We start from the raw sequence: 56,567 nt of genomic DNA, 5'->3' as shown, positions 1-56,567 counted from the left end.
GGTTCTCCGACGTGCTGCGCGACGACTTCCGCCGGGTGCGCCGCCTGGTCCGCGACGAGCCCGCACCCGAGGAGGCCGAACGGATCGAGCACCTGCACGACATCCGCAAGGCCGCCAAGCGGTTGCGCTATTCCGCCGACGCCGCGGCCCCGGTGCTGGGCGGCCCGGCGAAGGAGTTGTCGTCCCGCGCGAAGAAGCTCCAGACCGTCCTCGGCGACCATCGCGATGCCGTGGAGGCCATGGCGACCATCGCCGCCCGATCCGACGCCGCGGCCGCCCGTGGATCGGACACCTCCGGGTACGACCGCCTCTACGAGTCGGAATCCGACGCCGCCCGCAAATACCTCGACCAGTACCCCGCGGCCGCCTCCTTCGTCCGCCACAAGTACGGCCGCCGCTGAGGTCCGTCCGGGTTCGGTCCGGGCGGCCTAGTCGGGCGCGGTGAATTCGAAGACGACCGTGCGCTTGGCCGGGTCGGCCTCGATGAGCCGGACCCGCACCCGCTCGCCCTCCGGCGGCGCACCCACGCACTTGGCGAGCACCGGCGGGTCGGCGACGAAGACCTCGGCGGGCCGGTGGCCGTTGCCCTCCCGGACCACGACCGCGTCGAACGACGCACCCACGCGATCGGCCAGCACGGTGGATTCGGTGAGGTCGAGGCAGGCGCGTTCGAGCTTGCCGGCGAGGCCGTCGCTGCGGCGCATGGCGTCGGCGGCGGCCGCCAGGCCGTCCCGCACCCAGTCCGGCACGGCGGTCCCCGCGCAGCGGGCGAGGCAGATCTCGGTCGCGAAGCGGTCGGCGAGGCGGCGCAGCGGCGCTGTCACGTGCGCGTAGGGCGCCCCGATCCCGCTGTGCTGCACCGCATCCGGCACCACACCGTTGACCACCGTGTAGGACGCGCCGCGCAGCAGCCCGGTCGCCTCGGACATGAGCACGAGGGCAGCGGGCGAATTGGTGTCGAGCCCGGCCAGCATGCGCCCCACCGGAGCCCCCGCGGGCCAGTCGACCCCGAGGGCCGCGGCGGTCCGGCGAATGGATTCGATCGCCGACTGCGGCGGCGCCGGCATGGTGCGCAGCAGCCCGAGCCGTTGGCCGGAGGGCTCACTGCCCGACTCGCCCAGCAGGATGCGGGCGGCGCACATTCCGGTCAGCAGGGACACCTGTTCGTTCCAGTCGTCGGCGGCGGTGCGGGGCTCGATGATCAGGTGCCAGTGGTCGGGGGCGTGATTGTGGTCGTCGCGCACGACGGTCTGGGCGGGCAGCCGCAGGCCGATCGCGCCGCGTGCCAGGCCGGCCTCGATGCGCAGCCGCCCGAATTCCGGCAGCGCGGCGATCGAGGGGTGCAGGCGGCCCGCGTCGGCGTCGGCCTGTACTCCGGCGTAGTCGAGCCGGGCGCGCGAGCGGACCAGCGCGCGCTGGACCGAAAACCGTTGCGGCTCGGCCTGTTCGTCGCATTCGATGGTCCACAGGGCGGCCGGGCGGTCCTGTCCCGGCAGCAGGCTGGCGGACCCTTCCGACAGCACCTCCGGATGCAGCGGCACGGTGGTGTCGGGGAGGTAGAAGGTCTGGCCCCGGGACAGGGACTCCCGGGCGAGGGGCCCGTCGGGGGCGACGACCGCACCCACGTCGGCGATCGCGTACCGGAGCAGGAATCCGGTGGGGGTGCGTTCGAGGAACAGCGCCTGGTCCAGATCCAGCGCGCCGGGCGGATCGATCGTCACCAACGGGATGTCGGTGCGATCGACCCGGGCGCCCGCGAAGGCGTCGACCGCCTCGCGAGCCTCCGAGACGGCCTCGGACGGATAGTCCGAGGCCAGCCCGAATTCGGTTCGTACGGCGCCGAAGTCCACCGGCGCCGACACGATCCTGGGATGAAGCTCCACGCCTGTCGCGCTGAAACTACTGCAGCGCCAGCATGGTGCCGTTCAACTGGTCGAACGGCCCGTACACGGTGAACACGACCCGACCGTCCGGATACTGCGACGACAGCCCGGCCGCCGAGTCGAGCGACTGCCCGAACGACGACGCGGACGGATGCGGCAGACCCGAGATGGCCTGACCGATGTGCGACTGGTGCACCCACTGGGTATCGGCCGGCGTGAGGTCGACCTTCACCCCGCCCGGTAGCGGAGTCACCGCGACCGCATTCGCGGACCCGGCCCCCAGCACACCCAAAACCGAAGCAGCCCCGGCGATCAACGCACCGGCAACCAGCTTGCGAACTACTCGCATAGAGACAGAACCTGCTTTCCTACGTTCGTAGACACCCACAGCCCCGTTGCCACCCCCAGCAACGAAACTTTCCAACGCGCAACACTGTATGACGTCGATCACCCATACGGCCAGTTAAGAGCCGATAACAACGCCGGACGTGCGAGCCTGTGTCCGTTCTCGCCGGTACATGGCCGGTTTCCGCGAGTCCCGCCCGGCGCGTCGGCCGTTGCACGTGCATCCAGGCCTCGAGTACCTGCGGACGAAGCCCACCACACCCTCAGGTACCGGACGGTCGACTTCCGGCGGCCGTAGCGGCGGTTCGGCAACTCGGCGGCAGCCGGACCGCCCTTGTCGTCACGCGGTGACATCGGTCACGAGCCGTTGATCAAGAGCCGGACGCTATGAATTCGGAGATACCGGGAGCTTCCGGACAGAACAGACAGATACCCCACCGACTGCCGGTTCGCGGCCGATTTCCGCTGGTAGTGCGATGACTCCCGCGCGCTGTTACTGTTGCGCGAGCGCGTCGGGGGACATCCTTACCCGACCATGCGCGCTCTTTGTCCCCATCGTCGAGAAACAAGGGAGTTCCGCACCGTATGTCGTCCATCGTCTACGACTACCTGTTGCCACTGCTCGGCCCCGAGCAGGCCGCCTACTGGGCGCAGATCCTCGTGATCAGCCCGGCCGGCTGAGAACGTCCCACGCTTCACCGGCCGATCGGCCGGACACGCGGCGGTACCCGATTCGGGTGCCGCCGCCGCTGTTTCCGGACCTCTCAGTGCAGGACCTTGGCCAGCCGCTCGGCGAATTCGGCTGGGCTGGTGAGGTATCCGACGTGGTCGCCGGGGAATTCGACCACGTGCAGGCCCAGCCGCCGCGCGAGTTCCGCGTTCGGGCGGGCGGGCATGGTGTCGCGGGAATCGGCGCCGACGCCGAGTACGAGCCGGTCGGCCGCGGGGCGCAGCGCCTCGGGATCGATCTCGTGGCCGGGGAATCCGCGTAGTTCCTGTGCCATCCACAACCGCATGTTCTGCTGGATTCGCGCCATGCGGGCGGCCAGCTCCGGCGGCAGGTCCGCAGGGGGTGACGGCTGGGCACGCATGCCCACTCCCGCGGTGAATTTGGCCATCGCCGCCGGGGCGCCCTCCCGGCGGTCGGTCTCGTACACCTCGTCGAAGAACGCCAGCCACCGCGCGCCGTCGGGGAGCAGGCTCGTCAGCGGCGGCTCGTGGGCCACCAGCGTGCGGATCCGGCCGGGATACCGGGCCAGCAGTTCGAGGGCGACGATCGCGCCCGAACTGCTGCCGAGGACGTGGGCGGGGTCGGTGGCGAGGTGTGCCAGCAGCAGCGCGGCGTCCTCGGCGTCCAGGTCGACACGGCGCTGCGGCTCGCCGTCGCAGGGGCTGCGGGAGAAACCGCGCCGGTCGTAGGACACCACCGTGTACCGGTCGGCGAGCAGTTCGGCGACGCCGTCGAACAAGCCCGCGTCCCCGTTACCGCCCGGAACGAGCAGCACGAGCGGGCCGCTGCCGCGGATCTCGTAGTAGAGCGTGGCGCCGGGGACCGGCAGGGTGTGAGCTGTGGGGATATCCATCGGGAACTCTCCTCGCATCGGAGCCGGCGGCCGGACACCCCGCCATCGTGGCACAGCCCTCCGACAGGAACGGCCGCCGGACGCACGGCCGAGATTGCAATTCGAACGCGGAGCGGTCCGATTCCCGTCACGCGCCGAACGCTTTGCGTAGCAGCGTGATACGCGGCCTGCCCGGAAATCCGCCGGATACTGTCCGTTCCGGCGGCGGATCCCTTTCGCCCCCTACCGGATCGACGGGAATTCCTGAATCCAGCCGACCGATCCGTTCGTGATACGTAAACGAAATATGTTCGCCACCAACTCATTAGGGCGTTCGCCAGTCCGCTCCGCGTGTCGGACCTTCCGGGTAGCGTGGCAGTTACCAGCGCCCCATCGCGAGTTTGCGGGGCCGTGTTCCAAAGGCGGAAGGGCCGTGTCGAACATTGACGAGCGCATCCGGATGGCGGTGGAGTGGTTGCGCAGCAGCCAGATCCCGCACCTCAGCGGGGGCGCCGGCTGGGGCTGGATACCCGATGTGCCGCCCAACCCGCAGAACACCGCCGAGGTGGTCTGTGTCCTGCACCGTGCCGGGTGTGAGATCCCGCGTGCCACAAAGGTTGCCGCCCTGGTCCGGGCGACCGTGGTCGAGCGCCCGAGCGGCGACGAATGGTATTTCCGCACCCCGATAGACGTGGCGTGGCGGGTGCGCGCGCTGCGCTGCCTGGGCGTCGAGGAGTCCGATCCCGGACTGTCGGGCGCCGTGCGTTCCCTGCTGGATCAACAGGATTCGGAGACCGGCGGGTGGCGGATGTCGGGCTTCCTCGGCCCGGTGTCGGTCACGGCGACCTCCTCGGCGGTCGTGGCCCTGATCGGCGGCGAGGCGGCCGACGGCGAACGGCACCAGGCGATCTCGCGCGGTATCGCGTACCTGGTCGCGGCGGTGTTCCAGGAGCCGCGCTCGCTGCCCATGTACGCCGCCGCGCACATCGCGACGGTCCTGGCCCGCCCGGAGATCGCGGCGATCGGCGACAAGCAGGCCGAGCGCGCCTGCACGCTGGCGGTCAAGCGGCTGCTGACCGGCCTGCGCCGCAACGAGTACGAGATCGATACCGAGATCTTCCGCCGCGACGACCTCGTCGACACCTGGCGCCATCTCACGCTGCACCTGGCGATCGGCGCGGTGGTGTCCGCCGACAGCAGCACGATCTTCGATCCGGCGGTGCGCGCGGCGATCGTGGAATTGCTGGAGATGCAGGAGGTGGACGCCCTGGCCATCTACCGCGGCGGATTCCGCATCTCGACCGAGGGCCCGGTCACCTCGTACGCCACCACCCAGGCGCTGGAGGCGCTGCTACAGGTGCGTCCCGCGATCAACGAGCGGGTCAATCCGGCCAAGGTCTACGACGAGATCTGCCGCGCCGACGGCGCCCACCACAGCGACCCGCAGACGGTCGGGACGCTCCGCGGCCGGCGCATGCTGATGAATTCCGCTGCGGGCGAGGCGCTGTTGCTGATCGGCGCAGCGGCCGGGGCCACCGTCTTCGCGCTCGCGGTCGGCTTCGACCAGGCCCTCGGCAAGATCGGCAGCCGCGGTCTGGTCGTGTGGGGCACGGCGCTGATCGCGCTCGGCGCCTACGGCGGTATCGCCACCCGTTTCCCGCGACTGCCGAAACGACGAGTGGCCGCGACGGTCTTCGCCGCGTTCACCGCCCTCGTGCTGCCGGTGATCAGTTTCCTGCTCACGTAGTCACCGTGACCGCCCCGCTGGCCCCGCTCGCTCTGATGGCGGCCGTGACCTGTCTGTGGGGCACCTCCAGCGCACTGCTCGCGGTCCTCGCCGCGCCCACCACCGCCGGTCTGGTGGCGCTGGGCGGCGCGGTGACGCTGCTGGTCCTGGCCCGGCTGTGCGGGGAGCGGCCGTGGGCGGCGTTCCGGGCGCGCCCCGGGCTGTACCTGAAGCTGGGCGGTCTGGAGACGGCGAATCTCGCGCTGTACGTGGCCGCGCTGCGGATCGGCCCGCTGCCCGTGGTGGTCGCTCTGCATCTGGCCGCGCCGGTGCTGATCATCACCGCGGCGCTGGTACGCGGGCGGCGGGCACCGAGCGTGCCGGTGCTGCTGGAGCTGATGCTGGTCGCGGCGGCCATCTGGCTGGTCACCGGGCGGCACGCGGCCGGACGCGACGCGGGTGCGGCGATCGCGGGCTGCCTGCTGGCCCTCGGTAGCGCGGCGTGCGTGGCGGCCCTGGTCAGCCTGATCGTCCGTGCGGCCGGGCCGAACCACACGATCACCTCGGCCGGACTGCAACTGCTGGTGGCGGGGGCCGCGAGCAGCCCGCTGCTGGCGTTCGATCCGCCGCGGCCGACGGTGGCGGCCGAGCTGGCCGCGGTGGGCGCGCTGCTGCTCGGTCCCGGATTCGCCCTCTACTGGCAGGCGCTGCGGTGGCTGGACGCGGCGACGGCGAGCATCGTGGGACTCAACGAGGCGGTGGTGGCGGCGCTGGTCGGAACTGTGTGCACCGAGACCCGGCTGACCGCCGCGACGGCGGCCGCGGGGGTGCTCATTCTGCTGGCGGTCGGGCTAGAACAGCGGTCGGCGCCGCGACGCCGTGTGCCGCCCTGACGAATTGATCGCAGGCCGGGCCGTCCTTGTCGCCGTGGCGGTCGTCGAGGCCGGAGTTGACGTCGACCCAGGCCGGGCGGACCGCCTCGATCGCGGCCCGGACATTGCCCGGATTGAGGCCGCCCGCGAGCATCACCGGAAAACCGGTGCCCGCGAAGGTGTTCACGATGCGCGCGCTGATCGACCAGTCGTGGGTGCGGCCGGTGCCGCCCAGCCGGTCGGCCGAGCGTGAGTCCAGCACGATCCCGTCGCAGTCCGGGGCCACGGCGACCGCCGCGCCGATGGCCTGCGGCCCGGTGACGTGCACCGCGCGGATCACCCGGCGGCCGTCGGCGCCCGCGCGGACGGCACGGACGGTGTCCAGGGTGATCAGGCCGTGCAACTGGATGCAGTCGACCTCGATGCGGTCGGCCAGCCGCAGGACCTCGTCGGCGTCGGTGAGATGGGTGACCAGCACGCGGTCGGTGGTCGTCGGCACCAGCCGCGACAGCACGCGCGCCCGCTCCGCGGAGAGCACGTCCTCGCTGAAATGCGTGGTGCCCGAGATGAATCCGACCGCATCGGCCTCTGCGGCAACCGCGGCCCGGAGATCGGACTCGCTCCGGATACCGCAGATCTTCGCTCGGACGTAGATCATCCGGCACACGATACTGCCTAGTCTGTGCCGCATCCGGCGGGCTAACGCTGAATTCCCCGCTCGGCCGCGCCGACATCGATGCATACCCACTCAGTATGACCACCCCCGCCCGGCGCGCGACACTTCGCTGCCATCACGCCCGGACCGTATCCGCACTGGACGGTTCGTTTGCCCGTCCGTCGCTACGAATCCGGAACAGAGGGACAGGTCGGTCCGTAGGTCCCTTTCGCCCCGATTTCGCGGCGTTCCCTCTCGATAATGCGCCTGTGCGACACGACTTTCGAGCCCCGAAGTAGACGGGGACGCTTCCGCGCCCGACCGCCCCGTTCCCCGGTGCGACGATGCCCGCCTGGTCGATGGTGAACTCGCCCGCGCGCCCGCACCCGTGTCGCCCCGGCTGGATCGGTGACCGGTCCGGCCGAAGCCACCGATTTCCTTCTCCGGAAGGATGTCCGGTCCCGCCCCACTCCCTACCCTGGCGAAATGACGACCACCGTCGGCCCGCTCCCGCGCTACTTCCCCCACTGGTCCGACCGCCTGGGCGCCCGCCTCCTCGATCCCTGGATGCGCCGCCTGGCCCCGGCCCTCCCCGGCTTCGCGGTCATCGACCACGTCGGCCGAAAATCCGGCACCCAATACCAGACCCCCGTCTCGATCTTCCGCAGGGGCGAGGTCATGGCGGTGGTCCTGCTCCACGGCGAAACCAACTGGGCGAGAAACGTGGTCAGCGCGGGCCAGGCCCGGATCCACTACCGAGGGAGCACCCTCACGGCCCGCAAGCCTCGCATCCTCCACCCCCGCCACGCCCCCGCCGACACCCCGCGCATCGCCCGCCTCGGCAATCGCATAGCGGGCATCCTCGTTGTCGAGGTCGACCGGTCCGGACAGCCGGGAGAAGGGGGACGAGTCGGTCTGTAAGCCGGATCCTGTCCCAGCTCGCGCTGGGGGCGACCATCCATCTGGGTGCACCGTCGCCGGGCACCTCGAGCGGTCTACCCGCAGGCTCGGGCGAGCAGCCCTCGAACGCCTGCGCAGCCGCACTCCGGGGAGTGCGGCCTTCGACCTTGCTCCGGGCGGGGTTTACCGAGCCGCCCCGGTCACCCGGGGCGCTGGTGCGCTCTTACCGCACCGTTTCACCCTTACCGGCGCGTGCGCGCCGGCGGTCTGTTTTCTGTGGCACTGTCCCGCGGGTCACCCCGGGTTGCCGTTAACAACCGCCCTGCTCTGCGGAGTCCGGACTTTCCTCGGCGACAGGCGGCGGCACCTGCGTGCCCGTTCCTGTCGACGCGGCCGCCCGACCGACTCGTCTGCCACCATTCTGCCGTCCTCGATCTCGGGGCCCGCGCGCGACCCCCTCGACGACCGGCATCGCACCTGTTCACAGAGCTACCGGTGGTGAGATCCCCGCTTGCGACCGAAGGCAATTCGGGCGGATCGAGAGTAACGGCTCTTGACTATTACCCCACCCGGAAAACGCGAAACACCGAGCGTGTCGGCTCGCCCGCGCGCCCGCCGCCGTAGACAGGGGTCCAGGTCAGCGCCCGATCCCGCAACGCGTTACCGTATTTCGCCATGGAGCGTGTCGAGGTGGGGTTCCCTTCGGGAAGCGAACAATGTGCAGCGTGGCTCTATCGGCCGGACGGTCCCCCGAAGCCGCGGCCGCTGGTGATCATGGCACACGGATTGGGTGCCGACCGGGAAATGGGCCTCGACCGCTACGCGCGGCGATTCGCCACCGCCGGAATGGGTGTGCTGGTCTTCGACTACCGGCATTTCGGCGCGAGCGGCGGTAAGCCGCGCCAGCTCATCCACATCGGCCGGCAGCGGGAGGACTGGCGTGCCGCGATCGCCTTCGCCCGCACCCTGCGCGGCTTCGACGCGACGCGAATCGCCCTGTGGGGCACCTCGTTCGGCGGCGGCCACGTGCTATCCATCGCGCACGAGGACGACTATCTCGCGGCCGTCGTCGCCCAGTGCCCGTTCACCAGCGGATGGGCCTCGGCGCGGGCGAAGGGGCCGATCGCCTTGTTCAAGACCGGCACCGTGGCCGTCACCGATCTGCTGGTGGGGCCGATCCGCCGCAAGCCGGTCGGGGTGCGGCTGGCCGGGCGGAAACGGTCGTCGGCGCTGATGAGCGCCTCGGACGTGCCCGAGGGCTTCGGCCGCCTGGCCGAGGAGAGTTCGCAGTACCAGCCGAAGGTCGCCGCCCGCGTCGGACTGTCGACCGTGTTCGACTCCCCCGCCCGCCGCACCAAGAACATCAAGGTGCCGGTGATGTACGCGATCTGCGACGACGATTCGGTCGCCCCGATCGGCCCGACCCTCAAGGCCGCCGAGCGCACCAAGCACGCCGTCGTGAAGCGTTATCCGATCGGCCATTTCGACATCTACTTCGACGACTGGTTCGAGAAGGCCGTCTACGATCAGGCCGACTTCCTGGTCTCCGTCCTGCGCCCGTAGCCCTCACCCGGCCGTCTCCGTCCAGGTGACCGGGAGTTCGTGCACGCCGTAGATGTTCATGTCGGACTTGAGTTTCACGTCCGCGGCGGGGATGGCGAGTTCGAGGGTCGGGAAGCGGCGCAGCAGGCCGGCGAACCCGGCGCGCATCTCGACCCGCGCCAGCTGCTGGCCGAGGCACAGGTGGACACCGTGCCCGAAGGCGAGGTGGCCGCGCGCGTTGCGGTGCACGTCCAGGGTGTCGGGGTTCTCGAAGCGCGCGGGATCGTGGTTGGCGGCCAGCAGCGAGACCACGACGGTCGAGCCCTCCGGAATCGTCTCGCCGCCGAGTTCGATGTCCTCGGTGGCGTAGCGGTAGAAGATGTCGGCGACGGTCAGGTAGCGCATCAGCTCCTCGACCGCGTCGGGAACCAGATCCGCGTCGGCCCGCAGCTTCGCCAGCTCTCCCGGATTCTCCAGCAGCGCGAACGTGCCCAGCCCCAACATGTTCGCGGTGGTCTCATGGCCCGCGAGCAGCAACAGGAAGGCGACGCCGGTCAGCTCCTCGATGCTGATGTCCTCGTCGCGCGCCAGATCCGACAGGATGTCGTCCACGGGCTCGGCGCGCTTACCGGTGACCAGTCCGGCCAGGTACATGTTCATCGCGCCGAACGCGCCCATCTTCTCCTCCAGCGACTGGTCCTTGACCAGGAACTTGGCGGAGTTGACCTGGAAGGTCGCCCGGTCCTCGTAGGGGACGCCGAGCAGTTCGCAGATCACCAGCGAGGGCATCGGCAGCGCGAACTCCTTGACCAGGTCGACCGGTGGGGTGAGCTTCGCCATCTCGTCCAGCTGCCGCTCGGCGATCTCGACGATCTGGTCCTCGAGCATCTTCATGCGCCGCGCGGTGAAGGCGCCGACGAGCTTGCGGCGCAGCCGGGTGTGGTCCGGCGGGTCCATGGCGATGAACATTCCGGGCATCTGCGGCGACGGCTCGGTGGCGACGGGCATGCCCGGAACCTCGTATGGCGTGTGCACCACGCCGATGTCCAGGCGCGAGCTGAAGCGGGTGTCGGCCAGCAGCTTGCGGACCGCGTCGTAGCCGGTGACGAGCCAGCCCTCGTGGCCGTCGGGGAAGACCATGGGGCTGACCGGGCGGGCGTCCCGCAGGCGGGTGATCTCGCCGGGCGGGTCGAACGGGCCCGCGTCGCGGTTCATGGGGAGACCGTGCGGGACGGGAACCGTGGTGCTCATCGTATGTCCTTTCGTGGCGAGTGATGCCACGATCGCCGACCCGCCTGACACCCGGCTGACACGCCTCTGACACCGCCGTCCACCCCCTCTACCAGCGCCGGGAAGGCCGTCGGGCCACCCGTGGCAAAATCGCCGGGTGCAGATCGGGATTCTTGGACCATTCGATATTCGCGCGGACGACGGCACAGTGGCCGACGTGCCGGGCGCCCGGCTGCGCGGACTGCTCGTCGCACTCGCCCTCGAACCCGGTCGCACGGTCCCGAAATCGACGCTGGTCGACTGGATCTGGGGCGAGAACCCGCCCACCGAGGCGGCGAACGCGTTGCAGCGCTTGGTATCCCGGCTCCGGAAGGCGCTTCCGGAGGGCGTGGTCGAGGGGCAGCCGGAGGGCTACCGGCTGAAGGTGGCGCCCGAGTCCGTCGACGCCGTGCGGTTCGAACGCCTCATCGGCCAGGTCCACAATGCCGAGGACGCCCTGCGGCTGCCGCGCCTGCGCGAGGCCCTGGCGCTGTGGCGCGGTGCGGCCATGCAGGACATCGGCCTTCAGGACAGCGCGGCCCTCGACGCGGCGGTCACCCGGCTCGACGGGCTGCGCCTGGCGGCCATGGAGGACCGGTTCGACGCGGAGATCGCCCTCGGCCACGGCGCGGAGGTGGTCACCGAGCTGACCGACCTGGTGGCCGCGCATCCGGTGCGAGAACGGCTCGTCGCCGCGCTGATGCGCGCCCAGGTGGCGACCGGCCGCGACAACGAGGCGCTCCAGCTCTTCCAGCGCACCCGCGAAACCCTGGCCGACGAGTTGGGCGTCGACCCGTCCCCGGAGCTGTCCGCGCTGCACGTCGCGCTGCTGCGGGGCGAACTGGGACGCCGGGAGGAGGACCGCAAGACCAACCTGCGCTCCGAGCTGACCACCTTCGTCGGCAAGGACGCCGATGTCGCCGCGGTCCGCGACCTCATCACCGGGCACCGGCTCACCACGCTGATCGGGCCGGGCGGCTCGGGGAAGACCCGGCTGGCCACGGAGACCGGGCACACGCTGCTCGCGGACCTGCCGGACGGGGCCTGGGTGGTCGAACTCGCGGCCCTCGGCGCCGACGCGGACGCCGGGCCCGTGGCGGGCGGGAACGCCGTGGCGCAGGCGGCTCTCGCCGCACTCAGCCTGCGGGACGCGCTGGTCGGCGAGGCCCCGGACGCGGACCCGACCGACCGGGTCGTCGCGGCGCTCCGCGAGCGCGAGACGCTGTTGATCCTGGACAACTGCGAGCACGTGATCGAGTCGGCGGCGGCGTTCGCGCACCGCGTGCTCGGCGAGTGCCGGCGGTTGCGCATCCTGGCGACGAGCCGGGAGCCGCTCGGCATCACCGGCGAGGCGCTGTGGCCGGTCGCGCCGCTGGTCCTGCCCGCCGAGGGCGCCGACCTCGCCAAGATCGCGGCCGCTCCGGCCGTCCGGCTGCTCCAGGATCGGGCCGGCGCCGTGCACAAGGACCTCCCGGCCGACGCCGCCACGCTGACGACGCTGGCGCGCGTGTGCCGGGCGCTGGACGGGATGCCGCTGGCGATCGAACTCGCCGCGGCCCGCCTGCGGACCATGTCCCTGGATCAGCTCGCCGATCGGCTCGACGACCGCTTCCGCCTGCTGACCGGCGGCAGCCGGACCGCGCTGCCGCGGCACCGCACGCTGCGCGCGGTGATCGACTGGAGCTGGGAGCTGCTCAGCGACGCCGAAAGGACTGTGCTGCGCCGGCTTTCGGTCTTCGCGGGCGGGGCGAGCCTGGAGGCGGCCGAGCGGATCTGCGCGGGCGACGAGGTCGACGCGCGCGACGTGCTCGAACTGCTGACCGCGCTGACCGAGAAGTCGCTGGTGGTCACCGAGCGCGACCGGGCGCCGCGTTACCGCATGCTCGGCACGATCAAGGAGTACGCCGAGCAGCGCCTCGCGGAGGCCGGGGAATCGGAGGCCGCGCGCCACGCGCATCTGGCCTACTTCACCGAATTCGCCGAACTCGCCGAGCCACATCTGCGCCGCGCGGAGCAGCTGGAATGGCTCGCCGCCCTCGAGGTCGAGCACGACAATATCGCCGCCGCGATGCGCGGGGCGCTCGCGGCGGGCGAGGCCGACGGCGCCATGCGGCTCGCGGCGGCCGCCGGGTGGTACTGGTGGCTCGGCGGACGCAAGGCCGAGGGCAACGAACTGCTCCTGGCGGCCACCGCCGTCCCCGGCGAGGTGGCCGATGACGTCCGGGCCCTGGTGTACGCGTTCGTCGTCCAGTTCGTCACCGCCGGATCGCAGAACGACCAGTTCGACGCCGAGCAGTGGATCCACAAGGCCTACGAGGCCAGCCGCGCCGACCAGAGCCGGCACCCGGCGCTGCGGGTCACCACGCCGCTGGAACGGATGCTGCGGGAGCCGGACGCGATCCTCCCCGCGTGGGAGGAGCTGCTGAACGACGAGGATCCCTGGCTCCGCGCGCTCGCCCGGCTGCAACTGGGCAAGATGCGGATCCAGTTCGGCGAGGGCGGCCGGGACGCGGACGCGTATCTGGAAGCGGCCGTCAGCGAATTCCGCGCGATCGGCGACCGGTGGGGTATTTCCTTCGCCCTGACCGAGCTGGCGGATCGCATCGCCATGCGCGGCGAGTTCGCCGGCGCGTACGAGTACTACGACCAGGCGATCGCGGTCGTCACCGAGGTCGGCGCCCTCGACGACGTGGTGCGGATGCGAGCGCGGCAGGCCCAGCTCTACTGGCTGTCGGGCGACCGGGACGCCGCCGCCTCCGCCATGGCCGAGGCGCAGCGGGCCGCGGAACGGGTGGCCTGGCCGAATACGCTCTCCGAGCTGGCGCTGGCGAAGGCGGAACTGGCTCGGTGGCAAGGCGATTCGGCGGAGACGGCCGGCCAGCTCGACCTCGCGACGACGCTGATCGACGACGCCGACGGGACGTACACCCGCGCGGTACGGCACGACATGCTGGGCTACCTCACCGAGGACCCGGACGCGGCCCGGGAGCACCGCGTCGCGGCCTTCCGCGCGGCGTCCGAGGCGGGCCATCCGCATCTCATCGCGCGAGTGCTCGTCGGCATCGCGGATCTGGCCCTGCGGACCGACCGGAACGAACAGGCCGCGCGGCTGCTCGCGGCGAGCGCCGGTGTGCGCGGCCTGCCGGACCGATCCCAGCCGGATACCGCCCGCATCGAGCAGGCGGCACGACATCGCCTCGGTGACACGGGGTTCACCGAGGCGATGCGGGAGGGCGCGGAGGCGAGCTGGCAGGAGCTCGCGGAGATCACGCTCGCTTCTTGAAAGTGGCTCGCGCCCACAGGTATCCGGCGAGAGCGATACCCAGGCACCAGGCGGTGGCGGCCATCGCGTAACCACCGGACGGCGTGCCGTTCAGCAACCCGCGGAGGGTTTCGATGATCGGCGTGAAGGGCTGGTACTGCGCGAACTGCCGCAGCCCCGGTCCCATCTTGTCCGCCGGGACGATCGCGCTGCTGAAGAACGGCAGCATCACCAGCGGGACCGCGGCCATACCGGCGGTTTCGGGGGTTTTCGCCGCCAGGCCCAGGGCGACCGTGAGCCAGCTCGCCGCGACCGCGAGCAGCAGGATCAGCCCGACCACGCCCAGCCAGTCGAGGGCGCTCGCCGACGGTCTGAAACCCAGCAGGAACGCCACCCCGACGAGCGCCGCGATGGAGATCACGTTGGTCAGCACACCGGCGACGACGTGACCGGTCAGCACCGCGCCGCGGGAGACGTCCATGACCTTGAACCGGCTGATGATGCCCTTCGTCATATCGGAGTTGACCGACGTGGCGACGGCGCCCAGCCCGTAGCAGACGGCGAGCAGCATCAAACCCGGTGTCGCGTAGTCGATGTAGTCGACACCGACGCTGAAGGCGTCGCCGAACATGTACACGAACATCAGCATGATCACGATCGGCATCAGGACCGCGTTGAATACCGTGGTGGGGTTGCGCGCGATGTGTTTGAAGTTGCGGCGCAGCATCACGATCGAGTGGGGTGTGGTGGTCATTTCGCAGCCTCCGTGGTGCGGCCCGTCAGGGCGAGGAAAACGTCGTCGAGGTCGGGGGTGTGGACGGAGAACTCGTCGGCTTCGATCGAGTGCTCGTCGAGCTGATCCAGCAGGGCCCGAAGGGTTTTCGAGCCGCCGTCACTGGGGACGCGGAGGGTCAGGTTCTCGTCGTCGCGGGTGGAGCCGGCGATGACGCCCGCCGCCGTGCCGAGGTCGGCGGCGGTGGCGAAGCGGAGCCGGACGTGGGTTCCGGGGATCCGGCGCTTGAGTTCGTCGGCGGTGCCCTGGGCGACGATGTGGCCCTGGTCGAGAACCGCGATCCGGTCGGCGAGCTGGTCGGCCTCTTCGAGGTACTGGGTGGTGAGGAAGATGGTCACGCCGTCGGCCACCAGGTCGCGGACGATCGACCACATCGTGCGGCGGCTGCGCGGGTCCAGGCCCGTGGTCGGCTCGTCGAGGAAGATGATGCGCGGGTTGCCGACCAGGGTCATCGCCAGGTCGAGCTTGCGGCGCATACCGCCCGAATAGGTCGACGCGGGCTTGGCCGCCGCCTCGGTCAGCTCGAACCGTTCCAGCAGCTCCGCGACGACGCGCTTGCCGTCGCCGGCGGAGATCGGGCTGAGGTCCACCATCAGCTGGAGGTTCTCCTGCCCGGTGAGCAGTTCGTCCACGGCCGCGAACTGGCCGGTGACCCCGATCGCCGCCCGCACCGCCTTGGCCTCGGTGGCGACGTCGTGCCCGGCGACGCGGACCGTGCCGCCGTCGGCCCCGATCAGTGTCGTCAGCACGTTCACCGTCGTGGTCTTGCCGGCGCCGTTCGGTCCGAGCAACGAGAACACCGTTCCCGCAGGGACTTCCAGATCGATGCCGTCGAGCACGATCTTGTCTTTGTATGCCTTCCGGAGCCCGGAAGCCACAATCGCTGAATCTGTCATGCCGCAACTGTCACGGCACGCGCTGACACCGCGCAGCCACCGTGCTGACACCGCCGCTGACGCCATGTCCGCCCAGGACCGGCAGACGTTCGGTGCTCCGGGTGAGCCGGCTACAGATACGACGTGTCGTTGACCAGGCGCACCGAGGAACCGCCGTCGGGATAGAACTCCGCGATCGACAGCGACGCCAGGTCCAGGTGCAGGCGGTACAGCAGGGAGGGGCCCACCTCGAGCGCCAGTTGCAGCAGGGTCTTGATGGGTGTCACGTGGCTGACGACCACCACGTTCTGTTCCGGGTACAGCGCCACCAGATCGCGGCGCGCCGCTTCGACCCGCTCGCGCACCTGGTCGAAGCTCTCCCCGCCCGGCGGCGGCAGCGACGAGTCGCCGAGCCAGCGGCCGTGGCGCTCCGGATCCCGCTGTGCCGCTTCGGCGAACGTGAGGCCCTCCCATTCGCCGAAGTCGGTTTCGATCAGGCTGTCGAGCACCCGCACCGGCACGTCCAGGGCCTGTGCGGCCGCCTCGGCCGTCTCCCGGGCCCGTCCCAGCGGGGAGGTGACCACGGCGGCGATATCGCCCTTGGCCGCAAGGTGTTTCGCCGCGCGGGCCGCCTGCTCGCGGCCCAGCTCAGTGAGCGGCGGGTTGCCGCGGCCCGAATACCGCCGCTCCACGGACAGTTCCGTCTGGCCGTGCCGCAGCAGCAGCATGCGGGTGGGGCGGCCGCGGGCGCCGGTCCAGCCGGGCGCGGAGGTGGCGTCCGCGGGCCGGGCCGGGCTGCCGGTCACCGTCGAATCGTTCTGTGCCGCACGAGCGCTCGCGACCTCGTCGATCCAGCTGAGCATCTCCCGCTCGGCTCCGGCAGCGGATGCGGGCTTCTCGGCGTCCCGTGCCTCGGCGACGATGTGGGCGTCGTCCATCGCCTCGTTGGCCAGCCGGTCCGCGTGCGAATTCTCGGCGCGCGGGATCCAGGAGAAGCTCACCCGATCGAAGCCGGCGACCAGCTGCCGTGCCCGGTCGGCGAGGGGAATCATGGCCGCGTGCTTGACCTTCCAGCGGCCCGACATCTGCTCGACCACGAGTTTCGAGTCCATGCGGACGTCGACCTCGCGGGCGCCCAGTTCGGCCGCCGCGGCCAGTCCCGCGATGAGCCCGCGGTATTCGGCGACGTTGTTGGTGGTGACGCCGAGCGCCTCTTTCCGCTCGGCCAGCACCCGCGCGCGGTCGGCGTCCCACACCACCGCGCCGTATCCGGCGGGGCCCGGGTTACCCCGCGAGCCGCCGTCGGCCTCGACGATCACCGTGTTCACCACCGCATTCCCTCCACCTCGACCAGGGACCCCGCGGTACTCACAGCCCGGATTGCTTGGTGCGCACCATGATCGCGCCGCATTCGGGGCAGCGGACCACGGTTTCCGGGGCGGTCTTCGCGATGCGCGCGATCTCGCCGCGGTCCAGCTCGATGCGGCAGGCGCCGCAGCGGCGGGCCTGCAGCAGCGCCGCGCCCACGCCGTGCTGCGCGCGCTGCTTCTCGTAGATGGTCAGCAGTTCCGCGGGGAACGCGCCGACCAGCTGTTCCCGGTCGGTGGTGCAGCGACCGGTCGCGACCTCGAGGTCGGCGAGCGCCTCGTCCCGGCGGCGCTGCGCCTCGCGGAGGTCCTCCTCCGCCTTGGAGAGATTGGCGCCGGCGTGCTGGTGGTCGGCGACGGCCGCCTCACGGCGCTCCATCACCTCGAGCATGTCGTCCTCGAGGACGGTGCGGCGGCGTTCCAGGCTGCCGAGTTCGTGCTGCAACTCCGACAGCTGCTTGGCCGCGACGCTGCCGCTCTCGAGCATGGCCTTGTCGCGCTGTTCGCGTTTGCGGACGCCGTCGATCTCGGTCTCCAGCTTGCGCATGTCCCGGTCCAGGTCGTCGATCAGGATCTCGACCTTGACCGCCGCGTCCTTGCGCGTGGTGCGCTCCTCCTCGAGCCGCTGGACCTCCTGCTGCTCGGGCAGCACCTTGCGGCGATGCTCGATCCGCGTCAGTTCGGCGTCGACGGCGGCAAGGTCGAGCAGCTTGGCCTGGATCGGTGGTTCGACATTCAACGCGGAACTTACTCCTCGACACTATGGACGGTTCGGGTGCGACGGGCCCGGTCGGGTGACCGACACCGAAGTTCAACCGTACTCCGCCGACGACACGTTTCGCCCCAACCCCGCCACTCCGTGCCGGGCGCGCGGTGACCGGAAATTCGCGGCGGTCGAATCGGGCGCTGTGGCAGGCTCGTTCGCATGCATCGTTACGAGGTGGAGGTCGCCTGGAGCGGGGCGACCACCGGCTACCGGTCCTACTCCCGCAACCACGACGTGCGCGCGGAGGGCCGCCCGCCCCTGCCCGCCAGCGCCGACCCGGTCGTCGGCCGCGGCGACGCCACCCGCTGGAACCCGGAACTACTGCTGGTCGCGTCCCTCTCCGAATGCCACATGCTGTGGTACCTGCACCTGTGCACCCAGGCCGGCATCGTCGTCACCGACTACCGCGACGCCGCCGAGGGCACCATGAACAACGACCGCTTCACGCAGGTCACCCTCCGCCCCCGCGTCACCGTCACCGACCCCGCCCACCTCGACACCGCCCGCGCCCTCCACACCGAGGCCCACAAACACTGCTTCATAGCCAACTCCGTGAACTTCCCCGTGGACCACGCCCCCACCGTCACCACCTGACCCATCCAGCGCATGCGGGACGGTCAGGCGTCGGCGGCGCCGAGGGTCCAGGGGTCGGTGCGGAGGGTACAGACGCGGGTTTCGACGGTGGGGAGGGCGGCGCGGAGGATGTCGGCGGCCTGAGCGCACCAGGGGAATTCGGTGGCCCAGTGGGCGGCGTCGATGAGAGCGGGGCCGCCGGCGCGGAGGTGTTCGTCGGCGGGGTGGTGGCGGAGGTCGGCGGTGACGTAGGCGTCGACGCCGAGGCGGGAGACGGTGTTCAGGAGGGAGTCGCCCGCGCCGCCGCAGACGGCGACGGTGCGGATCGTCCGGTCGGGGTCGCCCGCCGCGCGTACGCCCCAGGCGGTGCCGGGCAGGGCCGCGCGCACGTGAGCGGTGAAGTCGCGCAACGATTCCGGCCGCGGCAGCTCCCCCACCCGGCCCAGGCCGAGCCCGGAGGGTAGTGCGGCGCGTTCGGTCACGTGGAAGGCCGGTGATTCGAACGGGTGCGCGGCGTGCAGGGCGGCCAGGACGGCGGCCCGCGCCGACGGCGGCGCTATCACCTCGATCCGGTCCTCCGCGACGCGCTCGAGCGAACCGACCTCGCCGACAGCGGGATTCGCGCCGTCGACCGGCCGGAACTGACCGGTTCCGGGTGTCCGGAAGCAGCAGTCCCGGTAGTTGTCCGTGCCGCCCGCACCGGCCGCGAACAGCGCGGCCAGAAGGGCATCGGAGTGTTCGTGGGGAACCTGGATGGCCCACTCGTCCACGGCCGCAGCGGGTTTCGGGTTCAAGGGTCCGGTGACCGCTATCCCCAGCGTCTTCGCCAAGGCATCGGACACGCCCGGATCGGCGGAGTCGGCGTTGGTGTGCGCGGTGAACAGCGCGCACCCGTTCCGGATGAGCCTGTGCAGCAGAGCGCCTTTCGGGGTATTCGCCGCCACGGTGTCGACGCCGCGCAACAGCAGCGGATGATGCACCACGAGAGCCTGCGCGCCCCACGCGATCGCCTCGTCCACCACACCGGCGGTCGCGTCCACGGCGAACATCACCCGGGACACCGGATCTCCGGGGTCACCGCAGACGAGCCCCACCGAATCCCACGATTCGGCGAGCCGGGGCGGATACGCCGCGTCCAGCACACCGATCAGCTCCGACAGCTCCACCGATTCCGTCACAGAACCACCTCCACTCCGATCCCATCCACCTGCCGAACATCATGATCGTCCCGCGCTGCTCGACACCACGAGCGATTCACAGGCCAACCTCCTGGATCGCAGCGACCAAGCGGTCCACCTGGGCGCTGCCGCGCACCGCCACCCGCAGGTGACCGGGGCCGAGGCCGGGGAAGGTGTCTCCGCGACGGACGGCGATCCCCTTGTCCGCCAACCGTTTGCGGAGAAGTTCGGCATCGGGGACGCGGATTAACAGGAAGGGTCCCCGGGCCGGTTCACCGACCTCCACGCCGAGTTCGCGCAGGCGCGGGATCATCGCGGCGCGATCGGCGGCGATTCGCGTTGCGTGCGAACGGGATTCGGCGACGGCCTCCGGCTGCGCGGTCGCGGCGACGGCTTCCAGTTGCAGGGTGCCCAGCGGCCAGTGCGCCCGGCCGTGATCGAGTCGGGCCAGCAGGTCGTGCGGGCCGAGGAAGTATCCGCACCGCAGACCGGCCAGCGCCCACGTCTTGGTGAGGCTGCGTAGCACGAGTACGTCCGGAAGAGATTCCGCCGCAAGGGATTCCACTTCCCCGGGTATCGCATCGGCGAAGGCTTCGTCGACCACGACGATGCGGCCCGGCCGCCGCAGCGCCCGGATCACGGAGGCCGGGTGCAGGACGGAGGTCGGGTTGGTCGGATTCCCGAGCACCACCAGGTCGGCCGCGTCGGGGACCAGCGCCGGGTCCAGTTCGTACGGCGGCTGCAGCACGACCCGCGCGACCGCGACCTCCGCCTCGCGCAACGCCAGCTCGGGTTCGGTGAACGACGGGTGGATCACCGCGGCCAGCTCCGGGGCCAGCCGGGGCAGCATCGCGAACCCTTCGGCCGCGCCCGCCAGCAGCAGCACCTCGTCCGGAGTGCGGCCGTGCCGCGCGGCGACGGCGGAGCGCGCCGCGGCCGCCTCGCCCGCGCCGGGATAGCGCCCGAGGTCCCCGAGCCGGGCCGCCAGCCGCGCGCGCAACCAGTCCGGCGGCGCGTCGCCCTGCACGTTCACCGCGAAGTCGAGCATCCCGGCCCGCACGTCGGCGTCGCCGTGATGGCGCAGCTTCGCGCGCTCCACGTACTCGCCGCTCACGCCCGCACCCCCGCCTCGACCGTCGCCCGCCGACCGCGGCCGCCCCACGTCCCTGGATTCCTGCCCCGCGCAGCTGTCTCCCGCCCACGGCAGCTGCCCCACGCACCTGCCGCACCGACGACTCCGGCCCGCGCGGGCGCGGGGTGATCCGCCGCGCCTGTTTCGCGCGTTTCCGGGCCGGTCGTGGTGTCCTGTGGCACAGCCATCCACCCTACGTGCCCGGGTCCGGCACCGACCGGCCAGAATGTCTGTCGTGGGCGAGCTGCATGTGACCTTCATCTGTACCGGCAACATCTGCCGGTCACCGATGGCCGAGAAGATCTTCGCCGCGCACGTCGAGCGGGCCGGGCTCGCCGACCTGGTGCGCGTGAGCAGCGCCGGCACCACCGCCTGGCACGTAGGCTCGGACGCCGACCCGCGCACGACCGCGCTGCTGAACCGGCACGGCTATCCGGTCGGCCACGTCGCGGCCATGGTGGGCGCGGACCATCTCGACGCCGACCTGCTCGTCGCCCTCGCCACCTCGCACGAACGCGACCTGGCCCGCCTGGGCGTGCCACGGGACCGCCGCCGCCTGCTGCGCAGTTTCGATCCGAAGGCCGACGACGGCGACGTGCCGGATCCGTACTACGGCGACGACTCCGACTTCGAACTGGTCCGCGAGCAGATCGAGGCCGCGGTGCCCGGACTGCTCGACTGGGTCCGCGACCAGCTCGGCGAGGGCAGCGTCCACCGATGAACGTGCTGCGCCGGCTCACCTTCCTGCTGCGACCCAACTGGCTGATCCTCGCGGTGGTCGTGGTGGCGTTCGCGTACCTGTGTTTCACGGTGCTCGCGCCGTGGCAGCTGGGCAAGAACAATCGCACCTCGCACCGCAACGACCTCATCGCCGAATCGGTGACGGCCGATCCGGTCGATGTCGCCACGCTGCTGAACGACCCCGGCGCGACGGACACCGAATGGCGTCGCGTCGTCGCCACCGGCAACTACGTCCCCGGATCGACGGTGCTGGAGCGGCTGCAGCGGCTCGACGACCACCCGGCCTACGGCGTACTGGCCACCTTCCGTCTCGACGACGGCCGGACGCTGCTGATCGATCGGGGCCTGGTGGCCGCCGTCGACGGCAGCCGCATCCCGCCGATCGCCGAACCGCCCGCGGGCCCGCAGCGCATCGAGGGCCGGGTACGCAAATCCGAGGGCGTGATCCCGGGCAAGGAACCCCTGCACCAGGACGGCTTCCGTCAGGTGTATTCCATTGACACCGAACAATTTTCGACCGTGGTGGGTACGCCCGTCGGCACGGTTCCCCCCGACCGCGGCTACCTCCAGCTGACCGAGGGCCAGCCGGGCGCGTTCACCCCGCCCGCCCTGCCACAACTCGACGCCGGACCGTATCTCTCCTACGGCCTGCAATGGATCGCCTTCGGCATCATGGCCCCGCTCGGCCTCGGCTATTTCGTCTGGGCCGAACTCCGCGAACGCCGCCGGGAGCGGGGCGGCACATCCCGCCCCGCAGCGGAAACATCAGGGGCGACAGCGGATTCCGCCGCCCCGCCCGCCGCTACAGCCCCGCGAAAATCCAACGCCGACCGTCTCGCCGACCGCTACGGCAACACTCCCCGCTGACCACACGACCTTCGACGTGCGCCACCGAGGAGGACGGCGAGGGCGGTGACCAGGACCGTGGCCGCCTGGACCGCTTCGGACAGGGCTACGGCTCGGCGCAGGTCGGGAACGCGCGGGCTGGGACCCTCACCGAGGGTGGGGCGGAGTTCGGTGCCGTGCCGGTATTCGGTCGGGCCGCCGAGGCGGATGCCGAGCGCACCGGCCATCGTGGATTCGGCCACGCCCGCATTGGGACTGGGATGGGCCGCCGCATCGCGCTGCCAGGCCCGGAGGGCTGCGGCGGGACGGCCACCGGACAAAGGGGCCAACGCGACGGTCAGGAGGCCACTCAGCCGCGCCGGGAGCAGATTCGCCAGATCGTCGGTGCGGGCGGCCGCCCAGCCGAAGCGGCGATAGCGATCGTTGCGATATCCGACCATCGCGTCGAGGGTGTTCACCGCCCGGTACCCGAGCAGCCCCGGCACGCCCGCGATCGCACCCCAGACCAGCGGCGCGACCGTCGCATCGGAGGTGTTCTCCGCGATGGATTCGACCGCGGCCCGCGCCAGCCCGTCGGCATCGAGAACCTCCGGATCCCGCCCGCACAGCGACGGCAGCAACTCCCGAGCCCCACCGACATCCCCACGCTCCAGCCGATCGGCCATCTCCCGCCCCGTCCGCGCGAGCGTGGTCCCGCCGAGCGCCGTCCACGTGGCCACCGCGGTCACCACCACGAGCGGAATATCGAAAGCCTTGACCCCCAACCGAGTTCGCACCCCCTCCCGCCGCATCCGCCGTCCGACCATCCGCTCCACCCCCGCGCCGACCGCCACCACACCCCCGACAAGCACGACCTCATGCACAACCCCCGCCCCACGCCGATCCCGATAACCCACCGACTCCAACGCCCCCGCCACCACCCCGAACCCCGCCACCGGATGCCCCCGCCGCGGATCCCCCACCACCCTGTCCAGCACAAACCCCACCACCAGCCCCACAGCCCGCGCACCACACACACCCACAATCCGAGCCTATCGACCCCCCTCGCCCCACCCCACATCACCCAGCAGCCCGCATGTGCGACACTGCCCGAGTGTCCGGAGTACACGTCGCCGTCCTGGCGTCACACAACGGCTCGAATCTGCGGGCCCTCCACCGCACCTCGCTCTCCCCCGACTCACCTTTCACGATCAGCCTCGTCATCAGCAACAACAGCGGATCCGGCGCGCTCGCCTTCGCCCGCGACGCGGGCATCCCCGCACTACACCTGTCCGGCAGCACCCATCCGGAACCGGAGCTACTGGACGCGGCGATTCGATCCGCGCTGACCGCCCACGAGACCGACCTGGTCGTGACCGCGGGCTACATGAAGAAACTCGGCCCCCGCACCCGAGCCGAGTACACCTCCAGAATCGTCAACGTCCACCCGGCGCTCCTGCCCCGCCATGGTGGAAAAGGCATGTACGGCAACGCCGTTCACGAGGCCGTCCTCGCCTCGGGAGACACCGTCTCCGGCCCGACGGTGCACCTGGTCACCGAGGATTACGACGCCGGACCGGTGCTCGCTCAGGCTCGGGTTCCGGTGGTGCCCGGCGATACCGCGGAGTCGCTGGCGGAGCGCGTGCTGGTCGCCGAGCACGATTTGCTTCCCGCGGTGGTCCGGCGGCTCGCCGCGTCGATGTCACACACCCCTACTCCACATCGTCGTCCCTGGTGAGCCCCCGATAGGCTCGGGCGGACGAAAGGGAGGCAGGACGTGACGGGCGAGGAACGGCGGGGGGATGTGGGCCGGGCGGAGTTGGCGCGCCGGTTCGAGGAGCATCGGCCCTATCTGCGCCGGTTGGCGTACAGCACGCTCGGCAGCCTCAGCGATGCGGACGACGTGGTGCAGGAGGCGTGGCTGCGGTTGCAGCGCTGGTCGGAGACCCGGGCCGAGGACGATCACATCGACAATCTGCGCGCGTGGCTGACCACCGTCACCGGGCGGCTCGCCCTGGACCAGCTCGGATCGGCTCGGGCCCGGCGGGAGCAGTACGTCGGCGACTGGCTGCCCGAACCGGAGGTCACCACCATGGACGATCCCGCCGATCGCGTCACGCAGGACGAGCGCGTCACCACCGCACTGCTGGTGGTGCTGGAGTCGCTGTCGCCCGCCGAACGGACCGCCTTCGTGTTGCAGGAGGTGTTCGGGATGTCCGGTCCGGAGGTGGCGGAGGTGGTCGGGCGCACTCCGGCCGCGGTGCGGCAGTTGGCCTCCCGGGCGCGCAAGCACGTCGAGGACGGCACGCCGCGCTTCCCGGCCAGCCGCGACGAGCACGAGAAGGTGGTGTCCGCCTTCGCCGTGGCCTGGCAGTCCGGCGACCTGGGCGCGCTGCTCGGCGTGCTGGACGACAAGGTCACGCTGACCGCCGACGGCGGCGGCAAGGTGCCCGCCATCCGCGAACCCGTGCGCGGCGCCGAACTGGTCGCCAAGCTGTTCTTCGGCTGGTACCGCGCGAATACCGGTGCGTGGGGCCGCAACGTCCTGGTCAACGGCCGCCCCGGCCTGGTCGTCTTCGACGGCAACCACACCGGCGTGTTCTCGTTCATCATCGATGACGGCCGCATCACCGGCATCACCGTCGTCCGCAACCCGGACAAGCTCCGCGAGCTGCCGGAAGGTGGGCCGGACTGGTACCTGTAGGAGACTTCCCGCCCTCTTCCCGAGGAAACTTCCCGCCCTCTTCCCGAGGAGACTTCCCGCCCTCTTTCCCGGCATGCTCTTGGCCGGGAACCACCTCGGCCACAGTGGATTCCGGCCAAAAGCATGCCGGAATAATGGTGGGTGGCGCTTCGGAGTTGCTGTGGCCTAGGCCGTGACCAGGGTCGTGTGGACCGGGGTCGGAGCGGCCGTCAGATCCAGGACCGGGCAGTGGGTGTCGACCACGCGTTGGAGGTCGGCGTAGCGGGTGGCGGGTTCCGGGCCCGTGACCCGGACGGTGACGCGGATTGCTTGGAAGCCCGGGCGGACGGCGTCGTCGAGGCCGAAGAATCCTCGGACGTCGAGGTCTCCCTCGGCCTCGATCGCGAGGTCGTCGATGGCGATGCCGAGCCGTTGCGCCCAGAAGCGGTAGGTCACCACCTGGCAGGAGATCAGGGCCGACAAGTAGACCTCGACCGGGTTGGGGGCGGTGTCCGTGCCGCCGAGGGCCGGTGGTTCGTCCACTCGCACAGTGTGTTTGCCGAGTGTGATCGTGCTGCCCACCGCGCCCTCGGGCGTTCCGGCCGCCCGGAACACCACGTGCGCCGCGGCCGGATCCCCGGCCACGGCGTCCGCGGTGGCGTCGACGATATCGTTGAGCGGAGTGCCGGTGCTGGCTGTCATGCCTGTCCACGCTACGAACGCGACGGCCGCGCGACGACGGTTGTACTCGCCCTGAGCCCAATGGTTCTCAGGATTGGCGCAGCTCCCAATCGCCGGGCAGCCCGTCGACCTTCACCGTGGTCCCCCGCGCCTCGATGGTGACCGTGGCCGGACCGAGCCGCAGGTCCGCCAGGCGCACCCGCCCCGCGCGATCGGGCAGGCGCGGGGCGATCGCGAGGGTGCGGTTGGGCACGTCGGGTTGCAGGCCCAGGTAGGACCGCATCAGCAGCAGCGGCGCGGCGCTGGACCACGCCTGCGGCGAACACGACGTCGGATACGGCACGGGCGCCGGGAAATCCTTACGGGTGAAGCCGCAGAACAACTCCGGCGGCCGCGCCCCGAACGCCTGGATCGCCTCGAGCAACCCGGCGGACAGCCGCTCGGCCAGCTCCGTCGCCCCGGGAATGTGGTGATAGCGCAGCAGCCCGGCGACGGCGATGGCGGTGTCGTGCGGCCACACCGACCCGTTGTGGTAGCTCATCGGGTTGTAGCGGCCCATGGCCTCGCCCAGTGTGCGCAGCCCGAATCCGCTGTCCATCCCGGATTCCGCGAGCCGCTCGATGAGCACCGCGGCCCGCTCGTCGGGCACGATCCCGGTCCACAGGCAGTGCGCGACATTGCTCGACAGCGCGTCCACCGGATTCTTCCGCGCGTCCAGAGCCATGGCGTACCACCCGGATTGGGGCAGCCAGAACGACTCGTCGAAGCGCGCCTTCAGCTCGGCGGCCCGGGTGCGCAGCCGGGAGGCGGTGGCCGCGTCGCCGAACGCCTCGGCGATATCGGCCCGGCCCAGGCACGCGGCATAGACGTAGCCCTGGACCTCGCACAGCGCGATCGGCGGATCGGCGAGGTGCCCGTCGGCGAACGAGATCGCGTCCCAGCTGTCCTTCCAGCCCTGATTCGCCAGCCCCTGATCCGTCTTGCGGCGATATTCGACGAACCCGTCGCCGTCGGTGTCGCCGTAGGAGTCCATCCAGGTGAGGGCGGCGTCGGCCGCGGGCAGCAGCGCCTTCACGATCGATTCCTCGGCGCCCCACCGCCAGCATTCGGCCAGCAGCATGACGAACAGCGGCGTCGCGTCGACGGTGCCGTAGTACACCGTGCCGCCGAGCACCTCGTCCCCGGCGGGACCGTGCCGCATCTCGTGCATGATCCGGCCCGGTTCCTCCTCGGTGATCGGATCGACCTTCGCCCCCTGCAGCGCCGCCAGCTGCTGCAGGGTGCCCAGTGCCAGATCGCTGTCCAGCACCAGCGCCATCCACGAGGTGAGCAGGCTGTCGCGGCCGAACAGTGTCATGAACCACGGCGCGCCGGCGGCCACGTAGGTCGGCGCGTCGCCGCCCTGATCGTCGATGCGCAGCGCGCCCAGATCGCCCTCGGTGCGCAGCAGGATCGTCGTCAGGCCCGGATCGGAGGCGGTCAGGCTGGTCGCCGTCGCGCGCCACTGCTTCATCCGGTAGGTCGGGCTGTCCTGATCGTCGTCGCTGAAGTTCATATCGACGGCCCGGTGCCCGATGATCGGCCGGCAGCGCACGGTGGTCTGCCAATGCCCCCGCCGCGGCACGACGATTCGCCAGCTGAAGGCCCCGGGCTGGGCGTCGGGATCGCCGTCGGCGCTGATGGTGAGCCCGCGACCCGGATCCTCCCGGTCGGTCAGATGCAACTCGTCGTCCGCGGCGGTCAGATCGCAGCTGCCGCCGTGCACCTGCCCCGCCTTGACCGCGAACAGATCGGCGAAGTCGGAGTCCACGGTCAGCGACAGGGTCATCGCCGTGTCTTCGTCGCCGAGGTTGTACACGGCGATGATCTCACGCATACCGTCGCCGATCATGCGGCGGCGCAGCACCAGCACCGAACTGTCCGCGACGCCCTGCCGGGCGGGTTTGCGCAGCACGAACCGCGCCCGGAAGGCCTCGGGCATCATCACCGACAGCTGTTCGGGCCGGTGCCCGTCGACCCGCAGCTCCCACCGCGACACGACTCGCGCATCGCGATAGAACAGCCCCTGGGAGGTCCCGGCGTTGATGTCGCCGAGCGGGTCGGACAGGCAGAACGTGCTGGCCTCGACCAGCGTCACCACACCGCCGCCACCGCCGATGATCGGCATCGGCTGGCCCGCGTTGAACACCGCCGGCCCGCTCATACCCGCCCGCCGACCGCGGTTTCGCGCAACTGCTCGAGACTCATCGCCTGACTCCTCGTCGGTGAGGTGGGAAGAGCGACCGGACGAACATGTAGCGGGAACCACGCTGTCAGAAACGATCTACCCGCTCAAGACCGCGTGGTTTGCCCCCGGCGGTTGTTATCCCATCGTTGCCTACACCGAGAACTCCGTACCGAGCGGAGGGATCCGCAGCTGAGCCTCGCGGCCGCCGTAGGCGAAGGTCCTGCGCAGGTGGTCGAGGGTTTCGGTGAAGTGCGCCCAGCCCTCGGCATGGACGGGCACGATCACGGCGTCGCCCAGCGCCGCTGCCGCCGCCACGGCGGTGCGCGCGTTGAGGGTGACGTCGATATCGCCGAATCGCCCGACATTGGCCGCGCCCACATTGAGCAGCGCCACGTCGATCGGGCCCAGCCGGGACACGATCCGCTCGACGTACTCCACCGAGGCGTTGTCGCCGGAGACGTACACCGTCGGCAACCCGTCGGCCCGCAGGACGAATCCGGTCACCGGCCCCGACAGCGCCTCCGCCCTCTCGGGGCCGTGCAGGGCGGGGACGCCGGTGACGGTCACCGGCCCGATCCGCACCGACTCCCAATTCGCCAGTCCCCGAACGCCTTCCATCCGCCCCGCGGCCTCGGTCGTGGACAGCACGTGCTCGACCCCGGCCAGGAATGCCCGCCCCGCGTTGTCGAGATTGTCGGCGTGCTGATCGTGCGAGAGCAGGACGACATCCACCGGACCCACCCGGTCCGCGGGCACGGCCGGACCGGTCAGCTTGTGCAGTGGAACCGGCCCGGTGTAGTCGCCGGGCGCGTCGAAGGTGGGGTCGGTCAGCCAGGTCAGCGCGCCGTACCGGAAACGCACCGTGGGTCCGCCGATGTGCAGCAGGTCGACTGTGGTGGAGATCGTGTTCGTCATGAGCATCAGTCTCATCGGCTGGCCTCGGCCCCGTAAGTGGCCCGAGGGACACGCTACGATAAAATCGGGCCATGCAGACTGTGGCGGTCCTGGCCTTCGAGGGCATCAGCCCCTTCCACCTGTCGGTGCCCGGCCTGGTGTTCGGCCGCATCGGCATGAGTTCGGGCGGCCCCGCGCCCTACCGCGTCGACGTCTGCGCCGAGCGGCCCGGAACCCTCTCCACCCCAGCGGGTTTCGATATCTCGGTGCGCCACGGCCTGGACGCCTTCGACCGTGCCGACGTGGTGGTGATCCCCAGCTGGCGTCCCGGTCTTGCGCTGCCCGCCGCCGTGGGCGACGCGCTCGGTCGCGCCCACGGCCGCGGCGCCCGCGTCGTCGGCCTCTGCCTGGGCTCCTGGGCGGTCGCGGCCAGCGGTCTCGCCGACGGCCGCGAGGTGACCACGCACTGGTCCGCCGCCGACGAGCTGGCCCGCGCCTTCCCCGCCGTGCGGGTGCGCGCCGATACCCTCTGGTCGGATCTCGGCGATGTCGTCACCTCCGCGGGCGTGGCGGCCGCCCTCGACTGCTGCCTGCACATCGTGCGCACCGACCACGGCAGCCGCGCCGCCACCGAACTGGCCCGCAACCTGGTACTGGCCCCGCACCGCAGCGGCTCGCAGGCCCAGTACATTCCGGTCGCGGTGCCCGACGCCACCGACGACGACCCGATCGAGCACGCGATGCTCTGGGCCCGAACACATCTGGACGAACCCCTCGACCTCGACGGGTGGGCCCGCATCGCCCTGATGTCACGCCGCACCTTCACCCGCCGCTTCCGCGAACGCACCGGCGGCAGCCCGCAGCAGTGGCTGCTGCAACAGCGCGTCGACCGCGCCCGCCTGCTGCTGGAATCGACCGACGACACCATGGACCGCATCGCCGCCGAGACCGGCCTGGGCACGGCGGTCAACCTGCGCCACCACTTCCACCGCACGCTGGGCCTGTCCCCCGCGGCCCATCGCGCCCAGTTCCGCTCGCTTCCGGCCGGTCAGCCGGCCTGAGCCGCCGTCCGGGTGAGCGTCACGGAACGCGTTGCGCAGCCACAGGTCTCACCGCGGCTGAGGGATACCTCGAGCGGGACGAGGTCCTCCGGATCGGGGCGGGCGCGGAGAATGCGGTCGAGGGCGCGGCGGGCGATCGCGTCGATGGGCTGCTGCACGGTGGTGAGCGTCAGCTGGCCGTAGGTGTTCGTGACATCGCCGTCGAAACCGACGACGGCGATATCGGCCGGGACCCGCACCCCGGCATCGGTCACGGCCCGAATGACCGCGGCCGCTTGCCCGTAGGTGCCGACCACCAGCCCGCCGGGCGCCATACCGGCGGCCAGATGGCGGCTGACCGCGTGATACGCCCCGGCGGGCGTGAGGTCGGTGCGGATGGCGCGAGCGGCCGGTCCGGCCATCGTCGCGTAGCCCTCGTACCGCTGGGCCACGGTCTCCCGGTCGCCGTGTTCGGCGTCGTCGGGGGTGAACCCGCCGACGAAGACGACATCGGCGCGGCGATGCTCGACCACGAGATGGTCGGTGGCGAGCGCGCCCGCGCGGACGTGGTCGGCCCCGACCACGGGTGAGTCGACCGGCCCCCGATTGTTGTGCACCCACACGATCGGAATCCGCGCCTGCGCGCAGAGCCCGGCCGTGGCCACGCCGGCGACACCGCCCACGACGATCAGGCCGTCGATACCGGAATCGGCGAAGGCGCCGACGAATTCGATCTCCCGTTCCGGGTCGTACCCGGTATTGCCGATGAGCGTCAGGTGATCACGACGCCGCGCCTCGACCTCGATATGCCCGACGAGCGCCCCGAACAGCGGCAGCCTGAGATCGGGGACGAGCAGACCGATCTGACGCCAGCGGCGGGGCCGCCGTAACGCGCGCGCGATCCGGTCCGGCCGATAGTCGAGTTCGTTCAGCGCCGCGACGACCCGCGCCCGCAGGGCGTCGGACACCGGTCGCGGGCCGTCGTTGAGGACGTAACTCACTACGGCCGTGGACGTCCCCGCCCGCCGTGCGACGTCGGCCAGGGTCACTCGCTTGTCGGTCATTCGCCGATCCATTCTCTTCGGTCGTGCGCCGGGCGGCAAGAGTTCGAACCATGCTGATTCTCTCACCGTATGTGCAGGTCAACGGCTACGCAAATCGATTAGATTAGTAACGTCCGCGACCCACGGTCGCAACATCCGACTGGTGGAGTAACCCCTATGTCCTTCGTACGGCCGACCGGCGTCACCTACTTCGATCCGGAACAGGCGCATCACAGCTACATCCTCTACTCGGGCGCGGATTCGGTGACGCGGCTGATCGACCTGAACGGCGGCGTGCTGCGGGAGTGGCCCTACGCGGGCGTGCCGCCGCGCCTGCTCGATCCCGCGCTCACCGGCGGCCGGATCGGCGATGTCGGCGTGCAGCTTTCGGCCGGTGACGACCCCCGCGGCGGGATCTACGCGAACGGCACGGTGGGCCAGTTGTCCTGGTCGGGCGAGCGGGTGTGGGAGTGGGGGCGGCAAGCGCCCGGCGGCGCGGCCCGGCAGAACCACGACTGGGAGCTGCTCCCGAACGGGAATCGCCTGCTGCTGGTGACGATCCCGCGCGCGGTCCCCGCCCTCGGCCCGCATGTCGTGGGCGATCAGGGGTTGTACGAGGTCGGGCCCGACGGCGAGATCGTCTGGGAGTGGCGCACCGGCGACCACCTCGAGGAACTGGGCTTCTCGGCGGCGGGCTGGGAGGCGTTGCGCGCCACCGTCGCTCGCGATCCGGACGACCCGTGGGGCTATCTGGAGATGAACAGCGCCAAGACGGTGGGCCCGAACCGCTGGCACCGCGCCGATCCGGACAGCGTCTTCCAGCCCGACAACATTCTCGTCAGCTATCGCAAGGCGAATATCGTCGCGCTGATCGACAGGGCCACCGGCTCGATCGTGTGGAAGCTGGGCCCCTACTTCCCGGCCGAGCCTGGCGCGCAGCACCAGCGGATCAACGCGCACAAGGTCCCCCGCCCGCTGGACCAGATCTCCGGGCAGCACAACCCGCACGTGATCGCCGAGGGCCTGCCCGGCGCGGGCAACATCCTGGTCTTCGACAATCAGGGCGGGGCCGGGTATCCCCCTGCGGCACTGGGGATCTACGCCGGATCGCGGGTGCTGGAGATCGACCCCGTGACCGAGCACATCGTGTGGCAGTACACCGCCGAGGATTCGGGCCTGCCGTCGTGGACGTTCTTCAGCTCGTTCGTGAGCAACGCGCAGCGGCTGCCGAACGGCAACACGCTCGTCACGGAGGGGATGAACGGCCGGCTGTTCCAGGTGACGCCGGACGGGCAGGTGGTGTGGGAATACCACTCGCCCTACGAGGGTTTCGGCGTCGCCGGCGAGCCGGAGGTCCGCGAACCCCGGGTCCCCGGCGTCGACCGCGCCACCCGCACGCGGCTGGTCTATCGCGCGCAGGCCGTGCCCTTCGACTGGACGCCCGGCGACACGCCCAGGGCCGCACCCGTTCCCGTCGATCGGCGCACCACGCCCTGAATCCCGTTCCCTCCCAGGAAGTTCGACCCATGACCACATCGAGCCTGTCCACCGCACCGGACACCACGCCGTCCCCGCCACCCGAATCCCGGCGGCGCACCCGCCGCCGGAGCCCGCGCCGCGGCGGAGAACGCTGGCGCGCGGCCGGGGGCACCCTCGCCGGTCTGGCGCTGGCCGCCCTCGTGTGGACACTGATCGTCGCCACCGGACACTTTCCGGCACAACTGTTTCCGAGCGTGCCGAAGATCGCGGCGGCCGGGCACACGCTGTGGTCGGACGGGCTGCTGATCCCGGATATCACCGCCAGCCTGCGGCGCGCCCTGCTGGGATTCGCCGCGGGGTCGGCCGCCGGAGTGGCCGCCGCGATCCTCACCTCGAGTACGGCCGCGGGGCGCAGGCTCTTGCAGCCGGTGCTGCGGCTGCTGTCCCCGGTGCCGACCATCGGGCTGGTGCCGCTGGCGATCCTGTGGTTCGGGCTGGGCGAGAACAGTAAGACCCTCGTCATCGCGCTGGGCGTCTTCGTGCCGGTGTGGATCAACAGCCACGCCGGATTCGCCAGCACCCCCGCCGATTTCCTGCGCGCCGCCCGCTGCCTCGGTGCGGGCCGCGCGCAGACCCTCGCCCGCGTCGTCGTTCCCGAGGCGCTTCCCGATGTGGCCGCGGGGCTGCGAGTGGGGGCGGCCATGGCGTTCGTGCTGATCGTGGTCGCCGAGATGACCGGCACCACAGCGGGTATCGGCTACCGGATCTATCAGGCGCAGCTGTTCTCCCAGGCCGACCGCCTCATCTTCTGCCTGATCGTGCTCGGGATCATCGGCGCCGCCTGCGATCTGGCCATCGCCACGATCACCGCGCCGATCACCCGCTGGGCCCGCGAGGAGCGTTGAGATGACGATCGCCGCGCACGACCTCGTCGTGCACTTCCCGGACAAGCCCGCCCCCACGCTGGACACGATCAGCATGACCGTCCCGGACGGCACCTTCCTCGTCCTGGTCGGCGCCTCGGGCAGCGGCAAATCGACACTGCTGCACTGCCTCGCCGGACTCCTCGCGCCGACCTCGGGCACGGTGGTCGACGGCGACGAGACGGTGACCGCGCCCGATCCGCGCCGTGGGGTCGCCTTCCAGCGCGACGTCCTGTTCCCGTGGATGAGCGTCGCCGACAACATCACCTTCGCGCTGCGGGCCCACCGCGTGCCGCGCGCCGAGTGGCGCGGGCGCACAACGGAACTCCTCGATCTGGTCGGGCTGCCCGCCGAGGTCGCGCGGCAACGGCCGAGCCGGCTGTCCGGCGGTATGCGCCAGCGCGTCGGGCTCGCGCGGCTGCTGGCCGGGGAACCCGCGACCATGCTGATGGACGAGCCGTTCGCGGCGCTGGACGCCCTCACCCGGCTGCGAATGCAGGACCTGCTCATCGATCTGTGGACGCGGCTGCACCGCACCGTCGTCTTCGTCACCCACGACGTGGACGAGGCGATCCGGCTGTCGGACACCGTCGGCGTGCTGAAGGACGGCCGGATCACCAGCCACATCACCAATCCGCTCCCCCGGCCCCGGCCCGCCGCGGCCCTCGCCGACCAGCCCGGTTACAGCGAGTTGCGCCGCCGCCTGCACCACGAACTCGGCATCGACCACCACTGACCTCCCCCGGAGAAGAGAGACCCATGAGAACCCCGACCCGGCTGCTCGCCGCCGCCCTCGCCCTCGCCGCACTGTCGATATCCCTTGTCGCCTGCGGTAATTCGGACGACAGCGATCCCTCGACCCTCACGGTCGGATTTGTCGTCGACCCGTCCTGGGCGCAGATACCCGTCGCCCAGCGCGCGGGGACCTTCGACAAACACGGCGTGAAGGTGAAGGTGGTGAACTTCCCCTCCGGCGTCGAGGCGCTCCAGGCGCTGGCCGCGCACCAGGTCGACGTCGCCACCGCCGCCGATGTGCCCACCGCCGCCACCCTGACCAGGTCCCCGTCGCTGCGGGTCGTCGGGGACGGATCCCGCTGGCAGGGATCGCGGATCGTCGCCCGGCGCAGCGCCGGGATCGCCACGGTCGCGGATCTCGCGGGCAAATCCGTCGGCACCCCCCTGGGCACCAGCGCGGCCTACTTCGCCGCCGACACCCTCGCCGCGGGCAAGGTGGACGCGAAACTCGTGCAGGTCGCCCCGCAGGCCACGGTCACCGCGGCGAGCCAGCGCAATGTCGACGCCGTCTCGATCTTCCAGCCGTATCAGGCCCAGGTCGTCGCGGCGCTCGGCGGTGACGCGATCGAACTGGCCGGCGGCGGCTACAACCAGCACAGCCTCTACCTGGCCACCGACACCGCGACCACCCGGAAAGCGGCCGCCCTGTCCGGCTTCTTCGCCGCCCTGGACGAGGCGGGCGCACAGCTCACGGCCCGCTCCGCCGACGCCCTGACCGCCGTCGCCGAGGCCACCCAGCTCGCCCCCGACCTACTCCAGAAGGTCCTGCCCGAATTCGACTTCACCCTCCAACTCCGCCCCGACCTCGCCCCGCAACTCACCGCCCTCGCCACCTGGGCCCAAACCCAGGGCTCGATAGAGAAGTCCGTAGCCCTGCCCGACTACGGCCCCCTCCTCGACAGCGCCTTCCTGAAGCAGGGCAACTAACCGCCCTCTCACTACCTCCTCACCACCCCCAGCACAGCACCGACCGTATTTCCGGCATGCTTTTGGCCGGAATCCGCAGTGACCGAGGGGGGATCCCGGCCAAAAGCATGCCGGGAAAGCAGGGAAGTCAGACCGGGAGAGCGGGAAGGCAGACCGGGAGAGCGGGAAGGCAGACCCGGAGAGCGGGAAGGCATGCCGGGAAGTGGGGGGACCTACCTGGGAACTATGTTCGGTGATCATGAGGATTCGATTGGGTGAGCACGAGCCGGAGGTCCACGAGAGTGCGTGGATCGCGCCGAACGCTACCGTGATCGGGCGGGTGCGGCTCGCGGCCGAGGTGAGTATCTGGTACTCGGCGGTGGTCCGGGGGGATATGGAGGACATCTCCGTGGGCGCCGGGAGCAATATTCAGGACGGCTGTGTGCTGCATGCCGACCCCGGCTTTCCGCTGACCGTGGGCACGGGAGTCTCGGTGGGGCACAACGCGATCCTGCACGGCTGCACGATCGGCGCCGACGTGCTGGTCGGGATGGGCGCGACCGTCCTCAACGGGGCGGTGATCGGCGCCGGGAGTCTCATCGCCGCCAACGCGCTGATTCCGGAGGGCGCCGAGATCCCGCCCGGCTCCCTGGTCGCGGGCGTCCCGGGCAAGGTGCGGCGCGAACTCGGCGAGGCCGAACGGGATCGCATCCGCCTGAATGCCGCAGTGTACCGGCACAATACGGACACCCACCGGGGCGCCACCGAGGTGTGAGACACACCACACTGGTCAAGCGTCCATCTTCGTGTCTTGCTAGCATTCGGCCAGCGTGCCCCGGTCCGGGCCTCCTGCGCCGATCACGGATTCGGACGGCTCGTCACGCGAGGCGAGCCACGCCCGGACGGCGGGTTCGCCACGAAGGCGAGCAGGAGGTTCAACGGTGTCGTACGAGTGTTCCGGTATGCACCGACACGCAGGGCGGATCAGCGTCGCCGATATCGCCGCGCAACCGGGGGGAATCGAGGCGCTCCAGCGTAGGATTCACGAATTGCGTTCCAGCGGAATAGATTTCGCCGCCAACGCGATCGAACAGGAGATGACGGACCTGAACCTCCGCTGATCCGGCCGCGATTCCGGGTGCGATCCGATGAGATAATGATTGCCACCCTTCCGCATCGACGCGGTGTCCGACAGCGATTTCGACTGGAGATTCGATGCCATCCGTCCCACCGATCCTGGCGCGCATCCTCGAGAAGCCGCGAGCCGACGGCGAACAACTGCTGGAGAGCGCGCTGTCGGCGTTCCTCGACTTCGGGATCAAGCGCACCAGCATGGGTGAGATCGCCCGCCGCGCCGGGATCAGCCCGGCCACGCTGTACCGGCGCTTCGAGTCGAAGAACGAACTGGTCGAGGCGGTCGGTGTGCGGGAGGCGCAGCGGTTCGTCGCCGAGATCGAGCGGCGGGTCGCCGATATCGCCGATACGGAGGACCAGCTGGTCGAGGTGTTCGTCGCGTTCATCACGCTGCTGGCCCGCAACGAGCTGCTGCAGCGGCTGCTGCGCACCGAACCGGATCTGATCCTGCCGCGCCTGACCACCGACGCGGGCGCGATCCTCGCGGTCGGCCGCGCCTATCTCGCCGACAAGCTGCGCGGGCTCCAGGAGACCGGCGCCACACCGGATTTCGACGCCGACCTGGTGGCCGAGATCATGGCCCGCCTGGCCCAGTCGCTGGCCCTGACACCCGACGGGCTGATCCCGCTCGGCGACCAGCAGGCCGCGCGCGAGTTCGCCCGCCGCACCCTGATGCCCATGGTCGGCGTGCCACGCGCCTGAATTCCTAGGAATTACTAGGACTCCAGGCGGAACGCCGCCGCCACCCGCTCGTCGACCACCTCGGGCACCGGATCGATGCCGTCGTCCACGATGCCGCGCACCAGCTCCGCCAACGCCGCCGCGGCCGGTGTCGCCGGATCGGGCAGCGGGAGCCGCGCGACGTACTGGGTGATCCACCGCCGCCGGCCCGCGTACAGCCGATTGCCGCAGACGGCGTCGTAGAAACGCAGCCCCAGCGTCGAATTCGCCACGCCCATCAGCAGATACGGCAGCGCGTCGTCGCCGATGTCCGGCAGCGAGATCCAGTAGCAGTCGCCGTTCACGATCGCTCCGCTGCGATCCAGCGCGAACCGCGGCCGCACGCTGATATCGGGGAACACCAGTTTCGGGAAGGCCCACAGGTGCGGCCGCTGCGGCACCCAGATCTCGTACCACTCGCGCCCACCGGAGACGACGTAGCCGCGCGCGGCCAGCCGGTCCTTGTGGTCGGCCAGATACGCTGCGGCCAAGGGGTATTCACCGAGATCGACCGGCGTGCGCCGCGTCCGGGTGATGTCGTAGGGGTACAGCACCCGGGTCGGGCGCTCCCGCGCGATGCGCCACGGCGCGAGATCGTGATGGGTCAGCAGATCGAACAGCAGCTCCGTCTCCGGCCGCGGCTCGCACTGCTCCCACCTGTCGGAGATGAACACCCGGTCCGCGGTCGTCTTGATCCCCACCCGGATTCGCGCCACCTCCCCGAACGTCCGCCACGTCCCCTCCCCCACCTGCCGCAGCCACCGGTCGGTCCCGGGCCGCGACATCCGCCAGGGCACCGCCGGATCCACCGAAGAACACTCCTCGACCGATATTTCGTCACCCGTGGCCCGGAAGGCCGGTCGGGAGAGTATCTCCGTCGCGGGATCGCCCGGTGCGAGCGTGCCCACCTCGATGGCGATGACCCGGCCCGAGTGGGTGACCAGCGTATCGGCGGTCCCGTTCAGAGCGGCGAACAGGTCTGTGCCGGTGACGTTTTCACCGGTTCCGAGTTCGTAGGCGGAGACGTAGCGGCAGGGATCGTCCGGATGCGCCCGGACGGCGATGGTGATCGCCGGGAGGACCGCCGCGTCGAACAGCCGGGTGTCACCCAGGTCGTACAGCTCGACCGGGTGCAGGTCCGACCGCAGTAACGCGCGCAGGTTCGTCCCGGCCTTGGTGGTGAGAAATCGGTTGGCGCACAACAACCCCAGCACGCCACCGGGCCGCAGCAGCCGGGGCACGCACGCCACGAACGGATGCGTCAGATCGATGCGCCCGCTGAGGCCGAACCGGCGGCTCAGCAGCCGCGCGGCCGCCGAGCCCAGCTGCTGGGTGCGCACGTACGGCGGATTGGTGATCACCACGTCGAAGCTCTCGCCCGCCAATTCGTCGGCGGCACTCAGGAAATCGCCCTCCCGCCAGTCCGCGTCCAGCCCCTCCGCGCGTTCGCGCGCCACCCGGATCGCCGCCGCGTTCAGGTCGAAACCCGTGAGCCGCACGCGAATTCCCGGAAACCGCGACGCCACGGCCCGCTCGACGGCCAGCAGCAGCTCACCGTCACCGCAGGCGGGGTCGAGCACTCGCAACTCCCCCCGCGGCGCCACGTGCTCCGCGACCCGTTCGGCCAGGAACCGCGCCAGCCGCTCCGGCGTGTAGTGCCGCCCGTGCCGCTTGCGCGCCACCGCACCGCCGAGCCCCACGTCCGCCCGCCGGTCCGCCGATGCCTGCCCGCCCCAGCCATCCATACGGGGCATTGTGCCCGGCCCGCCGCCCCGCCGCGCGGATTGCGGCGGCTTGTCCCCGCCGTCTTGACACCCAGCCGAATTTCGTAGTTACTATGTTTTCGAAGTCACTTCGATTTTTGGAGATCACATGGAAGTCGTATCTCGCCGCCGCTGGCTGGTCCTCGGCGCGATCGCGTTGTCGACGCTCACCGTCGGCCTGGACACCACGGTGCTCAACGTGGCCCTGCCGACCCTGGCCCGCGAACTCGGTGCGGACAGCGCCGCACTGCAGTGGTTCGCCACCGCCTACACGCTGACACTGGCCGCGCTGATGATTCCCGCCGGAACGCTCGGCGACCGCTTCGGACGCAAGCGCCTGTTCGTGGCGGCGCTCGCGGTCTTCGGAGTGGCATCGCTCGGCTGCGCGCTCGCGCAATCACCGGGGCAGCTGATCGCCGCGCGCATCGTGCTCGGCATCGGCGCCGCGGCACTGATGCCGCTGTCCACGGCGGTGATCGCGGTGCTGTTCCCCGAGCCCGCCGAACGCGGCCGGGCGGTGGGCGTCTCGATGACGATGGTCATGCTGGGTATGCCGCTGGGGCCGATCCTCGGCGGGCTGCTGCTGCGGAACTTCTGGTGGGGGTCGGTATTCCTGATCAACCTGCCCATGGTCGCGATCTGCCTGCTCGCCGTGGGCGCCATGCTGCCGGAATCGCGCAGCGCCACACCGCATCCCGTGCACCTGCCCGGAATCGCGCTGTCCAGCGCCGGACTCTTCGCACTGACCTACGGGTTCATCCGGGCCGGCGACCGGGGCTGGAGCGATGCCGCGGCGTGGGTGTCCGTCGCCGCGGGGGCGGCGCTGCTGGCGGTCTTCGTTCTCCATCAGCGGCGCGCCGCGCATCCGGTGATCGACCTCGGCCTGTTCGCCCATGACGGATTCCGCTGGGGCGCCGTCTATTCGGTGTTCATGAGCTTCGCCATGTTCGGCGTCATGTTCACGATTCCCCAGTACATGCAGGCGGTGCTGGGCGCCGACGCCTTCGGCAGCGGTCTGCGGCAGCTGCCCATGGTGGGCGGGCTCATGGGCGCCAAACTCCTGACCGGCCGACTGACGGGCCGCCGGGCGCTGCTCGTCGGGTTCGCACTGCTGGCGGCCGGTGCTGCCATCGGATCGGCGACCACCGCGCACAGCCCGTACTGGTTCGCGGCCTGCTGGATCGCGATCGCCGGGCTGGGCCTGGGCATCGTGATGCCCGCCTCGGTGGCGATGGCCGTGGGCGCGCTGACCCGGGACCGCGCGGGTTCCGGGTCCGCCCTGCTGAATTCGCTGCGGCAGGCCGGCGGCACCATCGGCGTGGCCGTCCTCGGCACGGTGCTGGCGACGCGCTACCACGGCGCGCTCGGTGATCTGAACCATCCCCCGTTCTCGGAGGGTGTGAGCCCGGGCGTGGCCGCCGCGGCCGGCGATTCCGCGATGGTCGAGCACGTCCGGGAGGCGTTCATGAGCGGCACGAGTTCCCTGCTGTGGGCGTGCGCGGGCATCTGCATGCTGGCACTCGGCACCCTGGTGACCGCCCGGATCCGCGCGAAGAACGCACGGCCGGAACCACACCGCGAGGAAATCGGAGTGGCTTCGACTCCGTAGTAGGGTCGGGCCATGGCAGGGCTGAGGGAACGCAAGAAGGCACAGACGCGCAAGCGGCTGGCCGACGTCTCCTTCGCCCTGTTCCGCGAGCGCGGCTTCGACAATGTCACGGTCGCGGAGATCGCCGACGCCGCCGATATCGCGGTCAGCACGCTGTTCTCCTACGTCCCCAGCAAGGAAGCGCTGATCTTCGACCAGGACGACGAGTTCGAGCGCGCCGCGGTCGACGCCGTCCGCGACCGCGCCGCCGGGACATCGATCATCGACGCCCTGGAGGCGCACATGATCGCCCTGCGCCGCGCCGAGCCCGACGACGGCCCGAACCGCGCGGATTTCCAGGAACTGCTGGGCACGACGCCCGCCTTGCAGGAATACGCCGAGCGCATCTTCCGGCGCTGGGAGGACAGCCTGGCCGTCGCGATCGCCGAGGAGGCGGGCCTGCCGCCCGCCGACCCGGGTATCCTCAGCCTGACCCGATTCGTCATGGAGGCCAACGGAATCGCCGATCGGCAACCGAATCCCGAAGGGGCGCTGCGGGAAATCTACGACCGGCTGCGCCGCGGCTGGGGCGATATCGGCGGCTAGACGAACACCCGCACGGCCGACACCCGCTTACCGCCGCGGGCCAGCTCCAGTTCGGCGATGCCCCGGCCGTCGCCGGTCGTCACCGTCGCGGTCACGAACCGGCCCGCGCCGATGGTCTTGCCGACCTCGATGCCACCGGCTCGGCCGACGAATCCCTCGACGCCGAGCGGTGTTCCGGCCCAGCGCAAGCTCGCGTCGGGGGTGAGCGCCGACCGGACAGCCGCTCCTTCCCCGCGGCCCGCCGCGCGCAGCAGGTCGGTCGCCGCGCGCTTTCCGGCGGCGCCGACGCGCACGAAACCGCGTGCGAAGCCGAGCGCACCGCCGATGCCCTGATTACCCAGCAGCTGTGGGGCCAGCTTCGCCGCGGCCGTCAGACCCGGGACGCCCGCGGCCAGCAGCTGCCCGATCATCACCGGCAGCTCCCAATGGGCATGCAGCTCAGTGATTTTCAGCTCGCCGCCGACCTGTGCGACGTCGTAGCGCAGATGCATGGGCACCCGCAGCGTCACGCCCGTCGACATGGTCGTCTCGATGGCGAGATCGCGGTAGACGGCCATCCCGCACACCACGTCCTGCTCGATCCGGAAGGCGATGCCGTTGGGCGCGATGAAGGTGTCGTAGAAGCGCTCGATCGCCGCGGTCCCCCGATGCGGTCGCGATCCGACCGGATCCTCCACCCGGGCGCCGTCCGCGAACAGCCCGACCCAGGCGGCGCGATCGTGCGCGGCGACGGCCTGCGGCGACCGCTCGACGGTCGCCAGCAATTCGGCGGCGGATGCGGTGGACGACATCGGCCCCCCTTCACACTTCGGTTCGGACGGTACGTCCCCAATCTATAACCTGTTCCAATTCGATGTGCGAAAACGAGTGCGGCTAGGGATTCAACTGAATATATGCCTTGTGCGGTATATACGTGAAGAAGTATATTAGCTCCCGTGGCAACAGATCCGTTCTCCGTGGTGGCCGAGCCGCAGCGCCGCAGGATTCTCGACCAGCTGCGCGCCGGCGACGCCACCGTCGGCGACCTGGCCGTCCGCCTGCGGGTATCGCAGCCGACGGTGTCCAAGCATCTGAAGGTGCTGCGCGACGCGGGCTTCGTCACCTGCGAGGTGGCGGCACAGAAGCGGATCTATCGCCTCGCCCCCGGCCCCTTCGAGGATCTCGACCGCTGGCTCGCGCCCTACCTGCGGCTGTGGAACCGGCACCTCGACGCCCTGGGCCGTCACCTCGACCGGAAGGACCCGACCTCATGACCACGGACCGCTACACCCCGACCGCGTTGCAGGGGGCCGAACTCGTCGACGACAACGGCGCCTGGTCGCTCGTCTTCACTCGCGCCTTCCCTCAGGACCGCGAGGCGGTCTGGTCCGCCCTCACCGAACCGGACGAGTTGCGCGAATGGGCGCCCTACACCGCCGACCGCTCGCTGGCCGCGCCCGGCCCGGTCGTCCTCGTCATGATCGACGGGGACGAGCGACAGGAACTGCCCGGCGAGGTCGTCACGGCCGACCGGCCGTCGTTGCTCGAATTCACTTGGGGCACAGACCTGCTGCGCTGGGAACTGAGCGCCCACGAGGGCGGCACCCTGCTGCGGCTGACCCACCGGCTACCCGAGCGCGAGCAGGCCGCCATGGTGGCGGCGGGCTGGCACATCTGCCTCGACGTCGCCGCCGAGCTACTCGCCGGCAGCCCTGTCGGCCCCATCGTCGGCGCCGCCGCGCTCGACCACGGCTGGCGGGACCTCAACCGGCAGTACGCGGCCCGGCTGGACGTCCCGGTGATCGAGCCGCCGATCGAGGGGTAGACGCCTCACTGGGTCCACAGATCCGCGTTCGGCAGATCGGCCAGCGCCTCGGTGACCTGGTCGTCGATCTGGACATCGACGCCGTGGCGGGTCAGCTCGGTCGCCAGCCGCGCCGCGATCGTCGGCGCGGCACGATAGTTGAGCACGACCCCACCCTGGGGGAACCGCATCTGCACATGGACCACGCGCTGAACATCGGCCATTGCGTCACACCCACCAGACTCCGGTTTGCACGATTGCGTTCGGCATCTTTCGAGCAACCGCCAGTGTATCGGCGGTCACGCCGTCACGCGCCCCCGAAGATCGCGGGCACGGGCGACGCAACCACTCAGGTTTGCTGGCAACCCCTGGCGAAAAGACGGGACATGCCCGCCCACCTCGGCCCACCGCCGCGACAGCCGGGCCGTACACCGGACACATACCGGACAACCGCGTCACCCCTACTCCCGTCCTGTATGTCCGAGCAGACTGCACGATCACCGAAGTCAGGAGAACCGGATGTCGAAGGTGCCGCTCACTCCCATGCTCGTGCAGTACTTGACCGCATTGTGCTGCCTGCGACGGACCCCTGAGGCGGTCAAGATCACCATTGGTGAGATGGTGGAAGACGAAGCAGCCGAGTCAACGCGGGACGTCGATGTGACAGTCACAATCAGCGAATCCGGCTCTGTGACCGACGCATTCATGGCCTATGAGGTGAAGCATGAGGGTCCCGCCTTGGATGTGGCCAAGGTAGAAAGCCTCTGCCTGAAGGTGAACGATATGCCGACGATTACGCACCGTGCGATCGTTTCGACTTCCGGTTTCTCGGCGACGGCACAGAAGAAGGCTGCACGGCACGGCGTCGACCTGTACCAGCTGAAAGAGTGGACACGACCGCTTCAAGAGCAATTCCCGCTGTTGGAGATGACTGGCACCGTGCTGCGGACATTTCCCCTGACATCGTCGGACACTGCAAACGGACCTACACGCTGCGGACCGCAATGGCCGCACACGCACACGCTTGATGTTGCCGCCGACGAGGTCTACTTCCGCAAGGTGATGCCATCTGCCGCATAGATACGGTTACGATCACCGGGTTCCTGCGATGGGAACTCGGTGAGACGCCGCCCGCATATATTGTCGAACGAGTTTCTGATGGCGAGGCGTTCGCTGGCGCGCTGGTTTCGCCAGGTGAGCGGCCCGGCCAGATGATCGCTTTTGTCTTCAGTCCGACGAGGCACATCAGAATGCCATTCGGAAGCTCGAGCTGGAATACAAAGAGGGATCGGTCTGGACATGACCGTACAGTCAATCTGACTGCGCCCCAATGCAACTGCCCGGCGACCTGCCGTCGGGGCCTGCTAGCGCGGCAGCAGCGTCCCGCTCAGATGGTCGTAGGCCACGTAGGCGTGTAACCGCACCCCGGTGACCAGGGTGTCGTCGTCGGCGTAGAAGTGCGGGTTGTGGTTGAACGCCATTCCGCGGCCGCCGGGAGCGGGCCGTGGCCTGCCTGCCTCGTCGAATTCGGCGTCCTGCACCCCGAGGGTGACGTAGAGGCCGCCGTACCTGTTGACGAATTCGGAGACGTCGTCGTAGCCCAGCGTCGCGGCCGTCTGCACCACATCGTCCCCGGCGACGCGCCGGAACGTCGGCAGCGCGGCCTCGACCCACTCGGCGGCGTTGTGCACGGCGGGCACGTCCTGGAGGAAATCCACGGTGCCCGAACAGTTGTGGGCCTGCGCGGTGTGAGTGGCCAGGGTCCGCAGTCGCGTCTGCACCTCGCCCATATCGGATTCGACGGCGCAGCGGATGGTGCCCCACAGCGTCACCCGGCGGCCGATGATGTTGAACCGGCCGACGTCCTCGACGTGCCCGATGCTGACGGTGACCGGATCGAACGCGTCGACCTGCCGGTACAGCTGGCCTATTCCGGTGAGGATCGCCCCGGCCGCCGGCATCGGATCGATACCCATCCACGGCGTCGACCCGTGCACCTGCTGCCCGTCGATCACGATCTTCACCAGGCACGAGGCCCCGAACTGATTGCCGACCCGGTAACCGATGACGCCCTTCGGATAGGGCGTGACATGGAATCCGAAGGCCATGGTCGGCCGCGGATCGTCGCACGCGCCCGCCGCGATCATCGCGCTCGCGCCGCCCGGCTCGTCGACCGGCGGCCCCTCCTCGGCGGGCTGGAAGACGAAAAGCACTGTGCCGGAGAGCTTCTCCCGCGCGCCAGCGAGCACGGTCGCCGCACCCAGGAGCATCGCGGTGTGACAGTCGTGCCCGCAAGCGTGCGAGACCGAGAACGGGCCACCCGGATACGTCTCGTCCACCACGTGCGAGGCGAACGGCACGCCGCATTCGTCGGGCACGGGCAGCGCGTCGATATCGGCCCGCAACGCGATCACCCGGTCGCCGGGGCCGCACCGCAGCACACCCACGACACCGTGCCCGGCGATACCGGTACGGACCTCGTCCAGCCCGAGCGATCGCAGGTGGTCGGCGATCAGCCGGGCGGTATTCACCTCACGGTTGGACAGCTCCGGATGCTGATGCAGGTGACGCCGCCACCGCACGACCTGGTCGGCGACCGCGTCGGCGGCCTTGTCGAATTCGTCGTAGAGCGCACTACCGGACATCGGGAACTCCCGTTCTGCCATGGGACGCCGGCCAGAGCGTACTACGCGCCGTGACCGGCGGGCCGTCACGGCGAGTTCTCGCGCGTGCCCGCGGGGTTACCGGATTGGAAGCGGTCGACCACGTCGGCGATGCCGTCGCCGAGCGTGCTGCCGCGGCCGAGCAGGGTCACGGCCTGGGCCAGCTGGGCGCAGGCGTCGTCGACGGCCGCGCGGGCGCGGTCGCGCTGCACGATCACCGTGGCGTGCAGCAGCGCGGTGAGCGTGACCGACGCGTTGAACAGTTGCAGGTGGATCATCTTCGCGGTGAGGTCCAGGCCGGCGTACACCGGCAGATCGCGCGACGCCGCGACGGTGGCGACGATCGACGCGATCAGCGCGCACGGCATCGCCCCGGCCAGCTGGAAACGCAGCGCGGACCAGATGAGGAACGGGAAGACCAGGAACAGCAGCGGCGCGGAGCTGTAGGCGCCGACCACCGCGACGGCGGCCGTCCCCACCAGCACGACCGTGCCTTCGGCGACGCGGAAAGGGTTGAGCGCCTTCGGGACTCGCACGGAGTCGGCCATGAGTAGCAGTGGCGTGAACGTGAGGACGCCCATGGCGTCACCGGTCCACCACACCGACCACGTCCCCCAGAAATTCCGCGACCCGTCCGCGAACACCGCCAGCGCCAGGCTCCCGGCCGTGGCGCTGATCAGCATCCCGCCCAGCGCGCCGAGGAATACCAGCGCCAGCGCGTCGCCGAGCCGATCGAACCGATTGCGAAAACCCGCCCGCCGCAACAGAAGATACGCACACACCGGCGCCGCGGTGTTCCCGAGCGTGATGGCCACGACCGCGAGGAGCGACGGGCCGAGGGCGACGTTGGTGACGAACGCGCCCAGCGCGATACCGGGCCAGGTGCGCACCCCGAAGACGAGCAGGCAGGCGAGGGCGATACCGGTCGGCGGCCAGATCGGGGTGACCTGCTCGCCGACGAGGGCGAGCCGCAAACCGACCTGGGCGGCCCCGAAATACGCGGCAGCCACGGCGACGATCCCCGCCCCTGCCACCGCCCGCGTGCGGAACGACACAATCAGCAAGGATACCGCCCGCCGACGGCGCGGCGGAATCTCGATCTTGCTCTCCGGCTTGCGGTTTCGGGCACACTACTCGGGCGGCCCCGCGAGGATCGCAGTGACCACGTCGATGAGTTCGCTCATCACCTGATCGGGGGTGAGCCGGACGCCCGAGATCGCGAGCAGATTCTGGGTCTGATGGACGTCGCCAAGGACCTGGAAGGTGAGGGTCATGGCCTGCGCGAGCCGGAAACGCACGGCGTGGCGCGGCAGTTCGGGATAGCGGCGTTCCAGCAACGCGGTGAAGCGCACGGCCTGATCGATGAAGCCGTCGGCGACGGTGGTCAGCGCCTGATGGCCGCTGCCGAGAATGCCGGCGATGAACTTCACCCAGGCCGCGCCCTCGCCGACGGCCATCTCCCACACCGGCACCACGAACGCCTCCGCGAGCCCCCGCGCGCCGACCTCGCCGGAACTCTCCATCTCGTCGAGCAGCGCCGTGCGCCGGGTGGCCACGGCATCGCTGCGCTGCCGAATGAGCGCCTCGATCAGCGCGTCCTTGGACCCGAAGTGGTAGTGCACCGAGGCGACGTTGGTCCCGGCGGCCGCCATCACCGCCCGCAGCGATACCGCGTCGACCCCGCGCTCGGCGAACAGGCGCTCCGCGGCCAGCACCAGGCGGCGATCCGTCGGCATCGCCATTTCGTCCGCGGTCACGCGGAGTTCGGACTCGCCCGTTCCATTCGTCACCTGCCGCATTGTAATCACCCGCGGACCAGCATCTCCCGCTATCTCTATCAAGTGATCTAATCAACTGATAGAGTCGCCCGCATGACTGCTGGAACCGGTACCACGGGTACGCCCGCGGCCCCTGTGCACGATCTCGCCGGACTGACCCGGCTCGTCACCGGAGATCCCGGCGATACGGTTCCGGTGGTCGAGGTCTTCACGGGGACTCCGGTGGCGTCGCTGCCGCAGTCGTCGGAGGCGGATGTCGACAGGGCCTTCGCGCGCACCCGGTCCGCGCAGGCCGACTGGGCGCGGTGGCCGGTGCGCGATCGGCTGGCGGTCTTCGAGCGATTCCATCGGCTGGTACTCGAGCACCACCGGACGATCGCGGATCTGATCCAGATCGAGACGGGCAAGTCGCGCCGGATGGCGTTCGAGGAACTGTGCGATATCCCGATGGCCACCAGCCACTATCTGAAGCACGCGCGCCGGTTGCTGCGGCCGGTGCGGCATCCGGGCGCGATCCCGTTCGTCAGCACGTCCACCGAGGTGCGCAAGCCGCGCGGCGTGGTGGGGGTGATCGCGCCGTGGAACTTCCCGTTCGCGATCGGCTATTGCGATGCGATCCCGGCCCTCATGGCGGGGAACGGGATCGTGCTCAAACCCGACAACCGGACCCCGCTCAGCCCGGCCTACGGCCTGAAGTTGTTGCGCGAGGCGGGAATTCCCGAGGGCCTGGTCCAGATCGTCTGCGGCGACGGCCCGGTGGTGGGTCCCGCGGTGGTGGATCGGGCGGACTTCGTGATGTTCACCGGGTCCGAGGCCACCGGGCGGCGGGTCGCCGCGCAGGCCGCGGGCCGGCTCATCGAGTCGTGTATGGAACTGGGCGGCAAGAATCCGATGATCGTGCTGCCCGACGCCGATCTCGGCGCGGCCGTCGACAGCGCGATTCCGGGCGTCTTCAACAACACCGGCCAGCTGTGCCTGCACGTCGAGCGCATCTACGTGCACGCCTCGCGGTATCCGGAGTTCCGCGACCGGTTCGTCGCGCGGGTCGCCGAGATGCGCGTCGGGGCCGGATACGGCTTCGACGCCGAGATGGGCGGGCTGGTGTCGGAGGAGCATCGCGACCGGGTGGCCGCGCATGTCGAGCAGGCGCGCGCCCGCGGGGCCCGGGTGCTCACCGGCGGCCGGGCGCGGCCGGATCTGGGGCCGACGTTCTACGAGCCGACGGTGCTCGAAAACGTCACGCCGCGAATGGATCTGTTCGCGGAGGAGACCTTCGGCCCGGTGGTGGCGCTGTACCCGTTCGCGTCGGTGGACGAGGCCGTGCGCCTGGCCAACAACACCCGCTACGGCCTCAGCGCCAGCGTGTGGGGCCGCGACCTGCGCGCGGCCCGCGCGGTCGGCGCCCGCCTCGAGGCCGGGCACGTGAACGTGAACGACAGTGCGGCGCTTGCCTATGCGACCAAGAACGCCCCCTCCGGCGGCTTCAAGGCGTCGGGCATCGGCGTCCGCAACGGCGACCAGGGCCTCCTGAAATTCACCGAGTCCACCAACGTAGCCACCCTGAAACGCCAGGTCCTCACTCCCCCACCGAACCAGCCCTACGAGAAGTACGTCACCAGCACCCTCGCCATGCTCCGCACCATGCGCCGCTTCCGCCTCCGGTGACAGCAAAGGCGTTGCCGTGGAATGTTTTCCACGGCAACGCCTTCGGAAGGCTCAGCTACCCAATCGCTCGGCGGCGAGGGCTCGCACGGCCTTCTTGTCGATCTTGCCGAGGCCGGTGAGGGGCAGGTCGTCGACGACGATGACGTGCTTGGGGACCTGGACGGAACCCTTGCGGCGCTTGACTTCCTGCTGCACCTCGTCGGTGACGGTGGCGACCGCGGCGGGGTCGTCGGCAATCTCCTTGTCGAGGACCACGACGGCGGTGACGGCCTCGCCCCAGCGCGGGTCGGGGACGCCGACGACGGCGACGTTCAGTACCCGGGGATGTTCGAAGACGACGTCCTCGACCTCGCGCGGGAAGACGTTGAAGCCGCCGGTGACCACCATGTCCTTACTGCGGCCGACGATGTGCCAGAAGCCGTCGGCATCCTCGCGCGCGAGATCGCCGGTGTGCAGCCAGCCGTCGCGGAACGTCTCGGCGGTGACCTCCGGCAGGTTGAGGTAGCCGCCCGCGAGCAGCGAACCCGAGACGCAGATCTCGCCGACCTCCCCGGCCGCAACGGCCTGCCCGTCCGTGCCGATCAGCGCCGTGCGCAACGCGGCCGACGGACGCCCGCACGAGGTGAGGCGCTCGGGATCGTGCTCGTCCTTGGCGAGATAGCTGATGGCCATGGGCGCCTCGGACTGCCCGAAGTACTGGGCGAAGATGGGCCCGAACCGCTCGATGGCCTGGGTGAGGCGGCCGGGGTCGATCGCGGAGGCACCGTAGTAGACGGTCTCCAGCGACGACAGATCGCGGCTGTCGATATCGGGGTGGTCCAGCAGCGCGTACAGCATCGACGGCACCAGCATGGTCGCGCTGATCTTGTGCTCCTCGATGGCGCGCAACACCTCCCCGGCGTCGAAGCGCGGCAGCACCACGCACTGTCCGCCGAGCAGCACGACCGGCAGGAAGAACGCCGCGCCGGCATGCGAGAGCGGTGTGCAGATCAGGAATTTCGGCCGCTTGGGCCATTCCCACTCCGACAGCTGGATCTGGGTCATGGTCGCCATGCCGCCCGCGGTGCCGATGACGCCCTTGGGCTTTCCGGTGGTGCCGCCGGTATAGCTGATCGAAACCACGAAATCCGTTGGCACGTCGACGGCTTCGATAGGCCGCGGCTCGAATTCGGCCGCGGCGGCGATCAAGTCGATGCCGACGTCGGCGAGTTCTTCCGGAACCGGACCCAGCACCAGGACGCGGGTCAGCTCCGGCACCCGGTCCACCAAATCCCGTGCCCGCTGCACGAACTGGGGCAGCGGGTCGATCACCAGGCTGGTTATCCCGGCGTCGATGAGGACGTGCGCGTGGTCGTCCAAGCCACCGATCGGGTGCAGGGCGGTGCGGCGGTGGCCGCGAATCTGCCCCGCGCCCAGGATGAACAGCACTTCGGGCCGGTTGAGGGCGAGCAGCGCGCTGGGCGTGCCGGTGGTCACGCCGTTGGCCTCGAACGCGGCGGCGTAGCGGCTGATGGCGTCGATGACGTCGGCGCCGGTCAGCACCGTGTCGCCGAGCGTCATGACCGGATCGCGCCGGTGCCGCCGCAGCCCGGCCAGCAGGGAGTGGCCGTTGTGCGTGGGCAGCCGCAGCCGCTGCGCGGGATCAATCGCGTTCACCGATGTATCGGGCATTGTCTCTCCGTTCTCAGGCGGCCGGTGCGGCGTAGACCGTGATCATGCAGGCTCCTCCGAGCCCCAGGTTGTGCGCAAGGGCGGTGCGGGCGCCGGGCACCTGGCGGTCGCCCGCCAGCCCCCGGAGCTGCCACGACAGCTCGGTCGCCTGGGCCAGGCCGGTGGCTCCCAGCGGGTGTCCCTTAGAGATCAGCCCGCCGGACGGGTTGACCACCCAGTCGCCGCCGTAGGTGGTGGCCCCGGAGTCGATCAGCGCGCCGGATTCGCCCTCGCCGCACAGTCCCAGCGCCTCGTAGGTGATCAGTTCGTTGATCGAGAAGCAGTCGTGCAGCTCGATCACGTCGACATCCCCGATGCCGATCCCCGCGGTCTCGAGCGCACGACGAGCGCCGGCGCGGGTCATCGGCGCGCCGACGACATCGATCAGGGATCCGGTGTCGAACGCCGAGGCGTCATCGGTGACCAGTTCCTGCGCCAGGATCTCCACGGCCTGCGATTCCAGCCCGTGCTCGCGGACGAACTCCTCGCTCGCCAGCACGGCCGCGCCCGCGCCGTCGGACATCGGCGAGCACTGCGAGCGGGTCAGCGGGCCGTGCACCGGCCGGTCGCCGAGCACGTCCTCGAGGGTGTAGGCATTCTGGAACTGCGCCAACGGGTTTCGCGTCGAATGCTCGTGATTCTTGACCGCCACCCGCGCCAGCTGCTCGGGCGTGGTGCCGTAGCGCTTCATGTGCTCGACGGCGGCGTTGCCGAAGAACTGGGTGGTCATCGGGGCCTGGGAGAACTCGTACTGCCCGGCCATGACGGCCAGGTGGGCGTCGACGGTGGTGGCGGCGGGCCGGGTGGCCGGGCCCGCCATCGCCTCCTTCGTCATCTGCTCGAAGCCGACGGCCAGCGTCACCTCGGCCAGGCCGCCGCTGACCCATTCCCGGGCGAGCATCAGCGCGGTGGATCCGGTGGCGCAGTTGTTGTTGACATTGACGATCGGGATCCCGGACAGGCCCACGTCGTACAGCGCGCGCTGCCCGGCCGCCGAGGGCTGGAAGACGTACCCGACCGCGGCGCGCTGGATCCGGTCGTAGGTGATGCCCGCATCCGTCAGCGCGCCGCGCACGGCCTCGCCGACCATCTGCGGATAGGTCCACTCCCGCGAACCGATCTTGACGAACGGCGTCATCGCGACCCCGACGACGAATACCCGTCGCATCCTGTTCTCCATCCTCGTGTGTTCCACTCTCGTTACCCGCCGCGGGTGCGGCCGCGTCAGCGGCCGGTGAATCTCGGTTCCCGCTTGTCCACGAACGCCTTTCGGCCCTCCCGCGCGTCCTCGGAGGTGATCACCTCGCGGACGAACCGGGATTCGACGGCGCGGGCGTCCTCGTCGGGCAGCCAGCCACTGGCGAGCAGCGCGGCCTTCGCATTCCGCACGGCGAGCGGGGAATTGCGGGCGACTCGGTCCGCGATCTCGTGGGCCTTCGCCAGCGCGGTGCCCGCCGGGACGACGTGCCCGACGAGCCCGAATTCGTATGCCTCCCGGGCAGTGAGCGGATCGCCGGTGAGGATCATCTCCACGGCCTTGGTGTAGGGGATCTGCCGCTTGAGCCGCACCGTGGACCCGGCCCCGGGAATGAGCCCGCGCTGCACCTCCGGCAGCCCGAAGGTGGCGTGCTCGTCGGCGACGCGAATATCGGTCTGCTGCAACATCTCCAGGCCACCGCCCAGGCACGCGCCGTTCACCGCGGCGATCAGCGGCTTGCCCAGCGACCGGGTCAGCAGCAGGCCGCGCCCGAGTGCGGCGGGATCGAAGTTCGCCCGCTCGCGGCCGTTCGTCATCCAGCCGTCGCCCAGATCGCCACCGACGCAGTAGCTTTCGCCCGCACCGGTGAGGATCGCGGCCCGGATGCCGTCGTCGGCGTCGATATCGTCCCAGGCGCCGGCCAGCAGACCGATCATCTTGAGATTCAGGGCATTGCGGCGGTGCGGGCGGTTCATGGTCACCACCGCGACCGCGCCGACGCGCTCGACCAGGATCGGCTCGGATTCGCCTGGGGCGCTCATGTATTCGGCCTCTCGCCACCCACGACCCAGAGCGCGTGGAACTGCGAGGCGCCGCCCATGGCGTGCCCGACCGCGCGGCGCGCCCCGTCGACCTGGTGTTCCCCAGCCAGTCCGCGCACCTGGAGGGCCGCTTCGAGGAACCGGACCAGTCCGGTGGCCCCGGTCGGATTGCCCGAGAGCACACCACCGGACGGATTGATCGGCAGCGCGCCCTCGAACCGGGTCGCGCCCTCCTCCACCCGCTTCCACCCCTCGTGCAGCGGCGCGAGACCGATATTCTCCATCCACATCGGCTCGTACCAGCTGTAGGGGATGTACAGCTCGGCGACATCGATCTCGGTGGCAGGATCGGTGATGCCCGCCTGCCGGTAGGCATCGGCCGCGCATTCGGCCCCCGCGCGCGGGTTCACCTCGTCACGGCCCGCGAAATGCCCTGTCTCCGTACGCCATGACATGCCGTGGATCCACGCGGGCGGCCGGGCCGGGCTACCGACGTCGTCGGCCCCGGTCAGCACGATGGCCGCCGCGCCGTCGGAGGACGGGCACGATTCGAGATAGCGGATCGGATCCCACAGCATCTTCGACTCGCGAACCTTGTCGACCGTGATGTCCGGCATGCGCACGTGCGCATAGGGATTGCGCAGCGCGTTGAGCCGGTGGTTCACCGCGACCTGCCAGCCGATGTGTTCGGGCGCCTCGGACCGGCGGATGTACTCGCGGATGACCGGCGCGAAATGCCCGCCCGCGCCCGCGCCGAGTTGCGCGCTGAACGGCAGCCCGCGCGACAGCGCCCAGGTGAAATTCCCTTCGGACTCTTTGGAATACGCCGCGACGAGCACCCGCCGCGCCAGCCCGGCCTGGATCAGGTGAGCGCCGTAGATGGCGGCGTGCCCGCCGACGCTGCCGCCGGTGAACACCCGCGTCACCGGCAGGCCGCGCGCGCCCAGCGCGTCGGCGAGATACAGCTCCGGATTCATGACGCCGTCGAACAGGTCCGGGGTCTTGGACAGCACGACCGCGTCGACGTCCCCGAGTTCCAGTTCGGCATCGGCCATGGCGGCCGCGACGGCCTCGCGCACCAGCGCGCCGATGGTCGTGTCCCGGCGTTTGGCCTGTTTGCCCTGACCGATGCCGATCACGGCGATGGGTTCACCCACGGTCGTCCCCTTCCAGCAGGCAGACCAGATTCTGTTGCAGCGCTTGACCGTTCGTGGCGTGCGCCAGAGCCCGCGCGGCCCCGCCCTCGCGAACGGCCTTGGCGGCCTCGCTGATTCGCAGCAGTCCGGTCGCGGTGGTCGGCCGCCCGGCCAGCGGTCCGCCGGACGGATTGACCGCGGCCCCCGCGCAGAGTCCGAGTTCGCGCACCAGCAGCGGTTCCTGCGCCGAGTACTCGATGTGCAGTTCGGCGACGTCGACATCGCCCGCGCCGAATCCGGCGGTCTTCGCCGCCTCGGTGGCGGCCTTGCGGGCCGAGGGCGCGTGGGTCAGATCCCGCGCGCCCGGATAGTGCGAGTCCATCCGGTGGTCGATGCCGCGCACCCACGCCGGGCGCTCGCACAGCGACCGCGCCGCATCGCCCGCGGCGAGCACGACCACCGCGGCCGCGTCGCCGACCGGGGCCACATCGTGTCTCCGCAGCGGCGACGCCACATACGGAGACGCCAGCAGCGCATCGGGCCGGAATTCCCCGCTGACCTGTGCGTAGGGGTTCGATCCGGCGTCGGCGAGGCTGCGCGCGACGATGCCCGCCATCTCCCGCTCGGTCGTGATCCCGGCCTCCACCAGGGCACACGCCTGGAGCGCGCCGATCGCGTCCTGATGCGGCCGCAGGGGCGTGAGCAGGTACGGGTCCAGCTGCGTCGGGACGACCTGGTCCAGATCCCGCGGCAGCGAACCGCGCCCGATCCCGTAGACCAGCGCGATATCGCCGTGCCCCAGTTGCAGCCACGCCCACGCCTCGTAGAAGGCCCAGGCCGCGTCCATCTCCACGTGCGACTCCGAGATCGGGGGCCACGCGCCGACGGCATCGAGCGAATCGATGTAGGCGAAGGTGCGGCCCTCGTGGAAGTCGTGGCTGCCGGAGACCACGAAATCCACACGGTCCCGGTCCAATTCGATGCCCGCCAGTGCCTCGCGGATGACGGGCAACAGGATCCCGGCCATATCGTCGCGGCGGTTGGCGGCCAGGCACGGCGACTGGGCGCCGGCGACGACGGCGACCTCACGCATGAGTGACCTCCGTGACGGGCCGGAAGTGGCGAATGCTCATCCAGGACGGTTCGAGATCGCCGTCGGCCCACACCGGCTCGACCTCCATCCCGATGCGCACGTCGGCGATATCGATCTCGCGGATCAGGTGCATCAGCCGGGTGTCCGCGCCGTGCGGCTGGATATAGGCGACCACGTACGGCGGATCGATGGTCTGGCCCGGGAACGGGAAGCTGACCACGCAGAACGTCGACACCGTGCCGCGGCCGTCCAGTTCGGCGGGCTGCTCGAGTTCGACCAGGCAGCGCGCGCAGAACTCCGGCGCGGGCAGGTAGACGTGCGAGCACGACGGGCAGGTGCGCGTCAGCAACCGGCGCTCGGCCAGGCCGCGCAGGAAGGTGGACCGGCCAGCTCCCGCGACGAAGGTGTACTCCATGCGCAGCGGGGTCGGCATCAGCCAGACCGGTTCGGGCAGTGGACGATTCACGACACCTCCTCCGGTTCGAAACAGGCGAGGTCACGCATCTCGCCGCGGCGCTCGGCCGACCACCGTGCCCGCACCCGCAGCCCGCGGTGCGGGACCGCCGGGTCGCCGCCGGTGTCCAGGGCGTGGAAGAAGGCGCCCTCGGCCCCGTCGATGCGGACCAGGGCCCACGCGAAGTCGTGGTCGACCGGGTCACCCGGCCGGTGCGGGACCCAGGTCCACGATTCGACGGTCCCGACGGGATCCAGGTCGACCAGTTCGGTCAGTTCCTGCCCGGTCACCGGATCGAATTCGGCGGGCGGGCACACGACCGTGCCCCGCGCGGTGCGCGCGCCCAGCAGGCGCGCGTCCCGCAGGCCGCCGAGGAACGTTCCGAGAACCGGCCCGACCGTTCGCTCGAACGGGAACTCGATCTCGTAAGGGGCGCACAGGCTCTCATCGCCACCTGCCGGCATCGGCCAACTCCTCTCGTCGACCGAAGTGTGCCTCAATCATGTGATTCAATCAAGTGATTGAGAATCGCCGGTTTTCGGCATACGCTGCGGGCGCAACCGGAGAAAGGGCGAGGACATGGCATCCAGGAGGAACCCCGTATCGCTGACCGGGCAGGTCGCGGTCGTGACGGGCGGGGCGCGCGGGATCGGGCGGGCGACCGCGCGGGCGTTCCTGGCGGCGGGAGCGCGGGTCGCTCTCGGCGATATCGACGGCGATCTGGTCGCGCGGACCGCCGCGGAGCTGGGAGACGGCGTCGTCGGGCTGCCGGTGGACGTGACCGATCCGGCGTCGTTCGCGGCCTTCCTCGAGGCCGTCGAGCAGGAGTTCGGCGAGTTCGACATCCTGGTGAACAACGCGGGCATCATGCCCTCGGGCCTGTTCGCCGACGAGGACCCGGCGATGACCGAGCGCATCCTCGACATCAATGTGCGCGGGGTCATGACGGGCACCCGGCTCGCGCTGCGGCGCTTCCAACCGCGCGGCCGCGGGCACCTGATCAATATCGCCTCGCTGGCCGGGACCGCGGGCATGCCCGGCCTGGCTACCTACTGTGCGAGCAAGCACGCGGTCATCGGCTTCACCGAGGCCGTACACCTGGAACTGGCCGGCACCGGCATCCAGGTGACCGCGGTCCTCCCCGGCAACGTCCGCACGGAACTGTCGGCCGGCGCGAATATGCCCGCCTGGGCCCTGAAGGCCACCACCATCGAACCCGAGGACGTCGCCACCGCGGTAGTAGCCGCCCTCGGCCGCAACCGCCCCCTCATCACCGTCCCCCGCGCCCTGGCCCCGGTAATCCGCGCGAGTTCCCTACTCCCCTACCGCATCCGCCGCATCACCTCGGACCTCAGCGGCATGACCAAGGCCTTCACCCAACCCGACCCCGAGGCCCGCGCCCACTACCACCGCCGCATCGCCGACCTCCACTAGCCCCTCAAGGGACCACGGCGGCGGGGGCTTGGTTGTTCTGCGAAACCCGTTCCCCCGCAGGCTCCCAACCCGCACGACTGAGCA

The 56,567-nt window shown here is 70.4% G+C and carries 55 protein-coding genes, 1 other RNA gene and 1 pseudogene (2 of these 57 cut by a window edge); 26 read left to right on the top strand and 31 right to left on the bottom strand.

Annotation, left to right across the window (positions count from 1 at the left end):
- Window positions 1–401, top strand: the final stretch of a protein-coding gene (locus tag ON41_RS11130; protein ID WP_040747463.1) for a CHAD domain-containing protein. The gene continues 472 nt to the left of window position 1, outside the view; 401 of the gene's 873 nt are visible here — the last part of the coding sequence; the start codon falls outside the window, past its left edge; its stop codon occupies window positions 399–401.
- A gap of 27 nt (window positions 402–428) precedes the next feature.
- On the opposite strand, the gene ON41_RS11125 is transcribed toward ON41_RS11130, so the two are convergent.
- The 3 genes from ON41_RS11125 to ON41_RS11115 all read right to left on the bottom strand — a co-directional run bounded on the left by ON41_RS11125 (window position 429) and on the right by ON41_RS11115 (window position 3,811).
- The gene (locus ON41_RS11125) at window positions 429–1,883 is read right to left on the bottom strand and encodes an RNB domain-containing ribonuclease (RefSeq protein WP_040747462.1); all 1,455 of its coding nucleotides are present in this window, start codon (window positions 1,881–1,883) and stop codon (window positions 429–431) included.
- A gap of 16 nt (window positions 1,884–1,899) precedes the next feature.
- A complete protein-coding gene (locus tag ON41_RS11120; protein ID WP_246461699.1) occupies window positions 1,900–2,136 on the bottom strand; it encodes a hypothetical protein in 237 nt (78 codons plus the stop codon).
- Window positions 2,137–2,992: 856 nt separating this feature from the next.
- Entirely contained in the window at window positions 2,993–3,811 is an 819-nt protein-coding gene (locus ON41_RS11115) for an alpha/beta fold hydrolase (RefSeq protein WP_040747460.1), read from the bottom strand.
- Between the two features lie 412 nt (window positions 3,812–4,223).
- Between ON41_RS11115 and ON41_RS11110 the strand changes: the two genes are divergently transcribed.
- Complete coding sequence (locus ON41_RS11110; protein ID WP_157185427.1) at window positions 4,224–5,537, top strand: prenyltransferase/squalene oxidase repeat-containing protein; 1,314 nt, start codon at window positions 4,224–4,226, stop codon at window positions 5,535–5,537.
- A 5-nt stretch (window positions 5,538–5,542) separates the two neighbouring features.
- Window positions 5,543–6,409, top strand: a complete 867-nt coding sequence (locus ON41_RS11105; protein ID WP_040747458.1) for a DMT family transporter — start codon at window positions 5,543–5,545, stop codon at window positions 6,407–6,409.
- Here ON41_RS11105 and ON41_RS11100 read toward each other — a convergent pair.
- Entirely contained in the window at window positions 6,348–7,046 is a 699-nt protein-coding gene (locus ON41_RS11100) for a phosphoribosylanthranilate isomerase (protein WP_040747457.1), read from the bottom strand. The genes ON41_RS11105 and ON41_RS11100 overlap by 62 nt on opposite strands.
- A 483-nt stretch (window positions 7,047–7,529) precedes the next feature.
- Between ON41_RS11100 and ON41_RS43735 the strand changes: the two are divergent.
- Window positions 7,530–7,859, top strand: a pseudogene (locus tag ON41_RS43735) (nitroreductase family deazaflavin-dependent oxidoreductase); the annotation flags it as partial.
- Between the two features lie 86 nt (window positions 7,860–7,945).
- On the opposite strand, the gene rnpB reads toward ON41_RS43735, so the two are convergent.
- Window positions 7,946–8,352, bottom strand: an RNA gene (gene rnpB / locus ON41_RS38910) — RNase P RNA component class A.
- 266 nt (window positions 8,353–8,618) lie between these two features.
- Here rnpB and ON41_RS11090 point away from each other — a divergent pair.
- Entirely contained in the window at window positions 8,619–9,506 is an 888-nt protein-coding gene (locus ON41_RS11090; protein WP_040747456.1) for an alpha/beta hydrolase, read from the top strand.
- 3 nt (window positions 9,507–9,509) lie between these two features.
- Here ON41_RS11090 and ON41_RS11085 read toward each other — a convergent pair whose 3' ends face one another.
- Window positions 9,510–10,736 (bottom strand): cytochrome P450, encoded by a 1,227-nt coding sequence (locus tag ON41_RS11085; RefSeq protein ID WP_040747455.1) that lies wholly within the window; start codon window positions 10,734–10,736, stop codon window positions 9,510–9,512.
- A gap of 187 nt (window positions 10,737–10,923) precedes the next feature.
- Here ON41_RS11085 and ON41_RS11080 point away from each other — a divergent pair, with 187 nt between their 5' ends.
- Complete coding sequence (locus tag ON41_RS11080; RefSeq protein ID WP_246829499.1) at window positions 10,924–14,037, top strand: ATP-binding protein; 3,114 nt, start codon at window positions 10,924–10,926, stop codon at window positions 14,035–14,037.
- On the opposite strand, the gene ON41_RS11075 is transcribed toward ON41_RS11080, so the two are convergent.
- From ON41_RS11075 to ON41_RS11060, 4 genes are all read right to left on the bottom strand, one after another.
- Complete coding sequence (locus tag ON41_RS11075) at window positions 14,021–14,770, bottom strand: ABC transporter permease (RefSeq protein WP_040747453.1); 750 nt, start codon at window positions 14,768–14,770, stop codon at window positions 14,021–14,023. The two genes, ON41_RS11080 and ON41_RS11075, sit on opposite strands and share 17 nt — an antisense overlap.
- The gene (locus tag ON41_RS11070; protein WP_040747452.1) at window positions 14,767–15,705 is read right to left on the bottom strand and encodes a daunorubicin resistance protein DrrA family ABC transporter ATP-binding protein; all 939 of its coding nucleotides are present in this window, start codon (window positions 15,703–15,705) and stop codon (window positions 14,767–14,769) included. The genes ON41_RS11075 and ON41_RS11070 overlap by 4 nt, the downstream gene beginning before the upstream one ends.
- Window positions 15,706–15,815: 110 nt before the next feature.
- Window positions 15,816–17,012, bottom strand: a complete 1,197-nt coding sequence (locus ON41_RS11065; protein WP_040747521.1) for a bifunctional RNase H/acid phosphatase — start codon at window positions 17,010–17,012, stop codon at window positions 15,816–15,818.
- 40 nt (window positions 17,013–17,052) lie between these two features.
- Entirely contained in the window at window positions 17,053–17,790 is a 738-nt protein-coding gene (locus ON41_RS11060) for a zinc ribbon domain-containing protein (protein WP_040747450.1), read from the bottom strand.
- Between the two features lie 186 nt (window positions 17,791–17,976).
- Here ON41_RS11060 and ON41_RS11055 point away from each other — a divergent pair, with 186 nt between their 5' ends.
- Entirely contained in the window at window positions 17,977–18,411 is a 435-nt protein-coding gene (locus ON41_RS11055; RefSeq protein WP_040747448.1) for an OsmC family protein, read from the top strand.
- Between the two features lie 23 nt (window positions 18,412–18,434).
- Here ON41_RS11055 and ON41_RS11050 read toward each other — a convergent pair whose 3' ends face one another.
- Together ON41_RS11050 and cobC are read right to left on the bottom strand one after the other, a co-directional pair.
- On the bottom strand, window positions 18,435–19,568 hold the full coding sequence (locus ON41_RS11050) for a Nif3-like dinuclear metal center hexameric protein (RefSeq protein ID WP_040747446.1): 1,134 nt from the start codon (window positions 19,566–19,568) through the stop codon (window positions 18,435–18,437).
- A 76-nt stretch (window positions 19,569–19,644) separates the two neighbouring features.
- Entirely contained in the window at window positions 19,645–20,682 is a 1,038-nt protein-coding gene (cobC, locus tag ON41_RS11045; protein ID WP_276325723.1) for an Rv2231c family histidinol phosphate aminotransferase CobC, read from the bottom strand.
- A gap of 244 nt (window positions 20,683–20,926) precedes the next feature.
- On the opposite strand from cobC, the gene ON41_RS11040 reads away from it, so the two are divergent.
- Window positions 20,927–21,421, top strand: coding sequence for a low molecular weight protein-tyrosine-phosphatase (locus ON41_RS11040; protein ID WP_040747444.1), 495 nt, complete (start codon window positions 20,927–20,929; stop codon window positions 21,419–21,421).
- 5 nt (window positions 21,422–21,426) lie between these two features.
- Complete coding sequence (locus tag ON41_RS11035) at window positions 21,427–22,308, top strand: SURF1 family cytochrome oxidase biogenesis protein (protein WP_040747519.1); 882 nt, start codon at window positions 21,427–21,429, stop codon at window positions 22,306–22,308.
- On the opposite strand, the gene ON41_RS11030 is transcribed toward ON41_RS11035, so the two are convergent.
- Window positions 22,287–23,264 (bottom strand): cobalamin biosynthesis protein, encoded by a 978-nt coding sequence (locus ON41_RS11030; RefSeq protein ID WP_246829498.1) that lies wholly within the window; start codon window positions 23,262–23,264, stop codon window positions 22,287–22,289. The genes ON41_RS11035 and ON41_RS11030 overlap by 22 nt on opposite strands.
- Window positions 23,265–23,380: 116 nt before the next feature.
- Between ON41_RS11030 and purN the strand changes: the two genes are divergently transcribed.
- Both purN and sigJ read left to right on the top strand, forming a co-directional pair.
- Window positions 23,381–24,004 (top strand): phosphoribosylglycinamide formyltransferase, encoded by a 624-nt coding sequence (purN, locus tag ON41_RS11025; RefSeq protein ID WP_083905268.1) that lies wholly within the window; start codon window positions 23,381–23,383, stop codon window positions 24,002–24,004.
- A 39-nt stretch (window positions 24,005–24,043) separates the two neighbouring features.
- On the top strand, window positions 24,044–24,970 hold the full coding sequence (sigJ, locus tag ON41_RS11020; protein WP_051161229.1) for an RNA polymerase sigma factor SigJ: 927 nt from the start codon (window positions 24,044–24,046) through the stop codon (window positions 24,968–24,970).
- 165 nt (window positions 24,971–25,135) lie between these two features.
- On the opposite strand, the gene ON41_RS11015 is transcribed toward sigJ, so the two are convergent.
- The 3 genes from ON41_RS11015 to ON41_RS11005 all read right to left on the bottom strand — a co-directional run bounded on the left by ON41_RS11015 (window position 25,136) and on the right by ON41_RS11005 (window position 28,772).
- Window positions 25,136–25,651 carry an OsmC family protein gene (locus tag ON41_RS11015; RefSeq protein ID WP_040747440.1) on the bottom strand — a complete coding sequence of 172 codons (516 nt, stop codon included), beginning with the start codon at window positions 25,649–25,651 and terminating at the stop codon, window positions 25,136–25,138.
- Window positions 25,652–25,718: 67 nt separating this feature from the next.
- Entirely contained in the window at window positions 25,719–27,833 is a 2,115-nt protein-coding gene (locus ON41_RS11010; protein ID WP_040747438.1) for an amylo-alpha-1,6-glucosidase, read from the bottom strand.
- A 174-nt stretch (window positions 27,834–28,007) separates the two neighbouring features.
- Window positions 28,008–28,772 carry an MBL fold metallo-hydrolase gene (locus tag ON41_RS11005; protein ID WP_040747516.1) on the bottom strand — a complete coding sequence of 255 codons (765 nt, stop codon included), beginning with the start codon at window positions 28,770–28,772 and terminating at the stop codon, window positions 28,008–28,010.
- A 71-nt stretch (window positions 28,773–28,843) separates the two neighbouring features.
- Here ON41_RS11005 and ON41_RS11000 point away from each other — a divergent pair, with 71 nt between their 5' ends.
- On the top strand, window positions 28,844–29,812 hold the full coding sequence (locus ON41_RS11000; RefSeq protein ID WP_040747436.1) for a GlxA family transcriptional regulator: 969 nt from the start codon (window positions 28,844–28,846) through the stop codon (window positions 29,810–29,812).
- On the opposite strand, the gene ON41_RS10995 is transcribed toward ON41_RS11000, so the two are convergent.
- A complete protein-coding gene (locus ON41_RS10995) occupies window positions 29,800–30,855 on the bottom strand; it encodes a LacI family DNA-binding transcriptional regulator (protein WP_246461700.1) in 1,056 nt (351 codons plus the stop codon). The two genes, ON41_RS11000 and ON41_RS10995, sit on opposite strands and share 13 nt — an antisense overlap.
- A gap of 156 nt (window positions 30,856–31,011) precedes the next feature.
- Between ON41_RS10995 and ON41_RS10990 the strand changes: the two genes are divergently transcribed.
- From ON41_RS10990 to ON41_RS10960, 7 genes are all read left to right on the top strand, one after another.
- On the top strand, window positions 31,012–32,331 hold the full coding sequence (locus ON41_RS10990) for an aryl-sulfate sulfotransferase (protein ID WP_040747434.1): 1,320 nt from the start codon (window positions 31,012–31,014) through the stop codon (window positions 32,329–32,331).
- A 29-nt stretch (window positions 32,332–32,360) separates the two neighbouring features.
- A complete protein-coding gene (locus ON41_RS10985; protein WP_040747432.1) occupies window positions 32,361–33,218 on the top strand; it encodes an ABC transporter permease in 858 nt (285 codons plus the stop codon).
- A 1-nt stretch (window position 33,219) separates the two neighbouring features.
- A complete protein-coding gene (locus tag ON41_RS10980) occupies window positions 33,220–33,972 on the top strand; it encodes an ABC transporter ATP-binding protein (protein WP_040747430.1) in 753 nt (250 codons plus the stop codon).
- 23 nt (window positions 33,973–33,995) lie between these two features.
- Complete coding sequence (locus ON41_RS10975) at window positions 33,996–34,958, top strand: ABC transporter substrate-binding protein (protein WP_040747428.1); 963 nt, start codon at window positions 33,996–33,998, stop codon at window positions 34,956–34,958.
- A 238-nt stretch (window positions 34,959–35,196) separates the two neighbouring features.
- A complete protein-coding gene (locus tag ON41_RS10970; RefSeq protein ID WP_040747426.1) occupies window positions 35,197–35,712 on the top strand; it encodes a gamma carbonic anhydrase family protein in 516 nt (171 codons plus the stop codon).
- A 187-nt stretch (window positions 35,713–35,899) separates the two neighbouring features.
- A complete protein-coding gene (locus ON41_RS40130; RefSeq protein ID WP_221333420.1) occupies window positions 35,900–36,058 on the top strand; it encodes a hypothetical protein in 159 nt (52 codons plus the stop codon).
- A 94-nt stretch (window positions 36,059–36,152) separates the two neighbouring features.
- Window positions 36,153–36,773 carry a TetR/AcrR family transcriptional regulator gene (locus ON41_RS10960; protein WP_040747422.1) on the top strand — a complete coding sequence of 207 codons (621 nt, stop codon included), beginning with the start codon at window positions 36,153–36,155 and terminating at the stop codon, window positions 36,771–36,773.
- Between the two features lie 14 nt (window positions 36,774–36,787).
- Here the strand turns inward: ON41_RS10960 and ON41_RS10955 are convergent, their stop codons facing one another.
- Entirely contained in the window at window positions 36,788–38,536 is a 1,749-nt protein-coding gene (locus ON41_RS10955; protein WP_246461701.1) for an N-6 DNA methylase family protein, read from the bottom strand.
- A gap of 127 nt (window positions 38,537–38,663) precedes the next feature.
- Here ON41_RS10955 and ON41_RS10950 point away from each other — a divergent pair, with 127 nt between their 5' ends.
- Both ON41_RS10950 and ON41_RS10945 read left to right on the top strand, forming a co-directional pair.
- On the top strand, window positions 38,664–40,163 hold the full coding sequence (locus ON41_RS10950; protein WP_051161226.1) for a DHA2 family efflux MFS transporter permease subunit: 1,500 nt from the start codon (window positions 38,664–38,666) through the stop codon (window positions 40,161–40,163).
- Between the two features lie 12 nt (window positions 40,164–40,175).
- Window positions 40,176–40,748 (top strand): TetR/AcrR family transcriptional regulator, encoded by a 573-nt coding sequence (locus tag ON41_RS10945; protein ID WP_040747418.1) that lies wholly within the window; start codon window positions 40,176–40,178, stop codon window positions 40,746–40,748.
- Here ON41_RS10945 and ON41_RS10940 read toward each other — a convergent pair.
- Complete coding sequence (locus tag ON41_RS10940; RefSeq protein ID WP_040747416.1) at window positions 40,745–41,539, bottom strand: nuclear transport factor 2 family protein; 795 nt, start codon at window positions 41,537–41,539, stop codon at window positions 40,745–40,747. The genes ON41_RS10945 and ON41_RS10940 overlap by 4 nt on opposite strands.
- A 144-nt stretch (window positions 41,540–41,683) precedes the next feature.
- Between ON41_RS10940 and ON41_RS10935 the strand changes: the two genes are divergently transcribed.
- Window positions 41,684–42,001, top strand: coding sequence for an ArsR/SmtB family transcription factor (locus ON41_RS10935; protein WP_040747414.1), 318 nt, complete (start codon window positions 41,684–41,686; stop codon window positions 41,999–42,001).
- The gene (locus ON41_RS10930; protein ID WP_040747412.1) at window positions 41,998–42,552 is read left to right on the top strand and encodes an SRPBCC family protein; all 555 of its coding nucleotides are present in this window, start codon (window positions 41,998–42,000) and stop codon (window positions 42,550–42,552) included. Before ON41_RS10935 ends, ON41_RS10930 begins: the two co-directional genes overlap by 4 nt.
- A 5-nt stretch (window positions 42,553–42,557) precedes the next feature.
- Here the strand turns inward: ON41_RS10930 and ON41_RS10925 are convergent, their stop codons facing one another.
- On the bottom strand, window positions 42,558–42,755 hold the full coding sequence (locus tag ON41_RS10925) for a hypothetical protein (protein ID WP_040747410.1): 198 nt from the start codon (window positions 42,753–42,755) through the stop codon (window positions 42,558–42,560).
- A 295-nt stretch (window positions 42,756–43,050) separates the two neighbouring features.
- On the opposite strand from ON41_RS10925, the gene ON41_RS10920 reads away from it, so the two are divergent.
- The gene (locus ON41_RS10920) at window positions 43,051–43,611 is read left to right on the top strand and encodes a restriction endonuclease (RefSeq protein ID WP_051161225.1); all 561 of its coding nucleotides are present in this window, start codon (window positions 43,051–43,053) and stop codon (window positions 43,609–43,611) included.
- A gap of 284 nt (window positions 43,612–43,895) precedes the next feature.
- On the opposite strand, the gene ON41_RS10915 is transcribed toward ON41_RS10920, so the two are convergent.
- The 3 genes from ON41_RS10915 to ON41_RS10905 form a co-directional block, all read right to left on the bottom strand.
- The gene (locus tag ON41_RS10915; protein ID WP_040747408.1) at window positions 43,896–45,197 is read right to left on the bottom strand and encodes a M20 metallopeptidase family protein; all 1,302 of its coding nucleotides are present in this window, start codon (window positions 45,195–45,197) and stop codon (window positions 43,896–43,898) included.
- Window positions 45,198–45,241: 44 nt separating this feature from the next.
- Window positions 45,242–46,249: an MASE1 domain-containing protein gene (locus tag ON41_RS10910; protein WP_218003417.1), complete on the bottom strand. Its 1,008-nt coding sequence runs from the start codon at window positions 46,247–46,249 to the stop codon at window positions 45,242–45,244.
- A 75-nt stretch (window positions 46,250–46,324) separates the two neighbouring features.
- Window positions 46,325–46,993, bottom strand: a complete 669-nt coding sequence (locus ON41_RS10905) for a TetR/AcrR family transcriptional regulator (RefSeq protein ID WP_051161224.1) — start codon at window positions 46,991–46,993, stop codon at window positions 46,325–46,327.
- A gap of 72 nt (window positions 46,994–47,065) precedes the next feature.
- Between ON41_RS10905 and ON41_RS10900 the strand changes: the two genes are divergently transcribed.
- Window positions 47,066–48,637: a succinic semialdehyde dehydrogenase gene (locus tag ON41_RS10900; RefSeq protein ID WP_040747406.1), complete on the top strand. Its 1,572-nt coding sequence runs from the start codon at window positions 47,066–47,068 to the stop codon at window positions 48,635–48,637.
- A gap of 51 nt (window positions 48,638–48,688) precedes the next feature.
- Here ON41_RS10900 and fadD8 read toward each other — a convergent pair whose 3' ends face one another.
- From fadD8 to ON41_RS10865, 7 genes are read right to left on the bottom strand one after another with little or no spacing between them, the layout of a single operon-like run.
- Window positions 48,689–50,308, bottom strand: a complete 1,620-nt coding sequence (fadD8, locus tag ON41_RS10895; RefSeq protein WP_051161223.1) for a fatty-acid--CoA ligase FadD8 — start codon at window positions 50,306–50,308, stop codon at window positions 48,689–48,691.
- Between the two features lie 13 nt (window positions 50,309–50,321).
- Window positions 50,322–51,515, bottom strand: a complete 1,194-nt coding sequence (locus tag ON41_RS10890; protein ID WP_040747509.1) for a thiolase C-terminal domain-containing protein — start codon at window positions 51,513–51,515, stop codon at window positions 50,322–50,324.
- Between the two features lie 56 nt (window positions 51,516–51,571).
- Window positions 51,572–52,366, bottom strand: coding sequence for an enoyl-CoA hydratase-related protein (locus tag ON41_RS10885; RefSeq protein WP_040747404.1), 795 nt, complete (start codon window positions 52,364–52,366; stop codon window positions 51,572–51,574).
- Window positions 52,363–53,523 (bottom strand): thiolase family protein, encoded by a 1,161-nt coding sequence (locus tag ON41_RS10880; RefSeq protein WP_040747402.1) that lies wholly within the window; start codon window positions 53,521–53,523, stop codon window positions 52,363–52,365. Before ON41_RS10880 ends, ON41_RS10885 begins: the two co-directional genes overlap by 4 nt.
- On the bottom strand, window positions 53,516–54,595 hold the full coding sequence (locus ON41_RS10875) for a thiolase family protein (protein ID WP_040747400.1): 1,080 nt from the start codon (window positions 54,593–54,595) through the stop codon (window positions 53,516–53,518). Before ON41_RS10875 ends, ON41_RS10880 begins: the two co-directional genes overlap by 8 nt.
- A complete protein-coding gene (locus ON41_RS10870; protein WP_040747508.1) occupies window positions 54,588–55,028 on the bottom strand; it encodes a Zn-ribbon domain-containing OB-fold protein in 441 nt (146 codons plus the stop codon). The genes ON41_RS10875 and ON41_RS10870 overlap by 8 nt, the downstream gene beginning before the upstream one ends.
- A 29-nt stretch (window positions 55,029–55,057) precedes the next feature.
- On the bottom strand, window positions 55,058–55,513 hold the full coding sequence (locus tag ON41_RS10865; protein WP_040747398.1) for a Zn-ribbon domain-containing OB-fold protein: 456 nt from the start codon (window positions 55,511–55,513) through the stop codon (window positions 55,058–55,060).
- Window positions 55,514–55,628: 115 nt separating this feature from the next.
- Between ON41_RS10865 and ON41_RS10860 the strand changes: the two genes are divergently transcribed.
- Window positions 55,629–56,483, top strand: coding sequence for an SDR family oxidoreductase (locus ON41_RS10860; RefSeq protein ID WP_040747396.1), 855 nt, complete (start codon window positions 55,629–55,631; stop codon window positions 56,481–56,483).
- Window positions 56,484–56,487: 4 nt separating this feature from the next.
- Here ON41_RS10860 and ON41_RS10855 read toward each other — a convergent pair whose 3' ends face one another.
- Window positions 56,488–56,567: the final stretch of an MFS transporter gene (locus tag ON41_RS10855; RefSeq protein WP_083905266.1), read on the bottom strand. It continues 1,267 nt past the right edge of the window; 80 of the gene's 1,347 nt are visible here — the last part of the coding sequence; the start codon falls outside the window, past its right edge — the gene reads right to left on this strand; the stop codon is at window positions 56,488–56,490.

Origin of the sequence: Nocardia transvalensis NBRC 15921, assembly GCF_000308875.1 — a bacterium.
In the GTDB taxonomy this organism is placed as follows: Bacteria; Actinomycetota; Actinomycetes; order Mycobacteriales; family Mycobacteriaceae; genus Nocardia; species Nocardia transvalensis.
This window is presented reverse-complemented; position numbering and strand designations above follow the sequence as displayed.

Coding starts and splice junctions, on each gene's coding strand:
- ON41_RS10905 (WP_051161224.1), bottom strand. CDS start 46,993: ATGCGGCAGGTGACGAATGGAACGGGCGAGTCCGAACTCCGCGTGACC.
- ON41_RS10950 (WP_051161226.1), top strand. CDS start 38,664: ATGGAAGTCGTATCTCGCCGCCGCTGGCTGGTCCTCGGCGCGATCGCG.
- ON41_RS10930 (WP_040747412.1), top strand. CDS start 41,998: ATGACCACGGACCGCTACACCCCGACCGCGTTGCAGGGGGCCGAACTC.
- ON41_RS10875 (WP_040747400.1), bottom strand. CDS start 54,595: ATGCGTGAGGTCGCCGTCGTCGCCGGCGCCCAGTCGCCGTGCCTGGCC.
- ON41_RS10990 (WP_040747434.1), top strand. CDS start 31,012: ATGTCCTTCGTACGGCCGACCGGCGTCACCTACTTCGATCCGGAACAG.
- ON41_RS10865 (WP_040747398.1), bottom strand. CDS start 55,513: ATGCCGGCAGGTGGCGATGAGAGCCTGTGCGCCCCTTACGAGATCGAG.
- ON41_RS10900 (WP_040747406.1), top strand. CDS start 47,066: ATGACTGCTGGAACCGGTACCACGGGTACGCCCGCGGCCCCTGTGCAC.
- ON41_RS11090 (WP_040747456.1), top strand. CDS start 8,619: ATGGAGCGTGTCGAGGTGGGGTTCCCTTCGGGAAGCGAACAATGTGCA.
- ON41_RS11010 (WP_040747438.1), bottom strand. CDS start 27,833: ATGAGCGGGCCGGCGGTGTTCAACGCGGGCCAGCCGATGCCGATCATC.
- ON41_RS10955 (WP_246461701.1), bottom strand. CDS start 38,536: ATGGATGGCTGGGGCGGGCAGGCATCGGCGGACCGGCGGGCGGACGTG.
- ON41_RS10915 (WP_040747408.1), bottom strand. CDS start 45,197: ATGGCAGAACGGGAGTTCCCGATGTCCGGTAGTGCGCTCTACGACGAA.
- ON41_RS10975 (WP_040747428.1), top strand. CDS start 33,996: ATGAGAACCCCGACCCGGCTGCTCGCCGCCGCCCTCGCCCTCGCCGCA.
- ON41_RS11005 (WP_040747516.1), bottom strand. CDS start 28,772: ATGACGAACACGATCTCCACCACAGTCGACCTGCTGCACATCGGCGGA.
- ON41_RS10970 (WP_040747426.1), top strand. CDS start 35,197: ATGAGGATTCGATTGGGTGAGCACGAGCCGGAGGTCCACGAGAGTGCG.
- ON41_RS10980 (WP_040747430.1), top strand. CDS start 33,220: ATGACGATCGCCGCGCACGACCTCGTCGTGCACTTCCCGGACAAGCCC.
- ON41_RS11100 (WP_040747457.1), bottom strand. CDS start 7,046: ATGATCTACGTCCGAGCGAAGATCTGCGGTATCCGGAGCGAGTCCGAT.
- ON41_RS10860 (WP_040747396.1), top strand. CDS start 55,629: ATGGCATCCAGGAGGAACCCCGTATCGCTGACCGGGCAGGTCGCGGTC.
- ON41_RS11015 (WP_040747440.1), bottom strand. CDS start 25,651: ATGACAGCCAGCACCGGCACTCCGCTCAACGATATCGTCGACGCCACC.
- ON41_RS10890 (WP_040747509.1), bottom strand. CDS start 51,515: ATGCGACGGGTATTCGTCGTCGGGGTCGCGATGACGCCGTTCGTCAAG.
- ON41_RS11055 (WP_040747448.1), top strand. CDS start 17,977: ATGCATCGTTACGAGGTGGAGGTCGCCTGGAGCGGGGCGACCACCGGC.
- ON41_RS10870 (WP_040747508.1), bottom strand. CDS start 55,028: ATGCCGACCCCGCTGCGCATGGAGTACACCTTCGTCGCGGGAGCTGGC.
- ON41_RS10925 (WP_040747410.1), bottom strand. CDS start 42,755: ATGGCCGATGTTCAGCGCGTGGTCCATGTGCAGATGCGGTTCCCCCAG.
- ON41_RS11000 (WP_040747436.1), top strand. CDS start 28,844: ATGCAGACTGTGGCGGTCCTGGCCTTCGAGGGCATCAGCCCCTTCCAC.
- ON41_RS11040 (WP_040747444.1), top strand. CDS start 20,927: ATGTCTGTCGTGGGCGAGCTGCATGTGACCTTCATCTGTACCGGCAAC.
- ON41_RS10985 (WP_040747432.1), top strand. CDS start 32,361: ATGACCACATCGAGCCTGTCCACCGCACCGGACACCACGCCGTCCCCG.
- ON41_RS11075 (WP_040747453.1), bottom strand. CDS start 14,770: ATGACCACCACACCCCACTCGATCGTGATGCTGCGCCGCAACTTCAAA.
- ON41_RS11070 (WP_040747452.1), bottom strand. CDS start 15,705: ATGACAGATTCAGCGATTGTGGCTTCCGGGCTCCGGAAGGCATACAAA.
- fadD8 (WP_051161223.1), bottom strand. CDS start 50,308: ATGCCCGATACATCGGTGAACGCGATTGATCCCGCGCAGCGGCTGCGG.
- ON41_RS10940 (WP_040747416.1), bottom strand. CDS start 41,539: ATGTCGTCCACCGCATCCGCCGCCGAATTGCTGGCGACCGTCGAGCGG.
- ON41_RS10885 (WP_040747404.1), bottom strand. CDS start 52,366: ATGAGCGCCCCAGGCGAATCCGAGCCGATCCTGGTCGAGCGCGTCGGC.
- ON41_RS11115 (WP_040747460.1), bottom strand. CDS start 3,811: ATGGATATCCCCACAGCTCACACCCTGCCGGTCCCCGGCGCCACGCTC.
- ON41_RS10920 (WP_051161225.1), top strand. CDS start 43,051: ATGTCGAAGGTGCCGCTCACTCCCATGCTCGTGCAGTACTTGACCGCA.
- ON41_RS10960 (WP_040747422.1), top strand. CDS start 36,153: ATGCCATCCGTCCCACCGATCCTGGCGCGCATCCTCGAGAAGCCGCGA.
- ON41_RS40130 (WP_221333420.1), top strand. CDS start 35,900: ATGCACCGACACGCAGGGCGGATCAGCGTCGCCGATATCGCCGCGCAA.
- ON41_RS10995 (WP_246461700.1), bottom strand. CDS start 30,855: ATGACCGACAAGCGAGTGACCCTGGCCGACGTCGCACGGCGGGCGGGG.
- ON41_RS10945 (WP_040747418.1), top strand. CDS start 40,176: ATGGCAGGGCTGAGGGAACGCAAGAAGGCACAGACGCGCAAGCGGCTG.
- ON41_RS11085 (WP_040747455.1), bottom strand. CDS start 10,736: ATGAGCACCACGGTTCCCGTCCCGCACGGTCTCCCCATGAACCGCGAC.